This is a genomic window from Myxococcus faecalis (assembly GCF_050039385.1).
In the GTDB taxonomy this organism is placed as follows: Bacteria; Myxococcota; Myxococcia; order Myxococcales; family Myxococcaceae; genus Myxococcus; species Myxococcus fulvus.
The window spans coordinates 1,728,270-1,784,241 of record NZ_CP144336.1; the positions used below are offsets into that span (position 1 = coordinate 1,728,270).

The 55,972-nt window shown below is 68.0% G+C and carries 54 protein-coding genes (2 of these 54 only partly in view); 31 read left to right on the top strand and 23 right to left on the bottom strand.

Translation table 11 applies throughout. The features are described 5' to 3' along the window. The 3 genes from VZQ01_RS06470 to VZQ01_RS06480 all read left to right on the top strand — a co-directional run. Positions 1-1,635: the 3' portion of an ABC transporter permease gene (locus VZQ01_RS06470; protein ID WP_426747192.1), read on the top strand. Its footprint begins 834 nt before the window's first position; the window shows 1,635 of its 2,469 coding nt (coding positions 835-2,469); its start codon lies beyond the left edge, outside the window; its stop codon occupies positions 1,633-1,635. Positions 1,636-1,762: 127 nt separating this feature from the next. Continuing rightward, on the top strand, positions 1,763-2,161 hold the full coding sequence (locus VZQ01_RS06475; RefSeq protein WP_426747193.1) for a bleomycin resistance protein: 399 nt from the start codon (positions 1,763-1,765) through the stop codon (positions 2,159-2,161). A 121-nt stretch (positions 2,162-2,282) separates the two neighbouring features. Next, entirely contained in the window at positions 2,283-2,549 is a 267-nt protein-coding gene (locus VZQ01_RS06480) for a hypothetical protein (RefSeq protein WP_426747194.1), read from the top strand. A gap of 69 nt (positions 2,550-2,618) precedes the next feature. Here the strand turns inward: VZQ01_RS06480 and VZQ01_RS06485 are convergent, their stop codons facing one another. Continuing rightward, positions 2,619-4,073 (bottom strand): hypothetical protein, encoded by a 1,455-nt coding sequence (locus tag VZQ01_RS06485; RefSeq protein ID WP_426747195.1) that lies wholly within the window; start codon positions 4,071-4,073, stop codon positions 2,619-2,621. Positions 4,074-4,099: 26 nt separating this feature from the next. Between VZQ01_RS06485 and VZQ01_RS06490 the strand changes: the two genes are divergently transcribed. Then, a complete protein-coding gene (locus VZQ01_RS06490) occupies positions 4,100-5,056 on the top strand; it encodes a phosphotransferase family protein (RefSeq protein WP_426747196.1) in 957 nt (318 codons plus the stop codon). 1 nt (position 5,057) lies between these two features. On the opposite strand, the gene VZQ01_RS06495 is transcribed toward VZQ01_RS06490, so the two are convergent. The 4 genes from VZQ01_RS06495 to VZQ01_RS06510 form a co-directional block, all read right to left on the bottom strand. Beyond that, positions 5,058-5,375 (bottom strand): hypothetical protein, encoded by a 318-nt coding sequence (locus tag VZQ01_RS06495; RefSeq protein ID WP_223748828.1) that lies wholly within the window; start codon positions 5,373-5,375, stop codon positions 5,058-5,060. Further along, entirely contained in the window at positions 5,372-6,325 is a 954-nt protein-coding gene (locus VZQ01_RS06500) for an esterase/lipase family protein (RefSeq protein ID WP_223785230.1), read from the bottom strand. The genes VZQ01_RS06495 and VZQ01_RS06500 overlap by 4 nt, the downstream gene beginning before the upstream one ends. Before the next feature lie 365 nt (positions 6,326-6,690). Beyond that, complete coding sequence (locus VZQ01_RS06505) at positions 6,691-6,867, bottom strand: hypothetical protein (RefSeq protein WP_267697140.1); 177 nt, start codon at positions 6,865-6,867, stop codon at positions 6,691-6,693. A 133-nt stretch (positions 6,868-7,000) separates the two neighbouring features. Next, positions 7,001-8,374 (bottom strand): sigma 54-interacting transcriptional regulator, encoded by a 1,374-nt coding sequence (locus tag VZQ01_RS06510; protein WP_223785229.1) that lies wholly within the window; start codon positions 8,372-8,374, stop codon positions 7,001-7,003. 151 nt (positions 8,375-8,525) lie between these two features. On the opposite strand from VZQ01_RS06510, the gene VZQ01_RS06515 reads away from it, so the two are divergent. Further along, complete coding sequence (locus VZQ01_RS06515) at positions 8,526-9,863, top strand: ADYC domain-containing protein (RefSeq protein WP_426747197.1); 1,338 nt, start codon at positions 8,526-8,528, stop codon at positions 9,861-9,863. Here the strand turns inward: VZQ01_RS06515 and VZQ01_RS06520 are convergent. Further along, complete coding sequence (locus VZQ01_RS06520) at positions 9,844-13,041, bottom strand: protein kinase domain-containing protein (RefSeq protein WP_426747198.1); 3,198 nt, start codon at positions 13,039-13,041, stop codon at positions 9,844-9,846. The two genes, VZQ01_RS06515 and VZQ01_RS06520, sit on opposite strands and share 20 nt — an antisense overlap. Positions 13,042-13,393: 352 nt before the next feature. Between VZQ01_RS06520 and VZQ01_RS06525 the strand changes: the two genes are divergently transcribed. From VZQ01_RS06525 to VZQ01_RS06535, 3 genes are all read left to right on the top strand, one after another. After that, positions 13,394-13,834 carry a hypothetical protein gene (locus VZQ01_RS06525; protein ID WP_223748822.1) on the top strand — a complete coding sequence of 147 codons (441 nt, stop codon included), beginning with the start codon at positions 13,394-13,396 and terminating at the stop codon, positions 13,832-13,834. Positions 13,835-13,898: 64 nt separating this feature from the next. After that, positions 13,899-14,582, top strand: coding sequence for a hypothetical protein (locus tag VZQ01_RS06530; protein ID WP_426747200.1), 684 nt, complete (start codon positions 13,899-13,901; stop codon positions 14,580-14,582). Between the two features lie 200 nt (positions 14,583-14,782). Further along, a complete protein-coding gene (locus VZQ01_RS06535) occupies positions 14,783-15,268 on the top strand; it encodes a hypothetical protein (RefSeq protein ID WP_248544919.1) in 486 nt (161 codons plus the stop codon). A 36-nt stretch (positions 15,269-15,304) separates the two neighbouring features. Here VZQ01_RS06535 and VZQ01_RS06540 read toward each other — a convergent pair whose 3' ends face one another. Beyond that, entirely contained in the window at positions 15,305-15,988 is a 684-nt protein-coding gene (locus VZQ01_RS06540; protein WP_426747201.1) for a hypothetical protein, read from the bottom strand. Positions 15,989-16,042: 54 nt separating this feature from the next. On the opposite strand from VZQ01_RS06540, the gene VZQ01_RS06545 reads away from it, so the two are divergent. Next, a complete protein-coding gene (locus VZQ01_RS06545) occupies positions 16,043-17,899 on the top strand; it encodes a hypothetical protein (protein ID WP_426747202.1) in 1,857 nt (618 codons plus the stop codon). Positions 17,900-17,921: 22 nt separating this feature from the next. Here VZQ01_RS06545 and VZQ01_RS06550 read toward each other — a convergent pair whose 3' ends face one another. Next, a complete protein-coding gene (locus tag VZQ01_RS06550; RefSeq protein ID WP_223785222.1) occupies positions 17,922-18,353 on the bottom strand; it encodes a hypothetical protein in 432 nt (143 codons plus the stop codon). Positions 18,354-18,730: 377 nt separating this feature from the next. Here VZQ01_RS06550 and VZQ01_RS06555 point away from each other — a divergent pair, with 377 nt between their 5' ends. Beyond that, positions 18,731-19,252: a hypothetical protein gene (locus tag VZQ01_RS06555; protein ID WP_223748816.1), complete on the top strand. Its 522-nt coding sequence runs from the start codon at positions 18,731-18,733 to the stop codon at positions 19,250-19,252. Positions 19,253-19,854: 602 nt separating this feature from the next. On the opposite strand, the gene drmB is transcribed toward VZQ01_RS06555, so the two are convergent. The 4 genes from drmB to drmD are packed head-to-tail and all read right to left on the bottom strand — an operon-like array spanning position 19,855 to position 32,138. Beyond that, positions 19,855-21,702 carry a DUF1998 domain-containing protein gene (drmB, locus tag VZQ01_RS06560; RefSeq protein WP_426747203.1) on the bottom strand — a complete coding sequence of 616 codons (1,848 nt, stop codon included), beginning with the start codon at positions 21,700-21,702 and terminating at the stop codon, positions 19,855-19,857. Further along, positions 21,689-25,027, bottom strand: coding sequence for a DISARM system helicase DrmA (gene drmA, locus VZQ01_RS06565; RefSeq protein WP_426747204.1), 3,339 nt, complete (start codon positions 25,025-25,027; stop codon positions 21,689-21,691). The genes drmB and drmA overlap by 14 nt, the downstream gene beginning before the upstream one ends. A gap of 8 nt (positions 25,028-25,035) precedes the next feature. Continuing rightward, a complete protein-coding gene (locus VZQ01_RS06570) occupies positions 25,036-28,893 on the bottom strand; it encodes a DNA methyltransferase (protein WP_426747205.1) in 3,858 nt (1,285 codons plus the stop codon). A 59-nt stretch (positions 28,894-28,952) separates the two neighbouring features. After that, on the bottom strand, positions 28,953-32,138 hold the full coding sequence (gene drmD, locus VZQ01_RS06575) for a DISARM system SNF2-like helicase DrmD (protein WP_426748935.1): 3,186 nt from the start codon (positions 32,136-32,138) through the stop codon (positions 28,953-28,955). Positions 32,139-32,917: 779 nt separating this feature from the next. On the opposite strand from drmD, the gene VZQ01_RS06580 reads away from it, so the two are divergent. The 4 genes from VZQ01_RS06580 to VZQ01_RS06595 are packed head-to-tail and all read left to right on the top strand — an operon-like array spanning position 32,918 to position 35,746. Next, positions 32,918-33,874: an AAA family ATPase gene (locus VZQ01_RS06580; protein WP_267697153.1), complete on the top strand. Its 957-nt coding sequence runs from the start codon at positions 32,918-32,920 to the stop codon at positions 33,872-33,874. Continuing rightward, complete coding sequence (locus VZQ01_RS06585) at positions 33,871-34,350, top strand: CBASS system Cap8 protein (protein ID WP_324289055.1); 480 nt, start codon at positions 33,871-33,873, stop codon at positions 34,348-34,350. Before VZQ01_RS06580 ends, VZQ01_RS06585 begins: the two co-directional genes overlap by 4 nt. Then, a complete protein-coding gene (locus tag VZQ01_RS06590) occupies positions 34,347-34,847 on the top strand; it encodes an HORMA domain containing protein (protein WP_267697154.1) in 501 nt (166 codons plus the stop codon). Before VZQ01_RS06585 ends, VZQ01_RS06590 begins: the two co-directional genes overlap by 4 nt. Next, on the top strand, positions 34,847-35,746 hold the full coding sequence (locus VZQ01_RS06595; protein ID WP_267697155.1) for a CBASS oligonucleotide cyclase: 900 nt from the start codon (positions 34,847-34,849) through the stop codon (positions 35,744-35,746). Before VZQ01_RS06590 ends, VZQ01_RS06595 begins: the two co-directional genes overlap by 1 nt. 34 nt (positions 35,747-35,780) lie before the next feature. Here the strand turns inward: VZQ01_RS06595 and VZQ01_RS06600 are convergent, their stop codons facing one another. Together VZQ01_RS06600 and VZQ01_RS06605 are read right to left on the bottom strand one after the other, a co-directional pair. Continuing rightward, a complete protein-coding gene (locus VZQ01_RS06600) occupies positions 35,781-36,623 on the bottom strand; it encodes a hypothetical protein (RefSeq protein WP_426747207.1) in 843 nt (280 codons plus the stop codon). A gap of 2 nt (positions 36,624-36,625) precedes the next feature. After that, entirely contained in the window at positions 36,626-37,195 is a 570-nt protein-coding gene (locus tag VZQ01_RS06605; protein ID WP_426747208.1) for a hypothetical protein, read from the bottom strand. Positions 37,196-37,756: 561 nt separating this feature from the next. On the opposite strand from VZQ01_RS06605, the gene VZQ01_RS06610 reads away from it, so the two are divergent. From VZQ01_RS06610 to VZQ01_RS06640, 7 genes are all read left to right on the top strand, one after another. Next, a complete protein-coding gene (locus VZQ01_RS06610; RefSeq protein ID WP_426747210.1) occupies positions 37,757-38,389 on the top strand; it encodes a hypothetical protein in 633 nt (210 codons plus the stop codon). Further along, entirely contained in the window at positions 38,386-38,622 is a 237-nt protein-coding gene (locus tag VZQ01_RS06615; RefSeq protein WP_426747211.1) for a double-stranded RNA binding motif domain-containing protein, read from the top strand. Before VZQ01_RS06610 ends, VZQ01_RS06615 begins: the two co-directional genes overlap by 4 nt. 185 nt (positions 38,623-38,807) lie before the next feature. Then, positions 38,808-39,203, top strand: coding sequence for a hypothetical protein (locus VZQ01_RS06620; protein ID WP_426747212.1), 396 nt, complete (start codon positions 38,808-38,810; stop codon positions 39,201-39,203). Next, positions 39,196-39,405: a hypothetical protein gene (locus tag VZQ01_RS06625; RefSeq protein WP_426747214.1), complete on the top strand. Its 210-nt coding sequence runs from the start codon at positions 39,196-39,198 to the stop codon at positions 39,403-39,405. Before VZQ01_RS06620 ends, VZQ01_RS06625 begins: the two co-directional genes overlap by 8 nt. A 270-nt stretch (positions 39,406-39,675) precedes the next feature. Further along, entirely contained in the window at positions 39,676-40,779 is a 1,104-nt protein-coding gene (locus VZQ01_RS06630) for a hypothetical protein (protein ID WP_426747216.1), read from the top strand. A 79-nt stretch (positions 40,780-40,858) separates the two neighbouring features. Beyond that, on the top strand, positions 40,859-41,425 hold the full coding sequence (locus VZQ01_RS06635; RefSeq protein ID WP_426747218.1) for a hypothetical protein: 567 nt from the start codon (positions 40,859-40,861) through the stop codon (positions 41,423-41,425). A gap of 1,138 nt (positions 41,426-42,563) precedes the next feature. Continuing rightward, a complete protein-coding gene (locus tag VZQ01_RS06640; protein WP_426747219.1) occupies positions 42,564-42,902 on the top strand; it encodes a hypothetical protein in 339 nt (112 codons plus the stop codon). A gap of 734 nt (positions 42,903-43,636) precedes the next feature. Here VZQ01_RS06640 and VZQ01_RS06645 read toward each other — a convergent pair. Both VZQ01_RS06645 and VZQ01_RS06650 read right to left on the bottom strand, forming a co-directional pair. Next, complete coding sequence (locus tag VZQ01_RS06645; protein WP_426747221.1) at positions 43,637-44,608, bottom strand: sigma-70 family RNA polymerase sigma factor; 972 nt, start codon at positions 44,606-44,608, stop codon at positions 43,637-43,639. After that, on the bottom strand, positions 44,605-45,141 hold the full coding sequence (locus VZQ01_RS06650) for a RusA family crossover junction endodeoxyribonuclease (RefSeq protein WP_426747223.1): 537 nt from the start codon (positions 45,139-45,141) through the stop codon (positions 44,605-44,607). The genes VZQ01_RS06645 and VZQ01_RS06650 overlap by 4 nt, the downstream gene beginning before the upstream one ends. Before the next feature lie 61 nt (positions 45,142-45,202). Between VZQ01_RS06650 and VZQ01_RS06655 the strand changes: the two genes are divergently transcribed. From VZQ01_RS06655 to VZQ01_RS06675, 5 genes are all read left to right on the top strand, one after another. Then, positions 45,203-45,427: a hypothetical protein gene (locus VZQ01_RS06655; RefSeq protein ID WP_426747224.1), complete on the top strand. Its 225-nt coding sequence runs from the start codon at positions 45,203-45,205 to the stop codon at positions 45,425-45,427. Between the two features lie 434 nt (positions 45,428-45,861). Further along, positions 45,862-46,254 (top strand): hypothetical protein, encoded by a 393-nt coding sequence (locus tag VZQ01_RS06660; RefSeq protein WP_426747225.1) that lies wholly within the window; start codon positions 45,862-45,864, stop codon positions 46,252-46,254. A gap of 15 nt (positions 46,255-46,269) precedes the next feature. Beyond that, the gene (locus VZQ01_RS06665; protein ID WP_426747226.1) at positions 46,270-46,638 is read left to right on the top strand and encodes a DUSAM domain-containing protein; all 369 of its coding nucleotides are present in this window, start codon (positions 46,270-46,272) and stop codon (positions 46,636-46,638) included. Positions 46,639-46,684: 46 nt separating this feature from the next. Continuing rightward, on the top strand, positions 46,685-46,903 hold the full coding sequence (locus tag VZQ01_RS06670) for a hypothetical protein (protein WP_426747228.1): 219 nt from the start codon (positions 46,685-46,687) through the stop codon (positions 46,901-46,903). A gap of 112 nt (positions 46,904-47,015) precedes the next feature. Beyond that, a complete protein-coding gene (locus VZQ01_RS06675; protein WP_426747230.1) occupies positions 47,016-47,219 on the top strand; it encodes a hypothetical protein in 204 nt (67 codons plus the stop codon). Here VZQ01_RS06675 and VZQ01_RS06680 read toward each other — a convergent pair. Beyond that, the gene (locus tag VZQ01_RS06680) at positions 47,170-47,934 is read right to left on the bottom strand and encodes a DNA-methyltransferase (protein ID WP_426747232.1); all 765 of its coding nucleotides are present in this window, start codon (positions 47,932-47,934) and stop codon (positions 47,170-47,172) included. The genes VZQ01_RS06675 and VZQ01_RS06680 overlap by 50 nt on opposite strands. A 283-nt stretch (positions 47,935-48,217) precedes the next feature. Here VZQ01_RS06680 and VZQ01_RS06685 point away from each other — a divergent pair, with 283 nt between their 5' ends. Next, positions 48,218-48,571, top strand: coding sequence for a hypothetical protein (locus tag VZQ01_RS06685; RefSeq protein WP_426747234.1), 354 nt, complete (start codon positions 48,218-48,220; stop codon positions 48,569-48,571). Between the two features lie 294 nt (positions 48,572-48,865). Here VZQ01_RS06685 and VZQ01_RS06690 read toward each other — a convergent pair whose 3' ends face one another. From VZQ01_RS06690 to VZQ01_RS06710, 5 genes are all read right to left on the bottom strand, one after another. Beyond that, the gene (locus VZQ01_RS06690; protein ID WP_426747236.1) at positions 48,866-49,528 is read right to left on the bottom strand and encodes a hypothetical protein; all 663 of its coding nucleotides are present in this window, start codon (positions 49,526-49,528) and stop codon (positions 48,866-48,868) included. 51 nt (positions 49,529-49,579) lie between these two features. Further along, the gene (locus VZQ01_RS06695) at positions 49,580-50,038 is read right to left on the bottom strand and encodes an NlpC/P60 family protein (protein WP_426747238.1); all 459 of its coding nucleotides are present in this window, start codon (positions 50,036-50,038) and stop codon (positions 49,580-49,582) included. A 43-nt stretch (positions 50,039-50,081) separates the two neighbouring features. After that, positions 50,082-50,468 (bottom strand): hypothetical protein, encoded by a 387-nt coding sequence (locus VZQ01_RS06700; protein WP_426747239.1) that lies wholly within the window; start codon positions 50,466-50,468, stop codon positions 50,082-50,084. Positions 50,469-50,696: 228 nt separating this feature from the next. Continuing rightward, a complete protein-coding gene (locus VZQ01_RS06705) occupies positions 50,697-50,951 on the bottom strand; it encodes a hypothetical protein (protein WP_426747240.1) in 255 nt (84 codons plus the stop codon). A gap of 208 nt (positions 50,952-51,159) precedes the next feature. Further along, positions 51,160-51,450 carry a hypothetical protein gene (locus VZQ01_RS06710; protein ID WP_426747242.1) on the bottom strand — a complete coding sequence of 97 codons (291 nt, stop codon included), beginning with the start codon at positions 51,448-51,450 and terminating at the stop codon, positions 51,160-51,162. A 204-nt stretch (positions 51,451-51,654) separates the two neighbouring features. Here VZQ01_RS06710 and VZQ01_RS06715 point away from each other — a divergent pair, with 204 nt between their 5' ends. The 4 genes from VZQ01_RS06715 (at position 51,655) to VZQ01_RS06730 (ending at position 55,469) form a co-directional block, all read left to right on the top strand. After that, a complete protein-coding gene (locus tag VZQ01_RS06715) occupies positions 51,655-52,242 on the top strand; it encodes a sce7726 family protein (protein ID WP_426747243.1) in 588 nt (195 codons plus the stop codon). A gap of 646 nt (positions 52,243-52,888) precedes the next feature. Next, entirely contained in the window at positions 52,889-53,296 is a 408-nt protein-coding gene (locus VZQ01_RS06720; protein ID WP_426747245.1) for a hypothetical protein, read from the top strand. Between the two features lie 147 nt (positions 53,297-53,443). Beyond that, a complete protein-coding gene (locus tag VZQ01_RS06725; protein WP_426747247.1) occupies positions 53,444-53,950 on the top strand; it encodes a hypothetical protein in 507 nt (168 codons plus the stop codon). Then, positions 53,937-55,469, top strand: coding sequence for a terminase large subunit domain-containing protein (locus tag VZQ01_RS06730; RefSeq protein WP_426747248.1), 1,533 nt, complete (start codon positions 53,937-53,939; stop codon positions 55,467-55,469). The genes VZQ01_RS06725 and VZQ01_RS06730 overlap by 14 nt, the downstream gene beginning before the upstream one ends. A gap of 136 nt (positions 55,470-55,605) precedes the next feature. Here VZQ01_RS06730 and VZQ01_RS06735 read toward each other — a convergent pair whose 3' ends face one another. Beyond that, on the bottom strand, positions 55,606-55,972 hold the 3' portion of the coding sequence (locus VZQ01_RS06735; RefSeq protein WP_426747250.1) for a hypothetical protein. Its footprint extends 971 nt past the window's final position; the window shows 367 of its 1,338 coding nt (coding positions 972-1,338); its start codon lies off the right edge, out of view — the gene reads right to left on this strand; it ends in the stop codon at positions 55,606-55,608.

The window sequence follows — 55,972 nt, forward strand, 5'->3', positions numbered from 1 at the left end:
GGGCTGGTGTTGCTCATCGCATGCGTGAACCTGGCCAACCTCCAGCTCGCGCGAGCGGCCTCGCGCAACCGCGAGTGGGTCGTGCGCGCGGCGCTGGGCGCGGCCCCGGGGCGGCTCGCGCGGCAGATGCTCACCGAGAGCCTGCTGCTCTCCGTGCTGGGCGGCGGGCTCGGGGTGCTGCTGGCCTCGGCGGCGCTGCCCGGGCTCCTGTCACTGGCGCCCGACACGTCCCCCCTGCTGACCGGTGACGGCGCGCAGGTGGGCATCGACGGCACGGTGCTGGGCTTCACGCTGGGCGCGTCGCTGCTCACGGGCCTGTTGTTCGGGCTGCTGCCCGCGTGGCAGGCGTCGCGCACGGACCTGGAGACCGCGCTGCGCGAAGGGGCCCAGCGCACGAGCCTGGGCCCCACGGGCGGGCGCACGCGCGCGCTGCTCGTGGTGGGCCAGGTGGCGCTGGCGGTGATGTTGCTCGTGGGCGCGGCGCTGCTCATCCGGGGGTTCTTCGCGCTGCGCAACGTCCAGCCGGGCTTCGACCCGCGCGGAGTCCACGTGCTGCGGATGTCGCTGCCGGAGGCGCGCTACGGCACGTTGGAGGCACTGGAGCGCTTCGAGACGCAGGTGGAGGAGCGCGTGCGGGCGCTGCCCGGCGTGGAGGGGGTCGGCTCCACCTCCGCGCTGCCCATGGGCGCGGGCCCCAGCATGTCGTTCTCCATCGAGGGCAGATACACGGGTGATGACAACGGCCCCGGCGCGGGCTGGGGACAGTACCGCCCGGTGACACCGGGCTACTTCCAGGCGCTGCGCATCGGCCTCGTGCGAGGGCGGCTCCTGACGGAGTCGGACGTGGCGGGCTCGGAGCCGGTGGTGGTCATCAACGAGACGGCGGCGCGTCGGTTCTGGCGGGACGAGGACCCCATGGGGCAGCGCATCCGGGTGGCGCACTCGGTGCCGGCCCTCCGGGACGAGGTGCCTCGCGTCGTGGTGGGCGTGGTGCGAGACGTGCGCGAGGATGGCCTGAACGACGAGCCGCCTCCGGTGATGTACGTGGCGCCCGGGCAGATGTCCCAGGGCATCGCCGCCCTGCTCGTGCGGATGATTCCACGCAACCTGCTGGTGCGCGCTCCGGGAGGCCACGCGGAGGTGGTCGCGGCAGTCCAGCGCGAGGTGTGGGCGGTGGACGCGCAGCAGCCGGTGATGGAGACGCTGAAGCTGGAGGACCACGTCGCGCGCTCCCTCGGCTCCGAGCGCTTCAACATGGTGCTGCTGGCGATGATGGCGGCGCTGGCGCTCCTGCTGGCCGCGGTGGGTATCTACGGCGTGCTGTCCTATCTGGTGGGTCAACGCACGCGGGAGCTGGGCGTGCGCCTGGCGCTGGGCGCCACGCGGGGCCAGGTGGTGCGGCTGGTGCTCCGGCAGGGCCTGGGCTCGGTAGCGGGCGGGGTGGTGCTGGGGTGCGCGGGCGCGCTGGCGCTGACGCGGCTGGTGTCGGGCTTCGTCCACGGCGTCAGCACCCTGGACCCGCTGTCGTTCATCGCCGCGCCGCTGGTGCTGCTGACGGTGGGGCTGGTGGCGACGTGGCTCCCCGCGCTGCGAGCCTCGCGCGTGGACCCCATCATCGCGCTCAAGTACGACTGACATCCTGAGCCGACTCCAATCAGCATCTCCGGCCAGACGTCGAATCCGGCCTGCGCGAGGTTGATTCACGTTGGATGCGGATGTCCTCCACACCTCGCGCGGCGCCGCATCCGACGGGACGGTGGCATTGGCCCCGTGGGTTCGCTACGCCATGGGCATGCCACTGCTCGCCGCGACGCCTGCCCTACCCGTTCGAGAGATTGCCCGCGCCGTCGAATTCTATGAGCACCACCTGGGATTCAAGGCGCGCCACGTCGAGCCCGACTTCGCGATTCTCGTCCGGGACGCCGTGGAGCTTCACCTCTGGGCCGCCAACAAGCCCGACTGCCCCGGCGCCGAGCCCCACCTCGCGGGCACCGCGTCCTGCCGGGTCCGGGTGACGGGGCTGCACGACCTCTACCGTGAATACCAGCACCAGGGCGTGGTGCATCCGAACGGCGCGCTCACGAAGCAGCCCTGGGGAGACGAAGACTTCACCGTGCTGGATGCCGATGGCAACGCCATCGCCTTCTTCGAGTCGGCGTGAACCCTTGCCCCGGCGGCGGCGAGGTCTCCCCGCACCCGCCCCTTTACGGTCTGCCTTCACACGAATGGGCACTCCGTCTGGATTAAGCTGGCATCGTCTCACTCACCTGACGAGGCCTTTCATGAAGCAGTCTCTTGTCGTGACAGCGGTGTTGTTCAGCCTCTCCCTGCTGGGCTGTGGCGGTCCGGTCACCGAGCCCGAGGCCGTACCCGAGGGCAGCCAGGACTCGGCGCTCTCCCAGCTGGCGTGCTCGGGCTATCCCGCGTGCAGCACGCTCGTGAACAAGCGTTGCTTCAACGAGGGTGAGGCGCAGACCTGCTGCGCCGGCGACACCACCGGCGAGCTGTACTGCGTGTACTCCGAAGGCCGGCTCATCTTCGTGTACTGACGCGCCCGCCCTTCCTCGCCATGGCGCTCGTGGCCCGTGGCGAGGAGGGCCCTCCGTGGCGGAGAGGGATTACGCGTAGCGCGCCTGGAGGCGGAAGCGGTTGACCTGGTCGCGGAGCTGGTCGCGCACGTCCGCCACCGAGCCCGAGTACTCGAAGGCGGGGTCCTTGCGGTCGGTGGTCGTCGCGGAGAAGCCGCCGCTGAGGGAGCCCAGCCCCCGGCCGAAGCCCTGGGAGAACTCGGTGACGTCGGTCTCGTACGGCGTGAGGCTCGCCTCGAGCTGGGTCACCCCGGCGAACTGGTTGAAGGCCTTGCTGAAGCGGCCCTGGAGGAGCGACTCGATGCCGCCCGAGCCGAAGACCTCGTCCACACCACCGGAGAACGCGAGCCGGGCCTCGGCCTGGCCGCCGAGCGTGCCCGCGATGGGCACATTCCCCAGCGCCTTCACGTCCGCGGTGAGCGAGACGGAGACCTCCCCCGTGCTCACCGCCGTCGACGCGAGATCCTTCACGAGGCTGCCCGGGTTCCGCATCACGTCGCTGACGCTGAGGTCGTCGGGGAGCTCGAAGCTCTCCTGCACCTCCAGCTTGACGTCCCCACCGAGCTCCCCCTTGAGGCCGGGGATGCCGCCGGCCACCTCGGCGGAGATGTTGGTGTACTGGCTGAGCACCACCCGGGGCGCACCGTCGCCGAACTCGAGGCGCACCTTCGCGCCATACTCCTGGTTCACGCCGCCTCCGAGCGAGGCCTGCTGGCCGCCGCTCAGGCTGGCGGCGAGCTCGGTGGACGAGTTCGGATTGAGCTCGAGCGCGGAGACGTTGTCGAGCAGCGCGCCGTAGTCCGGCGTCGCCCCGTCGAGGGCCCCGTCGATGCCCCCATCGAGCAACCCCGAGACGCCGCCGGCGACGGGGCCCAGGAAGGTCCGGGCCGCGTCCGCCGCCTCCTCGGCGCTGTCGAAGGTGAACTCGACGGTGCCACCGGTGTTCGAGAAGGCGCCACCGGTGACCTCACTCCCCTTCTGCTGGAGGCTCCCCATCAGCCCCGCCCCCGCCTCACCCGCGACGGCGAGCGTGAACGAGCCGTCCTCGTTCTTGGTGAGGGTCTGCGTGCCCTCGAGCCGCCCGCCGATGCCATACACCGAGCCATCGAGGCTCGCGCGAAGCTGGTAGCTGTCCCCCGGGCCCAGGTCGTCGAGCTGCTTCTCGATGGCGAGGAAGTCGACCTGGTCCTCCACCGCGTCAATCACCCTGCGCCCGACGTCCTGGGCGAAGTCGATGCCCTGCTCGGCGGTCTCGACAATCCGGTCGCGCGCCGTGGCGAAGGGGTCGAGCAGGACGGAAGGGGATGGCGCGGACTCGACGAAGCTGCTGACGCCCTCGTAGACCTCGGTGGCCTGGGACGTCGCCGTGTCGAGCGCCTCCTCGCCAACGTCGACGACGTTGTCGACCGTCTCCGTCACGGCATCCTTCGTGGCGTTGTAGGCGTTGCTGATCGGATTGCTGATGGACGACAGCGAAAGTCCCATGGTCCGCTCCCGGGGTGGGTGGGTTCATGGGTGATACGCAGCGGAAATATCCCGGTTACACGGGCCAGGTGGGTGCGGCTCCAGCCCTCACGGAGGCGGAGGCCGCCGCGCGCATCCACAAGGGGTTCCCCTCGCTCGCGACGGCGCGGGTCATCCACCTGGGCGAGGGCCTGGACCATCAGGCCTTCGAGGTGGATGGACGCTTCGTCTTCCGTTTCCCCAAGAGCGACGAAGCCGCCTCACACCTGGCCTGGGAGGCGCGCCTGACGGCGTGGCTGGCGCCCCGGCTGCCCCTGCCGGTCCCCCTCTATCGATTCCTCGATGGCCCGGCCGAGGGCCTCACACCGGGCCTCGGGGGCTACGAGAAGCTGCCCGGAAGACCCGCGTTGCTCGTCGACGCGGGTCGGCTCGAACTGTCCAGGTTCGGACGTGAGCTGGGGGCCTTCCTGGGGGCGCTCCATGCGCTCGGGCCGGCCGAGGCCATGCGGCTCGAGGTCCCGGAGGACGACGACCCGGAGCTCGAAGCCTGGTCGGCGGCCGCCGTGGAGGAGCTGCATGTCGCCGTCGAACACGGCCATGTCGGAGCCCAGGAGGCCACGGCGTGGGAGCGGCGATTCCTGGAGCGCCCCACGGAGGGACGCGGCGCGCCCCGGCTGCTCCATGGCGACTTCGCGGCCGAGCATGTCCTGGTGGATGCCCGGGGTGCCCTCACCGGAGTCATCGACTGGAGCGACGCGTGCATCGGAGACCCCGCGAGGGACCTCGCCGGGCTGCTCCACTGGGGCGGCGCGCCCATGCTGGCCTCCGCGCTGGAGACGTATGGCGCGGTGAGCCCCACCGTCCTCGCGCGAGCAGAGTGGTTCGCCGCGTGCCGCGCGGTGGCGGACCTCGCCTTCGGGCAGACGCAGCGGCGGCCGGAGTACCTCTCCGCCGGTCAACGGGCGCTCACCCTGCTCAAGGAGCCCTCGTCCTCCCTCGACTGATTCACGGGACTCGGGTGCTGTCGCGCAAGGCCTGCTGAGCCTCGTTCGTCCGGGAGCGCTGGTGGTGCTCGACGAGGTCCAGCGCGACGTCCAGCGTCCCGTCGACGGCGCGGTTGACCCAGCGGACCATCCCATACGTACCGGCCAGGGTCGTGTCCTGGAGGGACTGCAGGACGCCCAGGGGGGCGTCGAGCGCGGGGATGAACCGCAACACCTGGAAGGGCTTCGCGGCGGTGGAGCGGTGGATGCGCTCCACCGCCGTGGCGCCCTGCTCCACCGCGTCCCGGACCAGGTCCTTCACTCCACGCAGGCGATTCATGATGCCTCCATCGTGAGCGACGCGCGCAGCCGTTCGTAGACCGACGCGTGGTGGGCGAGCGTGACGTGGTCGATACCCGCGACCACCTGGACGTTCTGCGCAGGAAACAGCGGGCTCGAATCCCGAGGCCCGGTACGACCCGAGGCGCTCGCCAGCGAGACGACGCCGTCACCGAACAGGGCGGAGACCCACCGCCCCTCCTGCCCGAGCGCGCCGACGATGAGGTGGTGGGCGATGCCCTGCGGAGGCCGCAGGGGCGTGCATGGCGTCGAGGTGTCTTCCCAGTCCTGTCGGCGGAGTCGAGCGACGCCCAGGTCCTTCACGCCGCTGCTGCGCAGGTCGACGACGTCGGCGACGAGGCGCGTGTAGGGGTTGGGCACGGCGCGGAGCACCTGGGCGACGACGGTGCCCATGCGCTCCAGGGGGCTGCCGAAGTGGGGCACGCCGATGGAGCAGGAGCGTCTCACGAGGCAGAGCCAGGGCAGACCCGCCTCGTCGGCGAGGTGGCAGGCGCTGCGCAACACGAGGCCGCCCATGCTGTAGCCGACGAGGACGAGCTCGGTGATGGGGACGGGGAACTCGGCGACCAGGCGCTGCAACAGGTGCGCGAGGGTCTCTCCGTTGTCGGAGATGTGCAGGCCCGTGTTGTAGCGGAGGTAGAGCGGAGTGAAGCCCGCGTCACGCTCCAGGAGGGTGCCGTAGTCCGTGGTGGGCTCGGAGGGAAATGCCCAGACGGCCTCGGTCACGGCGAGCCCGTGGACCCACAAGGCCACGCGCCCCGTGGAGGTCGGATGCGCGGCGCGCAAGGCCTCGCGCTCGACGGGGAGCGGAAGGCCCTGGTGATAGAGCCCCATGGGCGTCGCGAGCGCGTTGTTCTGACGGTGGAGATAATCCCCCAGCACGCCATTGAGCACACCGAGCGCCACGTCGACCTTGCCGACACTTGCCATTCATCACCTCCGCGAGGACAGTGACACGTCGCGTCATGAATGTCGAATCACGGCCCGGTACGGGGGGAGCGGTGACGGAGGGATTCGAGGCCAGCGTGCTGTTCCAACCGGCGGACAGGGCCCTCACTCCCGCCCCCGATGGTGCGCAACGGCCGGGTGCGCTCGCCGGGCGCCGATGAAGGTTTGAATAGAAGAGACGGAAGGCGGCCATGTCCCCCTGGGTCACCACGCGGTCTCCGGTGTTGCGACACACCCCGTCGAAGACGACCTTGTTGGCCTGTCCCAGGGTGGCCACGAAGAGGCACGGGCCAATCACCGAGCCGTCCCGGTCGAACCAGACATCGAAGAACCAGCGGCCCGACGTGTCATTGAACGTGGCCGCGTCGATACGGATGTTCCGGTTGCAGCCCTGGGGCAGGCAGGCGGTGCGGGTGGAGGTGCGTCAGGTCGCGCGTCTCATGGATGGGGAGCTGCCACCCGTTGCCGGTGCCGGACAGGAAGAACAGCTCGTCGTGCTCCTTGTGGATGTCGGGGTCCGCCATCCCCGCAACGAGCAGCGTGCGCCGTCCAGAGTCCTCGCCGCGCGTGGCCCGGGCGCCCCTGGTGAAGCATGGACAGCGGGATGACGGCACGAGCGGTGCTCATGGTCTTCCTCCTGACGACAGCGTCTTCGATTCACTCCTGCGCGTCCGCGTCGGGAACGGCGATTTCCTGGCGGTCGAGCAACCTCCGGAGCTGGGTGCGGTGCATCCCGAGCGCGCCCGCCGTGGCGGTCACGTTGCCTCCGTGCTGGCGCAAGGCGTGTTCGATGCGGGTGCGCTCGTCGGCGGGCAGAGGCTTCGCCTTCGAGGGGCCTTTCCGAGGCGGTGCGCGTGGCGCTTCGGCGGGCTGTGACAAGGCCTGCCCGAAGGCCACTCCGGCGTCGGGCTTGAGATGACCGCCCTCGACCCGCGATGCGCCTTTCCGCTGCGCCGCATGTTCGGCGACGCCCAGCTCGGACATCAGCTCCCGGATGTTGCCGGGCCAGGGCCTGCGCAGACACTCCTCGACCAGCGAGACGTGCAGGCGCCTCCCGGGTGACAGTCCTCGTTCGAGCAACAGGGGAATCTCCTCGGGGCGCTGGCGCAGCGGCGGCAGGGTGACGTCCGGTCGGCCGATGCGGAAGTACAGGTCCTCCCGCAACCGTCCGTTCGCCACCTGCGCGCGCAGCGCCTTGTTGCTCGCGCAGCAGACGTGCAGGTCGACCCGCTGCGCCTTGGACGCGCCCAGCGCAGTCACCTCCCGGTTCTCCAGCACTCGCAGGAGCTTCGCCTGCACCGCCAGGTCCAGCTCGACGACCTCGTCGAGGAACAGGGTGCCGCCATCCGCGGACTGGAGATAGCCCTGTGCATCCACGTCGGCCCCCGAGTACGCCCCCTTCCGAGCACCGAACAGCAACCGCTCCGCGAGACTCTCGGGGATGGCCGCGCAATTGACGGCGATGAAGGGGCCACTCCTCCGGGAGGAGAGGGAATGGAAGGCGCGCGCCACCCCCTCCTTGCCGGTGCCACTCTCTCCATGGATGTACAGGGAATGGCCGAGGCTGGCCTGGGCGACCTCCCTGAGCAGGCCTTGCATCGCGGGCCCTCGCACGAACTGCTCCACGACTTCGACCCCGTGCGCCTCGAGCGGCCGCAAGTCCAGGCTGGGAACGAACAGCGAGTCTCCCATGCGCACCACGCGCCGGGCCTCATGGGCAGTCCCCTTGGGAATGGCCGCTCCATCCACGAATGTGCCGTTCTGGCTCCCCAGGTCCGTCACCCAGAAGCGCTGCCCATCGAAGCGGACCTGGGCATGGCGCCGCGACATCTTCGCGTCCTGGACCTCTCCCAGCGCGGCGACGCCTCGCCCCAGCTCCAGCGCGCCCTCTTTCAGGCGCAGCGCCACGGCCATGGCCCTGCCCCCACCAAAGAGGCGCATCAGGCCCGGGACACGCGCCTCTGCGTCCGTGCCCCCACCAGCGCCCCCGCGGCTCGCGCGCAGCGTCGACCGCTCCTGTTCCGTTTCCATGACGGCCATCCTATGCCTGTGCCACGGCACACTTCAGGTGGCACCACCGTTGACCTTCCGGGGCGGACAGGGAGGCCTCAAGAATTCGGGGTCCTCGCCGTCTCATGGCGTGGGATTCGCCAAACAAGCCATACGCCTGGATGGAATGGACATGCCCCTGAAGCAAGCCCCCCGCCCCTCCGTGTCCGACTCGCGCGCGCGGTCGCGGCTGCTGTGTCTCTTGATGTTGTTCCTGGCCCCTGGGGTCAGCGGCTGCTGTGCATGGTTTCCCGGGAGCAAGTCCTGCGTGAAACCCACGCCGCCTCCCGGAGAGCCCGACCCCAACGAAAGCCTGCCCGTGCGGGACTGTAGCGTGGAGACCTGTGAGCTCGGAGGGAGAGCCCAGCCCCTGACTCCCTGGGAATGTCCGACGGGACAACCCAACTGCCAACCTCCCGAGACGAACGGACTGGGCATCTACATCATCGAGGGCGGCACCTACTGCTTCGTGGTGGATGGCAGTCCACGCTTCTGTCCCGAAGCCTTCGAGAACGTTCCGGCCTCGGCCAGCTTCCCCCAGCCCTCTGTCCGATTGATGGGCCGAGACCCCACCCGGCGAGGGGACCGGCTCGGCGCCCACACCGTGAGCGGGCTCATTCAGAACCCTCAGGCTCCCGGCGGCGGCGAGGGCGTCCGGATTCACAGCATCCAGGCCACGGGCACCCAGCTCACGGTGAACTACTGCTCCCAGTCAAGCCCCTGCCTGGACAGCGCCACCGGGGTCCGCTCCCTGAGGGGCGAGGAGCTCCACCAGCTGAAGCTCGTGATGCTGCTCCCAGCCGACGACGGCGGCGGGCCCAGGAGAGCCGTCATCCTCGAGCTGGCCGTGACACCCCGCGCGGATGCGTCGGCCCGGGTCCACGCGTACGACGTCCTCTATCGGGAATACGGGACCGGACTGCCCTGGCTGAATCACTGCGCGCCGAGGGGCGTCACCGCCCCCGACAGGGACCCCACTTCGTTCTTGCAGGGGCTGCGCATCAACAGCGTGAACGCGGCCGTCGAGCCCGTCCCCGCGTGGACCACCATCGGCTGTGAGTCGGGCGCCATCGTCACCTGCCTCGACTGGGGCTACGCCCCCTGGAGCCCCGACACGGGTGGCTACGACGTGCTGCGCGGCCATGTCTTCGGCTCGTGCCTGCAGGCCAAGCGCGCCGCGTACTTCGTCGGCCGCGGAGACCTCGCGAGCTACACCCGGAACGGCACGCGCATCGCCAGGCGCGACGAGTTCGGCCTGGGGAGGAGCGCGAACAACCACGTCGAGGAGCTGCGCACGCTGGAGGCCCTCTGGAGTCCCCGGGGCGCGGTCTGCCTCAACGCGGAGAATCGCCGGGTCCCCGACATGCCCCTGCCCGAAGGCCTGCACGGGATACCGCCGTGCCCCAGGCCCCCCACGTGGACCCCGGCGGGAAAGCTCGCCACGGGCAGGCTCACCCCGGCGCCGGACTGAGCCCCGCCTCGCGGAGCGCGGCCGCGTGCTCCCGTCGGAGCAGTGGATTGAGGGTGAGGGCCTTCACCAGTGACTCACGGGCCCGACGCAGCGGCTCGGCGCGCTCCGCCTTCGAGCGTGCCAGCCGTGACTGGAGCAACAGCAGCCCTCCGCGGACGGCGTGGGCCGAGGCCAGCTTCGAGTCCAGCGTGAGCGACAGGTCCACCTGCGCGAGCCCCTCGGAGATGAAGCCAGGGGCCTCGCGGGGTGACACGGCCTCCGCCAGACGCAGACAGGCCCTCGCCAGCTCCTGGTGGGAGTCGTTGTAGGGCTGGATGTCCACCGCCTTGCGCGCTTCGGCGCGGGCGCGCTGGAGGTGCTGGAGTCCGGAGCCCCCGTTGCGTCGCGCCCAGGTGGCCTCCACGAGCGCCAGCCGCGCGCGCAGCACCTGGCAGTCGGCGCAGCTCGCGTCCCCGCGCGACGCGGCCGCCAGGGCTCGCTGGCCCGCCTGGAGCGCGGCACCGGGGTCCCTGTCTTCTCCCACGGCCTGGGTCGCCGAGAGCAGGTGCCCCATGGCCAGGGAGAAGTGGGTCCGCCCGAGGGTCGGATTGATGGCGAGCGAGCGCTCGAACCAGCGGGAAGCACGCTCCAGCGGCGCCCGCGCATCCGCCCCCGAGGCGACGAGGTACTCCGCGCGAAGCAGCTCCGAGAGCCCCAGCTTGTTCAGCGCGGAGTGGAAGTTGCCGTTGATGGCGAGCGCGGCCTCTCCCGCCGCGAGGGCCTTGCGCACCTCGGGCTCCGGGTCCAGCCCCCGCGAGAGGCCCTGCGCCGCCATCGCGTTGTACAGCTCCGCCAGGTTCGAGTACCCGAACACGTATCTCGGGTCGTACCTCACGGCCAGACGCAGCAGGCGCTCCGCCTCGGCATAGGCGGCGGACGGGTCCTCTCCGCGCTCACGCTGGCGATTGCCTCGCCAACGATGCACCAGCGACAAGTCATTGAGCCCCCAGGGGTATTGGGGCTGGAGCTCCAGGGCCCGGCCCAGGCGGGAGATGGCCTCGTCCCAGGCGGGCTCGGGGTCTCGTCCCTCCCAGGAGGCCTGGAGCCCTTGGAAGAAATGGCCGACCCCCAGGATGTCATGTGCCTGGATGTCCCGAGGAGACAGCGCCACCGCGCGCGCCGCGGTCTCAAGGCAGTCGGTGAGGATTCGTTTCGGGTCCGGCCCCTCGCCTCCGGGATTCGCGGCGCGGTAGCGATTGAGGAGGATGAAGGCCTTGCGGGTGTATGCGGCACCGCGAGACGGCGCGGCCAGGAGGCCCTGCTCCGCCGCGGCCAGCGCCTTCTCCAGCGACGCGCGGGGAGACTGGCCCTGGCGCCGGTCCAGCTCCGCCTCCTGCAACCCCACCTCCGCCAGCGCCTCGTAGCTCCGCGCGTCGCTGCGTCCCAGCTCCACGGCGCGCTCATGGAGGCGACGGGCCTCGTGGAGCCCCGAGCGCGCCTTGTCGTATTCGCCCCGCTCCAGCTGCTCCATCGCCCGCGCATGCGCCACGTCTCCCGCGAGCTTCCGGGCCTCGTACAACCACGGAGCCTCGGCCTCGGCGAGCAGCGCGGCCCGCGACGCCGCGTCGTAGTCACGGCGATAGAAGGCAATCAGGCCCTCCAGATACCGGGGGGACTCCAGCTCCAGCGCCCGGCTGTGCTCGAGCGATTGGAGCGCGGGCTGGAGGTACTGCTCTTCGACGGCACGCTGCCGCGCCGCGACCCACGTCGGGTCTCCACCGCGCCGCGCTTCCTCCATCGCCTGGTGGTAGCGCTCACCGAGGACCCGGCCCAGCGCATGATGAAGCTCCGGCGAGTCCAACCCCTTCTGTCTCGCCTGCGTCAGCGCCTCGTGGGCCTGCTCCAGCTCGTGCAGCGCGAGGTGGCCCCGCCCCAGCGCGTACTGGACGAGCGCGTCCCCAGGCTCCCCCAGCGTGTGCCGCCAGGCCGCGATGCGCGCCATGCGCTCGCGCACGAGCTGCTGCTCCCGACCGGTGTCGTGCAGGGGAACCGTGTAGGCCATGCGCAGGAACCACTCGATGTCCTTCACCTGCTGGCCCAGCTGCTCGGCCATCCGCGCACGCCCCTCCGATTGCAGTCGGGCATGACGCGCCTCCAGGCGGGAGGTGACGCCCAGGACCGCCAGGAGGAGGATACTCGCGAGCGACACGGCGGAGACCGCCACCAGGGCCCGGTGCTTGCGCGCGCGGCGCCAGAGTCGGGAGAGCAGGCCCGGACGTTGCCCGAGGATGGGCTCTCCGTCGATGTAGCGCCCCAGGTCCTCGGCGAGGGCGCGGGCCGAGGGGTAGCGCTGCTCGGGGTCCTTGCTCAGGCACTTGAGGACGATGACCTCCAGGTCACCGGGCAGGTGCGGCACGAGCGTGCGCAGGGGCGGCGCCTCCTCGTGGAGCACCTTGTTGAGGGTGCCGACGAGCGTCGTGTCCGAGAACGGAGGCGCGCCGGACAGCAGCTCATGGAGGGTGGCGCCCAGGCCATAGACATCCGAGCGCCGGTCGACCGCCCGCGTCTCTCCACGGGCCTGCTCCGGTGACATGTACCCGGGGGTCCCCATCACCGCGCCGGACCGGGTGAGGCCCTGCTCGAGGCCGGACTCGTGCGCCAGGCCGAAGTCCATCACCACCGGGACACAGCGCCCGTCCTCCCGCCGTCGCACCAGGATGTTGGCCGGCTTGAGGTCGCGGTGGATGACGCCCAGCCGGTGCGCCTCATGCATCGCGGCGGCGACCTCTCGCATCACCTGGACCTTCTCCGGGAGCGACAGCCCTCCGGCGACCTGGTCGAGCCGTGGGCCCTCGATGAGCTGCATGGCGATGTAGTCGCGGCCCTCCGCGTGGCCGACTTCGTACACCGCGCACACGTTCGGATGGTCGATTCGCGCCTGCGCCCGGGCCTCCTGGAGGAAGCGCATCACCCGGTCCGGGTCGGCGCCTCGCACGAACTTCAGCGCGACGGTGCGGCCCAGCCGCCGGTCCCAGGCCTTGTGGACCTCGCCCATGCCACCGCGGCCGAGCAGCGCCAGCAACGTGTAGTGGCCCACGGAGGAGTCCCCCTGGAGCCCGGTCTGCCCCGCCCCCGGCGCGATGCTGAGCTCCGCGGTGGGCTGCGCCGCCTCCGGAACATCCTCCCGGTCATCGTCCACGTGTTCCCCCTGGCAACAGGATAGCCCATGGCAGTCGCCCCAGGCGCACGGCCCCGGCCATCCGGGCACGGTGTGCCCGGCACCGCTCGGTGCTGTGCCTGGGCCGTGCCCGACAGGCCGACGGTCGCGTGGGTCCAGAGGGAGAGGCCCCTGGAGACCGCGGCATCCGGCCAGGCACGCGGGCTGCAATCCCTCGCACCCGACGCGGATGCACGGAGACGGCATCACGACGGACGCCTCAACTCCACACACCCACGCTCATGCCGCCGAGCCGAGAGGCCGGCTCCGGCAAACACACTCACGTGCCTCGAAGCATCTCCACTCCCAGAAAGCGGAACCCATGACCCATCACATGAAGACCCTCGTTGCATCCGCGCTGGCGCTCGCCAGCGTCGCCGGCACCGCCAACGCCCGCTCCGTGGCCGGGTGGCACGGCAAGCCGCAGCTCCAGGTGGACGGCGCCTGCATGGGCGAGTCCTGGACCACGCAGACCAACAACTGCACCCGGGCCGTCACCCTGTTCTTCCCGACCACGGTCGACAGCTCCGGTAACTACCGGCTCGTCGTGAACGCCTATGGCGCGACCACCGCCAACAACGTCGGCTGCCGGTTCTTCGGCCTCACCAGCGATGCGACGGGCATGTACTCGGTGCCCGTCACCTACCTCCCGAGCTTCGGCACCAACCAGAACATCTCGCTCGGCCCGGTGTACGCGCCTTCCGGCGGCACCCTGAACGTCGCGTGCACGCTCAGCCCCGGCGGACGCGTGAACAGCGTGAGCTGGTTCCAGTAGTCGCCTCGAGCCGCCGCCATCCGCCGTCCAGGTGGCGGCGGCTCAATCCTCCGAGGTCATGACCATGAAGCCCCGGCAACTCTTGACGGGCGGCGCGCTCGCCTGCGCGTGCGCCACCGTGCTGTTCGTCTACCAGCGACACGAGAGGGACGAGCTCCTTCAGCGCGCCTCCACGCCGGAGCCGCTCGCGGCCCAACGACAGGAGCCTGCCCCTGCTCCCGAGCCCACGCCGCCCATCCGCCTGCGCGAGGCGCGCGTCGAGGCCGCCGTTCCTCCGCCCCTGGCCCCCGGGCCCACGGCCCCCGAGCCTGCTTCTCCGCCACGCGATTCCGCGGTGACGCCACCCCCTTCGCCCGTGTCCACGGCGCAGCTGAGACAGCGCCTCGAGGCCTACTTCGGAGATGAGCCTTTCGACCCCGCCTGGGCTCGGAGCGCCGAGCAGCACGCGAAGGACGGCGTGAGGGCCGCGCTGCCAGACCCCTCGCAGCTCAGGTCCGTCGAATGCAGGGGCAGCCTGTGCCGCATCGAGACGGAACATGGAGACAGCGAACAATCCCTCACTTTCGTGCAGGCGGCGTTCATGGATCCGAAGCGACAGGTGTGGAACGCGGCCTTCGTGACGGTGCGCGGTGAGGACTCGACCGACGACAGAATCGTCACCGTCACCTACCTGGCGCGCGAAGGCGTGGAGCTTCCCATGGAGCGACTTCTTTCTCCGGGGACCGATGACACCCAGGCCTTCCAGTAGCCGCCACGACGGGGGACGCCTGCAGCAGCCTCAAGGCAGACAGGCGTCCTCGCGGCCCCAGCGGTTTCGCTGGAAAGTCAGGGTCAAGGAGTGATTCCAGGGCCTGTCCGAATCAGGTCCAAGTTCGCCCTATATCCCCTCCATCGTGTGCGTTCAGGGGCCCGAGCCGGGCCCTCGACCTCCTGAACGGAGCCGATGGCATGAGTGAGCAGGGACAGAACGACGGGGCGCGGGACTTCGACTTCCTCATGGGACGCTGGCGGGTCCAGAACCGTCGGCTCAAGGAGCGGCTGAAGGGTTGCACGGAGTGGCTGCCCTTCGAGGCCACCGCGGAAGAGCATCCGCTGCCCGGCGGGCTCGGCAATCAGGAGACGTATCGCAGTGAGTTCTGGCCCGGCTTCGTGGGCCTGGCGACCCGGGTCTACAACCCGGCGACGAAGCAGTGGTCCATCTCCTGGGTGGACAATCGCAACCACACCGTCGACCCGCCGGTGCTGGGCGGCTTCGTGGGCGACGTGGGCCAGTTCGAAACGAACGACACCTTCGAGGGCCGCGCCATCCGCGTCCGCTTCACGTGGACCCGGCTGGGCCAGGACACCGCGCGCTGGGAGCAGGCATTCTCGCCAGACGGAGGCCGCAGCTGGGAGACCAACTGGGTGATGGAGTTCACCCGCCTGGAGGAGTGAGGACGTCCGCCGCGCCGATGCGCGCCGCGTCCGCGCTCAGGGATGGGACGTCGAGGTGGGCGCGGCCATCCGCACGCGGACGCCGAAGCCGAGCCACAGATGAACGGTGCGCTCGCGGAGGCTCTCGTCGCCCGTGCGGCCGTTCATCTTCACCTCGAGCGAGTCATAGCGCCCGCCCGAGCAGCTGACGAAGAGCCCCGCCCAGAAGCTCCCACCGAAGTTCCTGTCGAACCCGGCCTGGAGCGTCACGTCCGGTCCCGAGTAGGCGATGTCGATTCCTCGCACGTTGAACGAGGCCCGCTCGTAGCCGAGCGCCACGCCCGTCCAGGGGTTGTAGGGCCCCGAGGGAATCCAGTGGTAGTTCCCCTGGAGCCCGAAGCGCAGGTGGCGGCCCGGACACATGTCGTCGCTGGAGCAGCGCAGCCGCATCTGCGCATGGGAGAGCTGGAGCCAGGGGCCGAGCTCGACGTTCGAGCCGATTCGCACGGTGGGCTCCACGATGGCGGCGAAGAGCCCCTTGTAGACCTCATACAGATAGAACGGGTCCGGCGAGCCATCCATCTGCCCTCCCGGCATGAGATAGCCCGCACGCACGGAGAGCCCCAGCCAGCGCGGAAAGTCCGAGTCACCCTCCGTGGGCACCTGCGCGGTGGCCATCGAGGACACCAGCAGTGACACCAGGGCCAGCATCCGCGCGGTGGGACGAGAGAGCTTTTGCATGTGTGGGCGTCGGGTTATTACGGTCGCTCGACGGTCGTCAACCCAGGGCTCCCGGTGTCTCCCTTTCGCTCCTCCTCCGTGCCGCGGCTGTTCATGTTGGTGGCTGTCGTCCTGCTCAGCGCTTGTGGTGGCCCTTCCGCCGAGGAGGACCTGCGCGTCTGCGCCGAAGTGGAGTGCACCGCCGGCCGCTGTGTCGCCGAGGACGGAGCCCCCGTGTGCCGCTGTAGCGCCTTCGAGGAGGCCGCTGGCCTCACCTGCACCATCGCCGCCTTCCGCCCCTCGGACGACCACGGCGACACGGTGGAAGCCGCCACCCTCCTGGCCCCCACGACGGATTTCCAGGAGGCAGACATCCATCCCGTCTTCCGGAACAAGGTGGACCGGGATGTCTTCGCCGTGCCCCCGCTGGCGGGTCATGGCTTCCGCTTCACCCTGCGTCCCGGAACGCTCACCGCGGTGTCCTATGAGGTGCTGGATGCGCAGGAGCGGCGGGTCCACGTGAGCTCCTACCGCGCACCGGAGGGTGAGGTCCTGGAGTTCGTCTCCACGCCGGAGGCGCCCCGGTTCATCGCGGTATCCTCCGGGACGGGCCGCGAGGGCGCGGGGACGTACGCCTACCGGTTGGAGGACCTGGGCAAGGATGCGCACGGCGACACGCCCGCCACGGCGACGCCCATCACGGTGCCGAGCGCGCCGTTCCTCGTCGCACTCGAGTTCGCGGAGGACAGCGACTTCTTCTCCTTCCGCACCGAGCCGGGGCGCGGCTTCCGGTTCTCCTGCGAGGCCGAGGTCTCAGTGACCTTATGGGACAGCGCGGGCGACCAGGTGGAGGGCAGCGGAGGGCGCACCTCGGTGGGCCGCCTGAGCCAGGAGGCGAGCACCTGGTACGTGCGCGTCTACAAGGGCAGCCAGGTGTTCAACACGCAATGCCAGCTCGACGACCTGGGGCCCGACGAGCACGCGAACGGGATGCTCGGCGCCACCCCGCTCCCCATGGGAGTCCCCGTCACGGCGCGGCTGCAGGGCACCAACGACGTGGATGTCTTCTCCTTCGAGGCAACCCAGGGCCACGTCTACACCCTCGGCGACTCCCCCGCGCGCGAGCGCCTCATCCAGCTCACGGACGCGGCGGGCACGGTCCTGACCGAGACCGCCTGGGGGCGCATCGTCCTCGAAGCGACCTCGACGGGGCGCTACTTCGTCTTCGCGCGTGCCCTGAAGGAGACTCCCTGGTGGAGCGACTTCCAGGTGGAGCTGCAGGACCTCGGACCGGATGACCACGGCGACACGCCCGGGACCGCCACCCGCGTCGAGGTGGGACAGGTCGTCGAGGGGCTCATCCACAGCTCCACCGACCTGGACGCCATCGCGCTGCAACTGGATGCGGACGGAGTCTATCAGGTCACCTGCACGCCCGACTGCTCGCTGAGCGCGAGTACGCCTGGCAGCACCTTCCCCTTCCGCATGCATATGACTTCGAGCAAGGGCGTCTGGAAGGCGCACCTGCTGGCATCGACGCTCGTCACCTTCATCATCGACTCGCGCTCCGCGCCCTACGCCTTCACGTTCCGGGTGGAGCGGGTGGGGACGGATGACCATGGCGACGACGCGGCCCACGCCACGGTGGTGACGCTCCCGGTGAGCCTGGAGGGCGTGTTCGAGCTGGGCTCGGACCTCGACGAGCTCGCCGTCACGCTGGAGGGAGGGACGACCTACGTCGTGTCCTCCAACGGAGCGACCGTGCAACTGTTCGACGCCGGGGGCGCGAACGTTCCTGTCATCTACGACGCGGTGACGAGGACCCGGAGCGTGACGACCACCGCGCCAGGGCTCCACCGCGTGGTGCTCTCGTCTCAGGACCCACTGGTGGGCATCGCCAAGAGTTGGAGCTTCGCCCTGAACGCGCCGTGAGCCACGCGGCCCGGGCGTGCTGCTACACGGCCGGACGACAGTAGGCCACGAACCCCAGCGCCGATTCTTCTCTGCGCACGCCTTGCCCGAGCAGGCACAACACCTGCTCGAGGTCCGCTTCGACAACCAGGTCGAGCTGGTCGCAGTGCGGTTCGAAGACGACCACCCAAGGCCCGCCTGGCTTCAACTGCTCGGACAGCATGCTCTTGAGCGCCTCCCATTCAGCGGCCTCGACTCGGAGGTACTTCCACCCCGTCGTGACAAAACCGGCCGGCAGCGAGCGCACGATGTGCGCCGGGGGCTCCCTCTCCAGCAGCTCGACCCCAGCGGGTGAAGTCCATCCACCAAGGTCCTCGGTGAACTCCTCGCCTCCCCAAGAGACAACTCGAACCTTCCGGGAGACACCCCCGCCCAGGTGTACTTCGGGTATCCAGATCTCCAGGCAGGCATCCATCGAGTGGTTCACTCCCCTGGGTTATCGATCTTGGGGTCCTCGGTCCAGCGTCCATGATTCCATCGAGGACAAGCTCGCGCCGAGTACCTGGGGACTTCATCGAGCGCGAGCCGTCCTGCCGCCAAGCCGCACAGACGGTGTCAGTGCGGGGCATGTGGGCCTGTACCTTTGAGCCAGGACAGCATCCAGGGGGTGACGGATGAAGATACTGTCACGTGTTTCAACGGACGATGACTCAGGGCGCATGGGCAAGACGCTGCGCCTGCTCCGTAGGCTTCAATAGACGGGAGTGAAGAGACAACGTGAGTTGACTCGCACGCTTCCGTCATGGGCCTCACCTTCGTGGGGCTTCGTCACCTCGAACGGGAGCAGTCGTCATGACATCCACCAGCCTCTTCAAGTCCGCATCTGCGTTGTTCCTGGTATTGGCCCTGTTCGTCACGAGGGAGGCCCGAGCGGAGACGGTCGCCCTCACGTGTGTCGGAGCGGAAGTCACCGAATTCGAGCCAGGCCTCACCAACGACGCCAGGCCGACCCACATCTCCGCCATCGGCACTCACGGGTGTGCGGGGCTGCCGCTGAATCTTCCCTCCGCCATCGCCACCACGGAGGCCGATGGCATCCTCGGCTGTGGGTTCGGCCAGGCGGCCTCGACCATCCACATCAAGTGGAGCGATGACACGGTGAGCGTCGTGTCGGGCACCACCGTGGTGAACGCGAAGCCGGCGGGGGAGAACGTCATCGTGCTCACCGGGACGGTGGTGAGCGGCCGGTTCCTGGGCGCGACGGTGATTCGCACGCTGACGCTGCTCAACACGGACGTGTTGGGGTGTTTCACGGCACAGGGAGTCACGGACGTGGCGGGCCCCGTCACGCTGGTGGTGACGAAGCTGCTCTGAGGACGGGGACTGGACGCTGCCCGCCACCTCGATTTCAAGCGTCGCGGGCAGCGCTCTCTCCAGGCTCGGCCGGGCTTCTCAGTCGGTCAGGCAGACCCAACGGTTGTGGGGGATGGCCTGACACATACAATAACCCCAGGTGCCATTGGCCCAGGTGCAGCTGATCTCCGTCTCCGGGCTGCAGACCTTGCCCTGACGGGCCTCACAGGAGACAGCCTGCGCGGACACCTCCTGCTCGGGAGGGGTGCCGGTCTCGGTGCCCTCCGCAACCTCTGCTCCGCCACAGCCAATGATGGAAACGAAAGCCGCGAACGCCAGTACACGACGAACCATGATGGAAACCCCGTTGCAGTTGTAGCCCTCGAATCCAACGGCGGGCCCGCACCTTGGGTCAAGCGTCGCCCTCCTGACGCGTTGCGCCCAATGTCCACCCGACGTCAGAGCTTGTGGCGCCGGAACGGGTTGTTGAAGGGTTGCGAGTTCTCCTTGTCACTGGAGCCCGGGCCTGACGCGAGCTTGCCCCCGGCCGCAAGGTGTCCGTGGACCGACGAGAGGATGCGCCCCCGCGTTCTGTCGCCCCAGGTCCACGGTCACCTCGCCGCTCAGGTCCACGGCGTCTTCAGGAAGGCGACGTCCTCGTGGCCCAGCGTGGGCACGACGAGCGCTCGGTCGAGGTACTGGTTGAAGCGCTCGCAGGAGCACTCGGGGAGGAAGAGGCACCCGTGGCACGCGGCGCCCTCCAGGTCGCGGTCGTCACGGCCCGTGGGTTCGTGATGCGCGCAGACGGGGTCGTTGGAGCACAGGCGCGCGTCCTCCAGCGCCCGGGCGAGGTGCTGCCCCAGTCGCCTCCCCTCCTCCACCAGGCCGCCCAGCGTGCCTTCCGCGCCCGTGGTGCCCGTCATCAACAGGATGCCCGCCATGGGGACGGCGTCGCTGTGCGGCGCGCAGTACAGCCGCTCGCGGATGGAGCTCGCGGGATAGCCACACTCCAGCGCCACCTGGGTCATCAACAGGTGCGCCAGTGAATGGAGCAGGTAGAGCCGCACGCCCGGGAAAGGGAGCTTCGAGCCGGAGCCCTGCTTCCAGCGCTCATAGCCCGCCCGGAGCACCTCCTCGCGCCGCAGCACGGGCTCGGACAGCTCCCAGGCGTGCACCTGCGGCTCGTCGAGCACCAGCAGCATTCCCTCGCCCTGCATCTCCGTGACGGGGACCCAGTCGCGGTGGAGCGACATCGGCGCGAGCGCCACGTCCAGGTCGTAGCGCCCCTGGAGGTCCTTCGTCAGGGGCTCCAGCCGGGTGAAGCCGACCTGGGCCTGGACCTCCCGCAGCCGTCGCGCCAGCACCACGCGTTCGACCAGCGGGGGCAGTCCCTGGGGCCGAGCGATGCGCCGGGCCCAGAAGACCTCGGTGCGGTCCCTGGGCATCTCGCCAGGCTTCTCCTGGGGCTGTGCGAGGAACTGGAGCCACTCCGCGGTGCGGATCTCCGGGACGGCCTCGGGCGAGTGCTCGCGCTCCGCGGTGATGGCCGCCAGCACCTCCGCGTTGGAGGCGGAGCCGAGCGCCGCCTGGACCTGGGGGATGGTCCGGAAGGCCGGCAGCGTCTCCGCGGTGGCGGACTGGAGGATGTTCCACGCGGACTGCACCTTGCGCCGGAGTGACTCCGGTTCAGGGATGGTGATGGCGCTGGTGGTCTGCGCGAAGTAGCCGTTGCTGGCGGTGCGGACCAGCAGCCGCTGCTTCTCGTCGCAGCGCTCTTTCGCCTCCAATCCCAGCCAGGGCCGCTCCCCGTCGCAGCGGTCCTGCTGCTCCTTGTGGGTCATGTCGATGAGTCGTCTGCGCTTGCCGCACGTCGAGCACGCGACCTCGATGTCACTGAAGTCACCGCTCACGCCCTCCTCGAGCTTGAGCTGGGGGGCGTCGCAAGGCTTGCGCTCGTGTGTCCACCAGGTCCAGTCGATGTCCGACAGGTGCCCACGAGGACAGGCCGAGACGAAGCGCACCGGCACGCAGCGCTCGGGCTTCGCGTCCCCACCCGCGCAGCGGTGGCGGTACTCCTGGTTCACGCGCTCCAGGCTGTTGGCCCGAACCAGCGTGCGGCAGTGGGGGTTCTGGCAGACGAACCAGCGCGGAAACTCATACACCTGGATGCCGCAGGACTCCGTCGGCTCCCGCTCGTCCCCGGCAGGGGGCTTGCGGAAGGGGGCCTCCTTGCTGAGCGGCCACTTGTTGCGGTGGTAGAGCGGCTCGACGATCTCCAGGAGCCGTGGCTCGTTGACCACCTCGCCCTGCCCCTTGAGGCGCCAGAAGTCCAGGCCGCCCACGAGGACCGCGTCATTCAGCAGGTCCAGCATGCTGCCAGGACCGAAGGTGGAGACCACCTGGCTCTGGCGCACGCGCCCATCCGGCGGCCGCGTCGAGCGGGCCCGGGTCCACTTCCTACGGCTCGTCATGCGCCACCTCCTCCGTCGCGGCCTTCGGGGCGCGGTAGCCACCCAGGGGTTGCCGTGAAATCCACAGGTGCACCGAGGACTCCACGTCACGCATGGACGTGGGTGCCTCGAACTTGAGCTCGTCCTGGGTGAGGTCGTCGGTCCGGTCCAGGAAGCCGTGCAGCAGGGGCTTGAGCCCCTTCCCCTCCGGGTCGTAGCGAGAGTACGCGCGCTGGGCGGCGTCCTTCTTCGCCTGCTCGATGATGTTGCGCCACGAGTCGAGCAGGCCTCGCGCGCGCTGCATCACGATGTCGCTGGCGCGCTCCGCCTCCTCCGTGGGCAGTTCTCGGCCCGCGCGTTTCGCCAGTGTTTCGAGCGCCTGCTCCAGCCGGTCCCGGTGCGCCTGCAGGGACTTCCACTCCAGGGGCGCGGTCATGGCGGTGTCCAGCAGCCGGCCCAGCGCCACCACCACGCCCGCCAGCCCCCGGTCGAGCGCCGGTGCCGAGAAGGGAGTCACCGAAGTGGCCTCGACGAAGCGATAGAACGACTCGTGGTACGTCCCGAAGCGCTCGTAGTGGCTGCGGTCTCTGGGCTTGGCGGCGTTGAGGCACGTCACCACCAGGCCGGGCTTGTTCATCTTGCGGCCCACGCGGCTGGACGCCTGGATGTACTCGCTGGTCGTCTTGGGTTGTCCCGCCACGACCATGAGCCCCAACCGGTCGATGTCCACGCCGACGGAGATCATGTTGCTGGCGAGCACGACGTCGATGCTCTGGGGCTGACCGTGCGTGAGCTCCAGGCGGTTCTTCGAGGCCTTGATGTCGGCCGTCTTCTCCCGGCTGGTCAGCTCGATGGGCTCGCCGCGGATGGTCCTGCCCCGGTACCAGGGATGCTCGGCGTCCTTGCTGAAGTCCTCGGGACGACGGCGGACGCGGTCCATCACCAGTCGGCGCACCTCGTCCTCGACCAGCCGGCGCATGCCGCCCAGCTCACGCAGGCTGTTGAAGTAGCCGACGAGCGTCAGGTACGGGTCCGCGCTCACGGCGCCGTGGAGCTGCTCACCGCGCGCGGCGGCGGCGAGCAGGCTGACATAGACGCGCAGCAGGAGGGCCTTCATGGGCCGCCCGGGTGCCGCCACGCCCAGGTATTGGCGCGCGCCCTTCTTGCCCACGGAGGCGAAGAACGTCTCGGAGGCATCCACGCCGGGCGGAGGGAAGAGCGCGACGTCCCGTCCATAGAGGCGACTGACCTGTTGCCGGGAGCGGCGGACGGTGGCGGTGGAGGCCACCAGCTTCGCCCGGGGCGAGAGCGTCAGGACGGCGCCTTCGTAGAGGCCCACCATGGAGCCCAACGGGCCGGAGATGAGGTGCAGTTCGTCCTGCACGATGAGCTCCGGGGGAGGCAGTCCCTTCGGGAGCATCACGAGCGCCGCCTTCACATCTGCGGCATCGTTGCATGGACCGACGAAGCGCTTGCCGGTACGACCGAGGACACGACCGAAGAGCGAGCCCGTCTCTCCACGCCACGGCAGCATGGCGAACTTGTCCACGGTGGCGACGAGGAAGCACGGCAGCTCCCGGTAGATCTGCTCGTCGACGAAGAGGACGGGGAGCCCTTCCGGGTTGCGTCCGAGGTTGAACGAGCACGCGATGTTGGCGCAGCCGACGAGGACTTCCTCCGGTCTGGATTTGGAGGGACGGAGGATGAAGCACTCCCGTTCGAATGGCGTGGCGCACCAGGGGCAGGTGGCGAGCGGGAACGGAGATTGTGCGCGGGCGCTGTTGTCGTTCTTGTACTCGGTAATTTGAGTGGAGGCCTGCTCCAGCGTGTTGGCGGTCGCGGAGCGGCCGACCCACAGTCCGATGGAGAAGCGCACGGCGCCCAGGCGTTTCGGCTCCTGCTGGCGGAGTACTTCGAGCGCGCAGATGAGGGTCGCGGCGCGACCGAGCTGGTCGAGGGTGAGCAACCGCAGCGTGTAGCGAAGCAGCACCGCCACGCCCAGGCCGCCGTGGAGGTGGGCTTGCCCCCGGAGGCGGCGCAGGAGCAAGGTGAAGGCGATGAGGCCCAGGTAGGCCTGCGTCTTTCCGCCGCCGGTGGGGAAGAAGATGAGCTCCACGAGCTCACGGTCCGCGTGGTCTTCGTCCTCGACAGAGGGGAGGTTGAGCAGGATGAAGGCGAGCTGGAAGAGGCGCCATTTGGGAGCCTCGTCCTGCCGGACCTTGCGTTCCGACTGGGCCATGACGCTGTTCATCCAGCGAAAGGCATCGAAGGCGAGAGGTTCCCGGGCCAGGAGCTGGATGCCGTCCTCGATGCGATCGGCCGCGCGTCGAGCCCCGCGGATGAGCTCATCCCGTGTCTTCTCGCGGCGTTTGCTGCCAACAGCGAGCGTGGCCTGGGTGGCCACCCATTCACGGTAGGCCCGGACCAGGGGGAGCAAGGCCGCGACGGCTTCCGAGGGTGTCGTGAACGCGGCGAGCTGCTCCATGCCCACCGTGACTTCGTCGAGCTGCCGCGCTTCGACAGGGAGCACCTCGACGCGAGGCAGCCAGTCCGTTTCCACGCGGGTGACGGGGGCGGCGGTGGATGGGACGCGCACGGAGATGCCATGACCCACGGCCCACCGCTGGCGGTCGCGGAACTGGAGGTCGTTGACGAGGTCGTCTTCGTCCTCGCTCCTGGCGTCGCTGGAGTCCTGTCGGCTGACGAAGCCCTGCACGCATTCCAGGGCGAGGTGGGTTTGGAAGACGTAGGCCTCGTCCCGGTCGGCGGAGGTGCTGGTGGGAGGGCGCGCGTTGACGAGGAAGATGGCGATCGCGAATTCGCCTTCGCGAGTCTTCTCCACATGACCTTCCAGGCGCAGGCCGCCGCTGTCCTGGAGGTACAGTCCTTCCCGCAGAGTCGCGTCGTTCAGGTGCAGGGTGACGGTGCGTTGATGGAAGGTGCGGCGCCACTGCTTGCGCCCCTCTGCATCGATGCGCTGATAGTCCGCCCAGCAGACATGGGCGGTGAGCTGGGACGTGCCCGCGGGGGCAAAGACGGACAGGCCCATGGACGCGGGAAGGCGACGCACCTTCTTGGCGGTCGGGTCGGGGCGAGAGGATTCCTCATCGTCCTCGTCATTGCCCGCGGCCAGGTCGTCTTCCTCGTCGTCGGGGTCATCCTCGATGACGCCCTGGTCGAGCGGGACGAGGAAGCCCGTCAGGTACCAGCGGGACGGTGGCGTGCGGAGCACTTCGGGGGCGTCCGAGACAGGAGCACCAGGAGGCTTGTGGAACGGACCCACGAGGTCTGCTTCGAGCGCGTCAATGAGATGGGAGCGAACCGCTCCCGTGTCAGAAGCATGCATGGGAGGCCTCAAGCGGTCTGGGCGCGGGACTTCGAGGGACGGCGGACGGTGGGATGGGCTTCCTCGTAGGCGCGGCGTTCGTTCAGGTCGAAGAGGCGATCGAGAACTTCATCCTCGAAGGCTTCGAGCTGTTTGGGAGTGGCTCCGCAGTACGGAGGGACGTGGATGTCCTTCCAGCCGTAAGCGTCCAGGACGGCCTGGTCCACGGCCACGTGCAGGTCCCGCAGGCGCTGCGTCGCGGTGTCGGTGACGGACTTGTCCTTGAGCCGGTTGTAAGTCGTCGTCAGGCCGATGTTGTGGGCCTGCATGTACTGACTGCGCTCAGCGTGGAGCCGTTCGCCGATGCGGTCGAGCGCTGATGCATTCCCGAAGTCAGGAAAGGGGAAGGTCTCGAAGCAATCACTAGGAGCATAACGAAGGCGGTCTTCGAGCGATGACGACAGAAGCCGAGTCCAGACCTCATGCACGCGGGACTGCAGCGCCGTCAACCAGCGGGCCTGCTCGACGGGAACGACAACAACGCCTTCGCTGAAGACCACGGACGACGGCTGCCACGAGAACATCAAGTGCTTTGAGACTCGAGAGATCGTGAGGCAACGGCTTAACGGGCGAAGTGCTTCATAGAGCGCCGGAGTCGTCTCGCCAAATCGCCACCAGTACTTTCGGCGAGCATCGCGCTTGTTCTTGTCTCGCTCAGGCTTCACCAACTCCCGTACGATGCGGATGAGATCGGGCCAGCGCTCCGCTCCGGCCAAATCCATTTGCTCGAAATTGATTACATACCTTTCAAATTCAGGACACGGGTCAGAGTTGAGTTCCTCGCCACCCACGTAGCGAAAGATACGCGCCGCGTTCTTAGATGACTTTTCAACAAGAGTCGAGCGCTGCTCGGGGCTCAGCACGAACCCCATTCCCAAGACGTACATCCCAACGAGACTCTTGCCAGCATTTGCACCAATCGCCACAGGATCCGGGCGTTCAGGCTTTCCACGCAGCCGAGAGTTGATGCACTTTACAGGCAGACGATCCAGGCGAGGCTCCAGCATCAGGCTGGAGACGTGCCCCTTCGCCAGATGCACGGTGGACACCGAGACGTTTGCGCCAGCCACCGGCCACTTCATGGAGCGCACGGCGTCATAGAGGTGGCCGCCGTGGTCCACCAAGTACTTCAGTCCAGTTGCCCTCGTGTCCCCCTGCGCGATGGTATTGGTGGCGATGAATCCGAAGCTGCCGTGTTCACCCAGCAGATGGAACGCACGACGGAAGAAGTGTGCGGAGAGATCCGCGTTGCCGTGCGCCCCCTCATGAACCGCCTGGAGCCAAGGGAGATAGTTCTCTCCGCCCGTCTCGATGATGGCGTTCTTTCCCGCGAACGGCGGGTTCCCCACGAACCCATCGATCCATGCAGCCTTGTTCGGCTGCTCGTTGTCGAGCGGATCCGGCCGGCTCCCATGGAAGACCTCTGGGAACTCCAGCGGCCAGTGGAACGTCGATGACGGCGCGGAGAACGCCGCAATGTCCTCCGGCATGGGAGGCAGAACCCCATTCGTCGCCTTGGACAGCCACGTCCCAATCAGGTCCAAGCGGCGGACACGCTCCCTCTCCCGCTCCTTGTCTGAACCCTGGGCGAAGAACGCCCCGACACACGCATTCGCTATGTGCCTGATGTCCTCCAACGCCTTGTCCGCGTCCCGAAGAAGCCCCTCCTTCACCCTGCCGGGCCCCAGGTCCAACTGCAGCGGCTTGCGGTCCGGCCCTTCCAGGTCGAGAGCGAGCTGGAGGATCTTCTCGCGCTTCTCCAGCGAGCTGTTCAGTGCCTTCGAGATGAACGCCCAGGGCAGCTCCGACTGTTTCTTGCTGCTCGGGTCCCAGTGGAACGCTCGAAGTTGCTCCAGGCCGAGCCCGACCAACGAATCTCCGCACTTGAGCGCATGGTCCAGGAAGGTGAAGGGCTCCGTCTTCGCCAGCGTCACGAGCCACAGCGACAGCTTCGCGAGTTGCACGGCCCATGGATTCTTGTCCACGCCGTACAGGCATCGCTGGGCCACCAGCCGGCGTGCCCGCATCACCTCGTCCTCGTGCTTGTCACGCTTCAGCACTCCCTCACGTGTCCAGGCGGCGACAACCTGGTCCGCGAGGAAGCGGCAGGACTCCACCAGGAACGCACCCGACCCCATGGCCGGGTCGCAGATCTTCAGATTGAGGAGTCTCTCGGAAGACGGCTGCGGCCCCATGGTCTTGAGCAAGGGCTCCAGCGCCCGGCGGACGATGGGGGACGACAGACTCCGAGGCGTGTAGTGGCTGCTGGTCCGTCGCCGCTCGTCGCCGGGTTGCAGCACCAGCTGAGATGCGCGCCGTGCCTCGGTCCCCTTCGCGCGGTACGGCTCCAGCGCGGTGAGGACCAATTGCTGCGTTGAGGCCTGCTCCAGCGCTTTCGACAGGGCCTTTACCGCCTTCGCGTCGAGGCCCGTCTGCTCTTCCAGCCAAGCCGCACGCCGCTTCGAGGGCTGTGCAAGCACCTCGTCCACGGAGACCCATACCTTCGAGGGCCTGAGGCAGATTCCAGCCCCGGTCAAGCGCTTCACGTGGAAGCCCATCAGGCCCTCGTACACGGAGCCGATCTGCTCCACGTCGAGCGACTTGAAGCTCAGTCGCTGCCCCTTGAGGAAGACGAGCCGCTCCAGGACCTGCAGGACCGTCTCGTCATCGATGGGAGGCACCCGCGCATCCGTGCCCTCCTCGGAGGAGCCCACTCCCCCCAGGAAAGGAAATGCGTCAGGGTCGAAGAGTTCCCCACGCCGCGCCGGCATTCGCAGCTTGTCGTGCGAGGCCCCCAGGTAGATGCACCGGAAGAGCGCCAACAACCGAGGCCACGCACCGAAGCGCCGATTCATCGAATCGGGGTATTGGCTGCAGTCCTCGACGAGCTGCGCGTGAAGAGCCTTCACCGACAGGTCATCGCGATAGGGCTCCTGGTCCACGGGGAGCAGGCCCCGGTCCTCCGCGTAGAGGATGAAGACGAGTCGCAAGAGCGTGGAGAGGAGCCCGCCGTAGACATGCTCCTCACCTCGTGAGAGCGCCTCGTCCAGGGCCTGGGAGCCATCCCGTTCTGCGGCTGTCTCGAAGCCCGTGAGCAGGACGCCGAGCGCCTCCAGTACCTGGTCGGCCAGCTCGTCGGTGACATCCGCCTGCCGGCGGCGTGACTGCTCCAGGAGCGCGGGGAGCTGATGCTCGGGCAGCACGCCGAAGAAGCGGCGCGCGTGCAGGAGCATCACCATCGCGTCGAACAGCGGACGACCGCTGGCGGTGACGAGGTCCTTGAACCGGAAGGTGATGTGTCCCGAGGTCTCTCCGTGGGGCGCATAGACCAGTCGCACGGAGTCCCCGTTGAACAGCAGACCGATGGGGACCCGGGCCGCGCGCAGCAGCCGGTCGAACTTGGCGGTGGGTTCGTAGAACCACGCGCCCGTGGTGTCTTCCTTCTTGTCCAGGTCCAATCCGGCCGGCAGCTCCCAGGTCAGGAGCGCGAAGCCCTCCGCGGCGCGGCTGATGGGCGTGGAGTCATCCGGCAACCCTTCTGGCCTCGCGGGAGGGGGCCCTCGTCGCAACAGCCCCCGCGAGGGCTTGAGGGTCTGTTGCCCCTCCTCGATATCGAGTTGGAGGTCCTCCGGAAACCTCGTGGTGAAATCCTCCTCGGTGTAGCCCAGCACCTCGCGGAGGAAGCGCGGGACATCCGTCACGCGAGGTGAGTCCCGGCCCGCCAGCAGGACGAACCGCGACTGCGCGGACACGGGCAGGCGCTGCATGCACTGCGCGTCCTCGAGGACTGGGATGGAGACCACCAGCCCCTCGATGGGCTGCGCCATCCCCATCCACGTCTGGTGATAGCGACGCTCGACATCCCCGCCAAGGCTCTGACCGTTCATTAGCGAGCCCCCGGCCACAGGTAGACCATGCCCACGGGAACCAGGCGGGCGACCCGCACGGCGTAGGTGTCCTTCAAGGATTCAGGTTGTTCGACGAGTTCCCTGCCGAGTGCCGTCAATCGCTGTTCGAGGTGCACCTTGTCCCTCCTCCATTGATCCTTCTCGGCTTGGGCATCGAGCGAGAGCTCGAGCTGCGCGCTCAGGGCCTCCTGGATGGCCTCCTTCTGCTCGCGGAGAATCTGAGTCAGCGCCTTGGCTTCGGATGCGCCGCGCGCCGCCAGCTTCTTGCGAGCCCCCTGCTCTCGCACCGAGGCCTGTTCCTCGATGGCGGGCCAGAGCTTCGAGAAGTCGGACTCGGCACTGGCCAGCAGGCGTTTCTGGACGGCCTTCGGTATCGAGGAGAGCGCGGGCGCTTCCGCCAGCGTGGTTTCCAGTTGGTCGATGACCTTGCGGTCCGCCTCATCGGCGAAGGGCTTCAGGTGCCCTCGGCCGCCGCCGTCCAGCCACCTGGCTGAGACAGAGACCACCTCGTCATGGAGCCGCGCGGCGCCCTCGCCGAAAAGAGACAACCGGCCGAAGACGATGACGCGAGCCACGGCGTCGCGTTGGGTCTGGACCACGGTGACTCGGCTAAGGTCGTTCGCGGAGAACCCCTGCGCCAGGAACCGCTGAAGCACCCTCTGGACGAGCGGATGGGACAGGTGCAGGTGGACGAGCTTGCTGGCGACGCCCGGAGGTGCCTCGAAGACGACGGGAGACAGGGGGCGCTTGCGCCACTCCCAGGGTGCCTCGTCGTGCGCCCGGCGCGGACGAATGGAATCCAGGGTCGTGCTCCAAGAAGCGGGAAGCGCGGGGACCCTCCAGGCCTCCAGCGTCCGGCCCTCTTCCGTGAGGGTCTCCCGCTCCAACCGGCCCGCACCGGCCAGCTCGAACCCCACGTCCAGCGCATCGCGCAGCAGGACGGGATTGAAGTCCATCACCTTGCCGCTGCGCTCGCGGAGTTCTCCAATCGCATCCAGTTCCTTGCGCAGGGACTGGAGCGTGCGCTGAGACTCCAGTTCCCGCTTCGTCACCTCCGTGCGAGTCGAGGTCGCGGCGCGGGAGACGCGCTCCAGCGTGCCCTTCGAGATGCCCGAGGCGAGGGCATCATGCATCTGGTCCATCAGCACACAGCCCAAGCTGCCCAGCTCGCGAGTAATGGTCTCCACCTTGCGAGCGAGGGTGTCGAGCACCGCATCCTCGGCGCGCTGGGCGTAGACGAAGTAGCCACAGCGCACGGTGGGAGCGGGTTGCAAGGCACGGTCGATGCGGCCGTTGCGTTGCTCCATGCGTGAGGGGTTCCACGGAACGTCGATGTGAAAGAGGTCCGCGCAGTGGCCTTGCAGATTGATGCCTTCGCGTGCGGCGTCGGTCGCGAGGAGGACCCGCACGGGGAACTCCTCCATCGAGCCGTTGAAGGCGGCCTGCACCTCCGCGCGCTTCGCGTCATCGATGCCGCCCGTCAGCGTGAGGATGCGCTCATCACCCCGGTGGGTCCCCTCGAAGGCGGCGGTGAGCTGCTCCTTGAGGTAGCGGAGCGTGTCACCATACTCGGTAAAGAGGATGACCCGACGGGGCTTCCACGGAGCGCCCTTGGTGAGCGGACATTGGTGCTCGCGAATCCAGTGGAGCAGGGCCCGCAGCTTCGCATCCCGGGCCGAGCGGTGCCGGGCGCTCAGCTGGAGCATGTCCTCCAGGAGCTTGCGAGCCTGGGCGTTGGTCGACAGCGGCTGACTGTGCTCGCGAATGGCCTCCGCGAACGACAGCTCGAGTGCGTCGTCCGTCTCGCCGTGCTCCTCGGACTCGGGAGCCGTGTCGCCGGTGAGCGCTCCGCCGTCGGGAACCCGCGTCCCCGAGCCGAAGGCCGCCGCGTGGACGGAGAGGGTGCGGTGGAATGCCTCGATGCTGGAGAGGAGGCGCTTCTGGAGGTTGATGAAGACCAGGCGCCCCTGCTTCGTGCCGGGCGCCATGAGTTCCGTGTAGCGCGCCAGCTTCTGGGACAGCTCCAGTTCCGGGGCGGAGGCTTCGCCCAGGTCGACACGCTCCTCGACGGTCTTTCCGTCCGGGGCGAGCCACTCGGCGTGCCAGCGCCCCGAGTCATGCGTCAGGCGCACGCCCACCACGTGTCGCTCGGGGTAGCGCTGTGAGCTGCCCAGGGCGCGAAGGTCACCCTTGAGCCGGCGCACCATGACGGGAGCCAGCTGTGATTCGCGGACGCGGGTGCCACGGGTGAAGCGCTGTGGGTCCAACATCTCCAGCAGCGCGGAGAAGCTGTTGGAGTGGCCGTTGTGGGGCGTGGCGGAGAGGAAGAGCCGGTGCTCGAAGCGCTCCGCCAGGGAGCGGATGCTACGAGTGGTCTCCGTGTCGATGGCGTACCGGCTGGCCGAGGCGGGCGCGACGACGTGTGCCTCGTCGAGCACCAGCAAGGACTTGTGGTGTCCCTTCTCCTCCAGGAGGGTCTTCAGCGGCTCGAAGTACTCGCTGCGCCGCAGGGTCTGGTACGACACGATGAAGCGAGAGTGCGTGGCCCAGACGGGGACCTGGAAGCCGCGCTCCTGACGGCGGCGGGAGACGAACTCGCTGTTGAAGATTTCGAAGCGCAGGCCGAAGCGTTTCTCCATTTCATCGCGCCACTGGAGCGTCACCGACGCCGGGCAGACGATGAGGACACGGTCCACGCGCTGGCGGAGGATGAGTTCCTGCAACACCAGCCCCGCCTCGATGGTCTTCCCGAGCCCCACGTCATCGGCGATGAAGAGATTCACCCGAGGCAGCTCGAGCGCCTTCTTGAGAGGCGTGAGCTGGTGATTCATCAAGTGGATGCCCGCACGGAACGGCGCCTGGAAGAGCCGGGCGTCGGTGGCGGTGACGGAGCTCCACTTGAGCGCATGGAGATACGCGGCGAAGTGACGCGGCTCGTCGAAACGAACAGGAGGTCCCAGTCCACCCTGGTGGGGTCGGATGACCCGAGCAGCGAGCTCACGCTCCCACAAGACAGACAGGGGGCGCCCCTGTGCGTCATCATCGAGACACGTGAGACGAACGAGAGTGTGTTGCTCCCGGACATCTGCAGGAGCAATGACCTCATTGACCAAGTACTGACGGTGTCGGACCTGCGCGATATCACCCGCGCACGGCAACAGCATGGGAGCGATTGGCACGGGAGCTACATGCCGCTACAAACCAACAACAATCAAGTGTCGAGCCCTCACCCCCCAGAGGTAGATACCCGGCTTCATCTAGCCAGGCAGACTCAGGGCGCCGATACGTGTATCCGCGCAGCACAGCATCCCTCTTAGTCAGCCGCACCATGATTTCTCTGGCCCGCACGGATGGAGCCCGGAAGGACTCCCTCGAACTCCGCATCTACACCCGCGCAAGCGCCCTGCCTGTGTCGAAGAACACACCTCGCCCGGTCCGCAGGAGCGGATTGGGCCGTACCGGTGATGAATCGTAAGAGTTCGCCGTGCCACGTCGTGCCAATGTCCGTCCGCACATGAGACCTCTTCCGTCCAGCCCCGGCGGGGCACGTAGCGAAGGATTTGAACCGGCTCCGTGAGGAGGTGCAGTTAGGAGCCGCAGTCGTTCCCGGAGTCGCTACGAACATTCGTGGAGCAGCACCGCGATGCGGGCGACGCCAGGAGAGAGGCAGCGGCGAAGCTGGGCGTGTCGGAGCCGACGACGCATACATGGAAGTAGGGCGACCTGCAAGCCGCCCGCAGCGGCGTCCGCCGGCCAGTGGCAAGCCGCTGGGGCCGGTAATCACTGCACCGCAGGGCAGCCGTCCAGCAGGCGGTGGCCGGAGTGTCACCCAAGGGAGGGTGGACAGCAGGCGTCGGGGTGGAGCTACGCAAGCGCATGGCGGAGAGCCCGCGAAAAAATCGTGGGGTCGCGAGGGGTGCTGGCGCGGTTGGCGTCTTGAGAAATGAACCCAAATCTGGCGGTGAACATGAAGAGACGAGGTGGCGCGGTCCTTCAACATGACGGCAAGGACCTACCCAGAGGTATTCAGACGCGTCGAGCACTACCGGATGATGAGCTTGGCACGCTGTGGGACTCCATCATCCTCGATGAACGGCTAAAGACTCAGCTGCTGTCGCAGGCAGTCCTCAACTTCACGGTTCGCGGCAAGGTGGATCGACAGGTACTGCCATTGCATGGAGTCATCTTGCTCGTGGGCCCCCCTGGTACGGGAAAGACGTCGCTCGCACGGGGCCTGGCGCATCGGGTGGCCAAGTCATTCAAGGGGGGCCAGTTCCGGATGCTGGAGGTAGACCCCCACTCGGTGACGAGCTCGGCGATGGGAAAGACTCAGCGCGCGGTCTCGGACCTCTTCGCGACCGCCATTGCTGAGACGGTGGAGGGTGGGCCAACCATCGTCCTGCTCGATGAGGTCGAGACGCTGGCTGTGGACCGCTCGAAACTGAGCCTCGAGGCGAACCCGATTGACATCCATCGCGCAACGGACGCCGTGCTGGTCCAACTGGATGCCATGGCGGAGAAGTATCCTCAGTTGCTGTTCGTCGCGACGAGTAACTTCCCCGAGGCCGTGGACGAGGCCTTCTTGTCGCGCTGCGACCTCGTGATGCAGGTTCCGCTGCCCGACCAGAAGGCCTGCGGCCAGATTCTCACTGACTGTCTGACGGGGCTCGGGAAGCTCTATCCGGCCATCAGCAAGCTTCCAAAGGCTCTACACTTCGAGCGGTGTGTCGGAGAATGCGTGGGACTGGATGGGCGAGCCATTCGGAAGGTTGTGGCGAATGCCCTCGCCAGCACTCCCGAGACCGCGATGGACCCGAACCGGGTGACGCTTGAGCAGTTGGTGCTTGCCGTGAAGGCCGCCAAGACGAGCCGCACGATGCAGGGGGGCAAGGCGACATGACAACGGTGAACAGGCGGACCTTTCGGAGCGTTCCTCACCGCGACGCGGTGCGAACCTGGACGGACATCGTCGAGCTCTTGACCCAGGGCAAGGCGGGTGCGGACCGGGACGAGCTCCTCGCGGTGACTGGAGTCGTATCCTGCCTCATCACGGACCAATCACCCAAGGAGGCTCCCATTGTCGTGACCTGTGACGGGCCGCGTACTCGCATCTACTGCATCTATGACGAGGATGCCGTCGACGGGACGGACGCAAGTGAAGATGTGTTGGGCTATGATCCGCTGGAAGGACAGTGGTCCGTCTCCCTGCCATGCGGGACAGATGACCTCGCATGGGTCCAAAGCACTCTCTCGACGCATGGCAGCCGCGTTACCGCCCGTGACGTTTCGAGTGGAATTTCCATTGACGATGATGAGACCCGCCTGTCGAAGGCCGGCCCTCTGATTCTCGACCCGAAGGGGTTTCTCGAATCATGACCCGTGTCGTCGTCTATACCCACACACACTCCGTCACCTTCGTGGCGGATAACATCTTGAAGAGCTTGAAAGAGATCATTCGAGAAATCGGGCTCGATCCCTCCAACTTCGTGAACAACTGGCAGACGCATCTGCTGGCCATCCGGACCTGGCTTGGGTCCGGGCATCTCGAGCGCGTCGTGCTCGAGATCTACAATCCGACGACTAATAGGCTCATTGATCGATGGGATATCGATGTCGTCCAAAATCAGTCCCAAGGAGACGGCAACTTCTGGGTGGATACCGACCAACTCAGGTACCACCTCCGCAAGGTTGGGGTGGCGCCTACCAGCGCCATGTATGAATTAGTTCTACAGACAAAGCCAGGCCGTCCTGATGTCCCAGGCTGGTCGGCGGGTTCCTTCCGCTCGACGGACGGGATGGTTCGTCAAAGCCTCGGAGCAACCATCGAACACAATGGACTTGGTGCGCATGCCAGCTACTGGAGGAAGCGCTGATGTTGACCGTGGAAGAGGCTTTTCGAAAGTTCAAGAGTCGCCTGGAACTCAACGAGCGAGAGCAGCAAAATGCTTCCTCGCGTCAGCAAGAGGTCCGGGAGTACCTGGATGGTCTTTTCGACATCAAAAACAGCTTTCTGACAGGTTCGTATGCGCGGCATACGAAGACCAAGCCGCTCAAGGACATCGACATCTTCTTCGTCCTCGATGAGTCGGAGCGCCACTATCTCAAGAAGGCATCGACCGTCGTGCTCGATGCCTTCCACGCGGCGCTCGTTACGAAGTATGGCAAGGACGCAATTCGGAAACAGAGCCGCTCCATCAACGTTGATTTCGGTGTCGTTGCCGATGCGGAGGACAATACGGACTATCGGGTCATCAGCGTCGATGTCGTTCCGGCCTTCCCCTCGGGTGACGACTTCGAGATTCCGGACCGCGAGTCAGGGAAGTGGATCAAGACCAATCCCAAGGTCCATGCCGCCAAGGCAGTGGCCGCGCATCAGGCGTACTCGAGCGAGTGGAAGGGGCTCGTTCGCATGGTCAAGTATTGGAACAACCATCCACGCCATGGCGAGAAACCCATGAAGCCGTCGTTTCTCATCGAGGTGATGGCGTTGGAGTGCCTCCATGGCGGCTGGCGAGGGCGCTTCGACTACGAGATCCAGGGATTCTTCTCCACGCTCGCGGACAGGATTTTCGACGAATGGGGAGATCCTGCGCAATTAGGGCCGGCGATCAGCGGTATGATGGACGACGACCGGAAGACGCGAGCAAGAGAGTTGTTGCTCGCAGCGGGCCGAGAGGCGTCCATCGCCATCAACCACGTACGGCAAGGACGCAACGGGGAAGCACTGAAGGCATGGCGCGCCCTCTTCGGGCCAAAGTTCCCACTGTCGTGATCAACTTTGGATTCAGATTACGACGGTGCCCTATCTACTCGAAGTGGGCGACTTCCAGAATGAAGCTCTTGGCCTTCATTTCTGTGAGCACGTCACGCAGATTCGGTGAGATGAGCAGCCGAGACTCGGGCCGCAGCTCGCCTCGCTTGTCGCCGAACAGTTTGTCGGTGAGACAGATGTCGCTGCCATCGTGACTGGCGCGCTCAACGTACAGCTCGGAGAGTTGGTTGAGCCCGGCGATATGACCCTTCGGGCAGCGGTGCTCGTTGTGCTGGTCGAGGTCGAATGGGTTGTTGCCTGCGACCGTCCTGCTGGTCAATTTCAGCGGCCTTGAGGTGACGACGAGCTGGGAGAGTTCGGAAGGCTGCGGCCCTTTGCGTCCTTGATGGAGGACGGGGCGAAATTCCGCTCCGCGCAGGCCATGCGCTTGGAAGGCTGCCACGAACCTCGGAGACACGACGATTTCTCCCGCGATGGTCTGGGCGATATCCATGTTCTTGGGGACGCGGCGGGTGTTGAGGATGAGTGGGGTCTTCATCGGTGCCCCGGCGCCGCAGTGCTGGCATGCGGCTGCGTCATCGTACTCGGTGCCACACATGGATCCTGGCGGCTCGAAATACGCCCGGACAACGAGGTTCAGCAACTCCGCGGACTGAAGCTCTTTCTCCGTGTAGCTGCGATGAATGCTCCACCCCAGAAAGAAAGACGTTCCCTTCTGGGAGAAGTCGCGGTCAATCCGACCAATCTCCTGGACCCGCTTGTCTTCAATCGGGAGAACGACCTTACGCGTACTCTCATCCAGCCGAACGCCGAGCCCAGGCTCCAGGAGCCTCGCCGCATGACGCTCTGGGATTCGGAACTCGATGGTCTCACGCATGGCTACGGTTCGATGCCGATGAGCTGGGGAATCGGGTACTGCGAATAGACTTCTATCATGATGTCTTGCAGCCTCTGCGGCTCGGGCCTCCTGCCCTGGCCATATTCCCATTTCCGACGGAACGCCTGGGTGATTGCCTTGTGGTATGCGGTGGGCAACCGATACGTCTGGCCGTTTGCCGGACCTCCCAGATACATCGGAATCAAGTGGTGGTTTTCATACCCCAGGCTGTTGGGGTACGTCGCCTGCGCTTCCTTGAGCCGCTGCTGGTAGAGCTGCCGCGCCTGGAGAACGACCGCGAGGTTCGCGTTCCGTTGGGCCCGAGTCTGGGCCTGCGCGGGTGATGGCCTCGGGTTCAGCAGTGGAGGACGGCGCAAGGGCCCGGTACCAGCGCTCCTCCGCACCGGCCGCATGGCGACCGCACCTTCGAGCGGACTCGCCGCCCCGGCCCAGACGAGCGACTCCCATTCCGGAGACAAGAAGGCACCGGGCAGGACCCCATCGCCGCCGCCACTGGGAGCGTCGACAAAAGTACCAACACCCTCCAGTTCCCCGGCGGGCACTGGCCGCACCGACTCGCTCCCACCAGCGCACGCGAGCAGGAGCAGCAACCCACAGCCCAGCAAGAGCCTCGGCACACGCATAGGGACAGCGCCCTCGTGGAAATGGCGTGAAGCAGCCCCGATACTCGCGTTTTGACACTCCGTGCAGAAGGTGGCCCCAGGTGCAGCACCACGAGCGTGACCAGCGACATCCAGCGCACAGGCGCCCGCGCCCCAAAACAAAACCCCGTGGCACCTTGCTGGCGCCACGGGGTTCGTTCTTCTCAGTGGAGGCGGCGGGAATCGAACCCGCGTCGCCCCAGAGGAAGGGGGGGCTGATTCGGAGGGGCTTCACTCTGAGCCCGCTGTTCCTGGTGCCTTGGATGACCATCGTGGAGAACTAGACCGTAGGAACGTAGTAGCACCTCTCGGGCCCGAAGTCGCAGCCTACAGACGGCAGGTGTCGCCCCAGGAGGGATGCCGCGCCTGCGCGAAGAGCTACGCCCGGGTCCAGCAGGCGTGCCTCTACCACTCGCTGGGGGCTGCTGTTGCTGAAGTGCTGGCGCTCCGCGCCGGGACGGGCGGTGCGCGATGAAGCTCTCCCCTACTTCCCGGCGCAAGCCGCTCCCCCAGCGCCCTCGCGCCCTCTCCGTCCTGCTCGAAACCGCGCTCCGGACTGGGCGTCCCCTCCGGTTGGACTCGCGCGACTGCGCGGAGCTGGTGGCCGAGCTGGAACGGCTCCGCGCCCTCGCGTCCTCCACTGCGGATGTGTCGTCCACGGCGGAGACGCCCGCCGAGCGGCGCATGTCGGCCGTGCGTGCCCAGGTGCTCCCCATCCAGGGGTGCCTGAGCTGCTCCGCGGCCAACCTGGGGACGCCGATGGCCTGTCACCGGCACGCGCTCGAGGCCCTCTTCGCCGACGCGCCGCTTTGCGTCTGCGCCGCAGTCGGGCTCGCGCGGTGCCAGCCATGTCGCCTCCGGCGCATGGAGCGCGACCTCGGGGCGCTGGGAGCGGTGTCCGAGGCCGTGTGGACGCTCCAGGAGCGCTACGGCGAGCAGGACGCCATGCCCACGGAGGTCTTTTCCGGCGCAGCGATGATGCTCGGTGGCGCGGTGCGCGCAGCTGAGAATCGCCGCGGCGTCGAGCGCGAGGACGACGCGTTCCCGCCCACCCAGCCATCCGCGTCCTCCGCATCCGCGGACGCGAAGGGCGGTGTGCGATGAGCACCACCTTCGCGACCATCAGCGCGCCGGGCCCGCTCGGGCACGTAGTCACCCTCCGTGGGACGGACGTCGAGGTGGAGGCCCACGCGCCCACCCGGCACGAGGCAGAGGCAGACGCGGCCCTCGCGCTCACCCGTGAGCGCCGCCGGCTGGAGCTGGCCGAGCGTCATCGCCAGCACCGCACGCTTGCCACTCGTCACCCGGTGACCCGGGAGGTGCGGCATGCCCGCTGAACAGCTCGCTGCGGCCCTTTATGTCTTCGGAGGGCTCCTCCACGTCACATGCGCCGTGGTGCACCTGCTCCTGGCCCGCCTTGAGCGCACGGCACGAAAGCCGGCGAAGGCGCGCCCCGCCCGGCGCGTCGACGGCAGGCCGCGCCTTCGTCTCGTCCAGAGCCGCGCCTCTCACGGAGGCGCCCATGAGTGAGGTTCTCCTCGACGTGCCGTGCTCTCACTGCGGCCACGTCTACAGCGAGCACGAAGAGAGCCCCTGCTCCATTCTCGTCCCACTCTGGGGCGCTTTGACGGAGTGCGGCTGCACCGCGTTCGTACCCATGCCCGTCGGCAGCGACTTCGCCGAGCCCAGGCCCTGGCACGACTGCCCGCCGTGCCCGAGCTGTGAGGACCGTTGCGGCGTGCCGGTGCGGCTCGCGGCTGAGTGGCTGCACCACGCCGCGCCGACGGACACGCTCGTGTGCCCAGCCTGCGGTGCCGGGTGGGTGGGCACGCCTGACGAGGTCGCCCAGGCCGAGCGCGCCCTCCGTGAGTGGGAGGCCGAGCAGGTCTACGCGTCGCGGGAGGTGGGCCATGCGTGAGCGTCCCTTCCTGCGCCCACGCACCAAGGCCCTCGTCGTCGCCGGCCTCGCTGCGGCGTGCGGTGTCGTCGCGGGCGTCGTCGCCCACTACCAGGTGGACACGCTCCATCGCGCCGGCTTTGCCGCCGTCTGCGTCCTGCTCATCTACGGCGCCGGCTCGCTGAGCCACGCCGTCCTGACGGCCCCCCGGGGGCGCTCGTGAGCCACGGCCTCCTCCGCGTGACGTTGTGTCCGGTGTGCAAGCGGCCCTGGCTCGGGGCGGAAATCACCGAGACGGGCCTGCGCGCGTACCACGCGGCGACGCCGGCTCCGACACGGTGCCGCGAGTCGCCGACCTGGCCGCGGTGCTCCCACGGCCACGCCTTCCGCGCGGGCTGTCTCTCCCAGCCCCTACCTCCGGCCTGCTGCGCGCAGGTCGACCTGTTGACGACTGACTCTCCCTCTGCCTCAACCGTCGCGCTCGGAGCCCCCCATGCAGTGCACTCCTGACGCCACCTGCCAGGCCCATCTCGAGGAGCTGCGAGCCGCGCTTGTCGAGGAGCGTCGCGCCCGCGCCTACGCAGAGGGGCTCGCGGAGGGCCTGCGCCAGGCGATGGGCCTCACGCGCGCGCCGGTCCACGTGGCCCAGGTGGTCCCGGTGCCCGTCACGCAGGCCAGCGTGACATCACGCAAGCGCAGCGTGACGCCCAGCGTGACGCAGAAGGAGGGGGAGGCGGGGGAGATTGAGAAAGCCGAAAGAGTTCGGGCAAGTAACGCCGTCCGACAGGCCATGAAGCGCCAGCGTGACGCCCAGCGTGACGTCACGCAGAGCAGCGTGACGCTACTCCCAGTCTCTCCCCCTTCCCCGTCCTCCTCTGCCTCTGTCCGGAGGGGTGCGCTGGCAGTCGTCACGGTGGCCGCGCGTGACGTGCGTGACGCCCAGCGTGACGCGCCCCAAGACCACCGGACCCCGGCCACGCTGCCGCAGGCCGTGCAGGAGCTGCGCGAGGCATGGAACACCCTCGTCGCGCCCCACGGCTTCTGGCCCTGGGGCACCCGCACATCGCGCCATCTCCTGGTGGACGCTCTCGCGGCTCTGGAGGCTCGGCCGCTTGAGGAGTGGCGCCGAGTCTTCGCCCTCGTGCCGCGCTCGCCGGTGTGCCGCGGGGAGCTCCAGTCCCGCACGCGCGCCAACGTGGTGCGCATCCTCCGCGGCGTGACGTCGAGCGGCCAGGAAGTGGCCGAGCAGCTCCTGTCCGGCGCGTGGTCCGTCGACGTAGAGCCCGAGGTAGCGCCGCCCCCGGAGGACCCTGGCGCCGTCATGTGCCTGGAGGACGTCCCGATGGGCACCGAGGCTGAGCGCGCGTGGCGCGGTGTCATCGCGTCCATGCGTGCCGAGGGCCGCGTGTACGCCGTCGAGTGGCTCGAGCGGGCCCACGCCAACAACCTCGACGAGGGCACCCTCGTCGTCGAGTGCCCGGACCGACACTTCGCGACGTGGGTCGAGGATCACTACCGCGTCCTGCTCGACGAGCACGCCCGGCGAGCCGGCCTCACCGGCATCGCCTTCGTCACCACTGCTGACGACGCGTCTTGAGCCCTTTGCCCGGTGCGTACGCACGGCATCGGGTTCACCGCAGCACTGCCGTCCCCCAACACACAAAAGAGGTCGTCACATGAAGGCTGTCGCAAGGGTTGTCCTGCTGTCCCTCGTCCTCGGATTTACCGCTGCTCGGGCCGAGCCCGTTCCTCCGGGGCTCGTCACCGGGGAGTGGCTCCACATCCGCAACATTGCGCAGGAGAAGGTGCAGGAGACCTTCGAGCAGTATGGCCGTCGGGCGGGCTACCGCGAGGGGGAGAAGCTCAACGCCGACGACGCGAAGTGCATGCTGCTGTTGTTCGCGGACGGCGCCATGCGCGTCGTTGCGAAGCGTCTTTCCAAGGGCGCCGAGGACCGGCCTCGCTTCTACCGTGCCGCGGACTGGCTGGAGAAGGAGGCGGCGAAGGCGTGCAAGAAGAACGGCCCTCCTCCGGGCAACCGAGGGATGCAGATGGTGATTCTGGCGGGTGACGAAGCCGAGAAGACCAACGTGCACCGGGAGAATGCGGCCGCGTTGCCGTCAGGCTGGAGGCAGCAGCTCGACGCGCTGCTCGCGAAGGACGAGTGGACTCCGAGCGAGATTGCGCTCGTGGGCACCGTCGTCCTCGTCCTGCTCGCGCGCGAGGCCGTGCCGATGCCGTAGCAGAGAAGCCAAGGGGCCCGGCGCGAGCTGGGCCCCTGTTGTCCTCGGAGGTAACCCAGATGCACTGCATTCGCTCGCACAACGTCCTCTATCCAGGGAGGCACTCGTGATGCCCCAGTTCCTGCACGCTGTCGCGTGGGTTGTCGTGCTGGCCGGCGCGTTGGTTGTCCTCGCCCTAAGCACGTGGCTGACGGTGGTGGCGCTTCGCTCCATCCTCCGCTCCATCGGCTGGTGGCGAGATTTCTTCTCTTTCGTGGCGGCGCGCCGGAGGAGTCGACGCGTCGGAGGGCGGCCGTCATGACTCACGCGCGAGACGCTGACCCAGGCCTCGACCTGCGCCAACTGAACCGAGAGGACCCGACCGAGGCCGAGCGGTTGACGGCCTATGCCCAGTCCCTCATCCGCCGCGGCGCGGACCTCCACGCCGTGCACGCCGAGACGTACATCCGCCTCGGTACGCTCTACCAGTGGCTTTCTCGGCTTCGCCGCCTGCCCCGCACGGAGAGTCCGCCCAGCATCTTGGGAGCCACTAGCCGAGAATAGAGACCCACATTCAGACAGGATGCACGGAACAGAGTAATTTTACACCACAGAAGGAATTTGGACAAAACCAATATATTGATCAGGTAGCTAGAGACCCCACAACATATAGTGCCAACAGAAGTCGGAACATAACGCCCAACAAATCCCCACCGCTTGCAACATTGCGAAGCAGCACTGCACAGGCGAATAGCCAATGACCTCGCTACCTACTGAAATAACTGCACAAACTACCGGAGAAGGCCTGCATACCTGCCCTACCAGGGAGCTTGCTAGCGCGATAACGGCGTGTTATACGCGGGGTGTGTCAGGAAAACGGGAACAAGCCCTGCGCGTTGCGCAGCGCATCATTTCACTTCGAGCGGAACTCGACGCGCTGATTGTTGAGTTCGATCGACTTATGGGAGGAGCAGAAGACCCTCATCCAGGACTTGTCAGAACTCACTCCTCGCCCGCTGAAACGCGAGGTTCGGGGGGAGGAGGGGTACCCGCGAAGAGCCCGTCCGCAAATGACTCGGCAATACGTGACGCACAGCACGAGTCAGTTAAGCGGCCAAGCACCCATCTCTCGACGGCCCTGGATGACCACTCCTCCATCATGAAGCCGACCAACGTGGATATGGTGGTCGAAGTACTGCGCAAAAAGTCCGCTGAGCTGCGTGGTCAACTCCGCGAAGCGGCCGAGGGGCCCTATCTAGCGACCCAGAAGACTCTTGGAGCCCGAACGCTAGAGGTCCTCGCGCATGCACTACGCCCTTTAGACGTTCGCGAGCTAGCAGCTATTGTCGGAGTAGATCCCAGCGTCCTGCGGACGGTCGTGTGGCGTCTCGCGAAGAGTGGCGAGGTGGTGAAGGAAGGTAGGGGATATCGGCTGAGGAGACGAGATGAAGCCATCCAGCCTCTGCTCGCAGCCGAGCCTGATTCGGAGGAGTCCTAAGACATCAAAGCAGCAGACTAAAGAGGTCTGCCAACAGGTGTCTCTCATCCCTCAAAAAATACGGCCGGCATGGGGGTCCAGACCCCATGTCGGCCGATAGCAAGCGCACAGAGCGCGCTAATGGATTCGGCAGTTCTCACCGAATTTCGTAGCGCGATGCCCTCCGTGTGTCAACCCGGTGGAGGTGGCTCCTCTCCAGGAAGGAGGTAAGCATCTTGACGGATTCGAATATTAAGTGCGTCAAGTGTGGTGGTGGATTCACTCGAATCTACCGCCACTATCGGACTGGCAAGCTCATGGATGCCCGGAAGTACGGATACCAAGCTTGGCCGTTCGGCTGTCGCTGCCGTAAGCAGTAAATTGCAGAGCCCTGCGGGGTAAGGACCAGCAAGCTACCCCGTTCTTGCGCGGGGTAGCTCGCTGCATTGGTGGTTTTGTGCATCACTAAGATCATTCGCAGCCACAGCAACTCACTGACCACTCTTTGTACAGGCGCCCCCCGCGTAAGACCTCAAAGGCACGGAGGGAGCCCTCGCGAGACGGCACCACGGTCCCGCACCGACACCTTCCGGCCCGGAGGTTCGGTCGGTGCCCGCCGGGGGCCCAGCGGCACGCCTCCTCCAGGTGGCGCGTGCCCGTCGCGGCCTCGTACCAGCACAGCTCGCCGCGGAGGATGCGTCCCCCGCAGTTGGCGGCCGTGCACCGGCCCGGCTTCGTCGCCGCGATGATGGGCATCACGTTCCCCGGGAGAGCAGCGCGAGCTGGCCTGGCCGGACGTGTCCGCGCCGCGCGCTCGCCTGCCGGGGGCGCCGCAGTTCACCCGCTCCTGCTGGAGGAGGGGTGCTCGGAGTGTCCGGCCCGAGCCCTTGCGCGTCGAGAGCCTCGCGCAGCCGGGCGAGCCCGCTGTCGCGCAGGTGCTCAACCCGGGCGAGCGACAGCCGGAGCTCAACGGCCATCGTCCGCAGCGCCACGGCTTGGCCGTCCGGCCGCCCCACGCCCGTCAGCCCCTGCACCACCTGGCGCTCGAGGACGGGCAGTCGGTACAGCGCTCCGAGGACGGCCTCGCGGTGGGCAAGCCAGTTGAGCCGCTCGGCGGTGTCGTCGACGAGGGCGAGCTGCAGCTCGACGGTGGCGCGGACGCCTCCGCGCCGGTCCACGGCCGCGTCGCGGGCATCCGCTGTCGCCTCGCGCGCCTCCAGAATCGCGTCGAGGGACAACGGCGAGGACACCGCGCCGTCCCCAAGCGCGTAGACGGCGGCCGCGTCCAGCCCCTGGCGGCGCAACACCGAGGACACGCGGCCACCCTCGGCCGCTGCGGTGCGCTTCGCACGGCGCACGGCCTTGCGCGCGTGGTCCGTCACGTGGACGGGGCTCGACCAGCTCGCGGCCGCGCGCTCCATCGCTTGGCGTGCGAGTTTCATGGCCCAGGCAGGGAAGGCGCTGCGCCCCACGCCCACGCGGCCCGGCTCGAAGGGGTTGGCGCGCTGGCGCAGCATCACCGCGACGAGCCCCTCCTGCACCAGGTCGGCGAGAGGCACGCGCCACTGCCAGGACACCACGTGAGCCACCCGCTCAACGTCTGGACGCACCAGGTCGACGAGCTGGGCCTCCACTCGTCGGGCCTCGCTGCCTCCGCTGGGCAGCGCCCGGTACTGGTGGAGCAACTCCTCGATGACGAGTTCCCGAGCGCAGTCGTTCCGGCTCACGGGCCGTCCCTCCGCGCGGGCTGGTGGAAGGCAGACTTGAGCTGCATCTGGGCGCGGACCTTCGCCACCCGGTTTCGGTTGCGCGTCTTCTGCGCCTTGCGGGCCCGCTCGGCGCGGGCGCGACGGTGGGCCTCTGCCTCTTCGCGGGTGGCGTACCTCTCCGCCGTCGCGCGTAGCTCAACACGTGGCGCCTTCGCGTCGTCAGAGCGCACGGCCACCAGCTCGACGAGCTGCTCATCGTCGAGCCAGGCACACCCGTTGAGCGCGTCGTTCAGCACCTTCAGGGTGTTGTCGAGGTCGCCAGTCCGCCGCGGGCGGTAGATGGTGACGACCATTCTCACGGGGCCGGCCAGGGGCTGGACACGAGCGAGCGCGGCGACACGGGCGACGGCGGCCTTGTACGCGGTGGCCTCGCTGGAGGGCACCAGGCCGCGTCCCTTGCTCGGGCGCCAGTAGGTGTTCGCGCTTGGCGGGTAGGGCAGGACGAGCTGCACCACCGCAGCACCCGAAGAGGCATCACGAGGAGAGTCCATTCCTCTCGGCTACCATCGAACCCTGACGGCGCCGGCACGCCGCATGCTCTCGCGCAGGTGCATGGACAGCTGGACTCAGAGGGTGGCGCTCGCGCAGCGCCTGGGGGCCGCGGAGCGGCGGATGCAGGTGGCGATTGAGCAGATGGACGGCAGTCCAGAGTCGCGGATGCGGTACGCACGCGCGCGTGCCGAGTACCGCGCGGCCGAGGACCTGGCGTTGGTGGTGCTGGGCGCGCGGGAGGCCCTCGCTCTCGTCGAGGAAGGCGCGGCCCAGCCGATGGGGTAGAAGACCGCCGTGCCGCACGACATCCGGAAGACGCGCCCCGAGCGCCGCAAGGCCCCAGCCGGAAGCACCGTCCGCGTTGATGGCCTGCACGTCTCCCGCGAGGCCTGGGCGCGCGTCGTCGGGCTGGCCGAGCAGATGGCGCGTGCGGGCATCCCTCGTGCCCACCGCTCCGGCGCGCTGGACTTGCTCCTCACCCAGCCCCACGTTGCCGCCCAGGTGCTGGCGGGGGGATGCCGCGCCTACCGGTGCGCCACGTGCGGCACCTGGCCCCCCAGCGCCCGAGAGGCGCTACAGCACCAGGACGAGCAGCCCGACCATGAGGTGCAGGGCTTCACAGTTCCCCCGCTCCAGGCAAAAGCCACCACTCGCGCAAAACAGGAACTATCATCAAGTCCATGCGTGCTCGACGAGAGACGTGTCGCGAATGGACCGCGGTGACGGTGGCAGTCGGCCTCGCCCTCGGGTGTGCATCTACGGAGCATGCCCGCTCCGGCACGAGCGAGGCCTACGCGCAGGCCACATGCACGGACACGGTGACCTGCTGCCTCCAGCGCAACGTGGGCAACCCCGAAGCCTGCGGCCTGACGGCGGCCGAGGCGGGCAAGTACATCAGCGCGGCGATGGCGCTCGACGGGTCTGGCGAGAAGAGCGAGGAGAAGGACGACCCGGACGAGGAGTGGAAGCAGCAATGCATGGACCTCTACGTCCAGTGCCAAAACCAGACGAAGCCGCGCTGGTCAGGTGATTGCCATGCGTGTTTCCGGAACTGCGAGGGGCAGCACAAGTGGCCCTTCCAAATGTGCCATCCACGCCGGAGCCGGAGTTAGCCGATGCCCACTCCAATGAACTGGGACGACATCGATGACCTTGAGCGCCGCGTGCTCATGGACGGAGAGGCGCTAGTCCTGACGGACGAACTGCGGGACATCCTCCGCCTCCGTGCAGCAGAGGTTGCCTTGCCTGCGCCCGCGACGGAACAGTCCCTCCAGGCCGAGGCGACGGCTCGGGTACTCCTCGAGGAGATTGCGCGCCGCATCCGTGAGGGCTCCGTCCGGCTGGGGCGCGCGACGTCGCAGGCCTACAAGCACCAGCAAGCCGGCGACAATGAGGCAGCCCGTCGCGCCCTGGAAGCCGTTCTGGACGTCGAGGTCGTCCCGCACTACCGAGACGTGGCGCAAATTCAACTAGAGGCCCTCGACGACGACGAGTAGCTGCCACCCACGGCGCGCCGCCCCTTCTCACGGGAAGGAGGCCCCCGTGCGAAGAGTCCGTCCACCCACGCCGACATCCATGCAGCTCGAGCGCCGTCGCATCCGCGAGGACTTTGAGCGCGGCCTGCGCCGGCTCCGCGGAGAGCCCGAGCCGGAGGCCCCGGCCGCGCCTACTCCAGGGCCCGGCGAGCGGTGCCACTGTGGCGGCCCCCTGCTGCTCTTGAGCGGCCGCCGCGTCTGCGGTCTGGGCCTCCACGATGACTGAGGTTTCGTGGTGGAGGCGAGCCCCCTGGCGCGGCTTCTCGGCTCGCAGCGCCCACCACACCCGCCTGGCATTCTGCTGGGCGGGGTTGTTCTTCTCGCGCCGCGAGGGGTCCATGCCCGACGTACGCTGGCAGGCCGAGGACGTGCGCGTAGTCCAGGAGCCAGGGCGCGCGGCACACCTCGAGGTGTACGACGCGCAGGGCGACTACTCGCCCTGGTGGGAGCGCGTGGAGCTGGCCGGCAGAGACGCCGTCGAGCTCCGGCGCATCATCGACCGGCTGCTCGACGTGCTTTCACGGCAGGGCGACCGGCCGTAGACGGCCCCTCGGGCGCCGGAGCGCTCCCGATGCGCGCGGCCTCCAGACGCCGAGCCGCGGCCTCGCAGTAGCGCTCGTCCAACTCCATGCCCACAGCACGCAGCCCGAGCTGCTGCGCGGCGAGCAGCGTCGAGCCGCTGCCGGCGAAAGGGTCCAGCACCAGGCCACCGGCAGGGCATGACTTCTCGAGGAGGTGCGCGAGCAGCGCGACGGGCTTCTCCGTCGGGTGCGTCCGCTGGCGCGGGGACACGGGCGGGAAGCCGGCGATAACGGCGCCCTCGCGCTTGCCGGCCAGCGGACGCCGGCTCGACTGCGCGGCGAAGAGCACCACCTCGTAATCCGGCGCGTACGACTGGCGCAGGTCCCCGGTGCCGCCGTGGGCCTTCCACCAAATGCGCGCGGACTTCACGCGCAGGTGGGCGCTGCACGCGTCGTAGAAATCCGGCCAGCTCTGCCAGTGGCAGAAGACGTAGGCGTGTGCGTCCGGGGAGAGCGCACGCCCCGCGGAGGTGAGCGCCTCCCGGAGGACGCGCATGCCCTGTCGGACGCCATCCGCACGAATGGGCCGCGAGCCCTCCGATTTGGACTCCCAGGCCATGCCATAGGGCGGGTCGGTCACCAGCGCGTCCACCGAGTGGGACGGCAGGTCCAGGAGCACGTCGCGGCAGTCAGCGTTGTAGAGGGTGACGGTGTTGGTCGAGTAGTACGGCTTCACTGGGGCCTTTCTGGCGCGGCGCAGGAAGCTCTGCACGGGCGGTGCCGGTGGCCCGCTGCTGGATTCATGGGCGATTCGACAGTCAGTCCGCGACACATCGAGCCGCTGGGAGCCCCTGGGGATCACCTTGAATTCACTACAGAATCGCCAATGACTTGCATCAAGATCGACATCGGTCTTCGTGCATAACCATCTGAAATTGCTGAATTTTATTGCATCTTCGCGCTGGAGGATTATCCATACACGAGCAGCACCAACCAGCCCCCCCCGAGAGGAAACACCCATGCAACCAATCGTCGACGCACTCATCAAGTCGTGCAGGCTCACCGAGGCACTGGCGAGCAAGACCACAACCTACGCTGCCCCTCCTCTCCAACTCCGAGACAAGGCCCGCGAGAAGGCGTCGAAAACCGTAGCGGCAACCTTGCAGGCGTACATTGAAGGGACGGCATCTCAGCCTGAGACACCGCTAGCCGAGGAGTACCTCAAGGCCCATGAGCTTCTCCATGAGCTGCGAGAGGCAATTGTGGGCACTGTCGCCTCGCACAGCGGAGAACTCCACGAGAAGGCTCTCAGGAAAGCACGGGAGGACGTGGTGGCGAAGATGCTGGCGTATGCGGAAGCGCAGGAAGTCTGACCGCAGGTAGCGCGAGTCGGAAATCTTGCCAGACAAGGAAAGGCGCGGCCCGCCCCCGAAGCCAGGAGCGGGCCGCGCACTACAAGCCGAACGTCAACCGGAGCCCCGCGCCAGCCCTCCGCTCGCGCGGCGTGGCCTGGGCGAAGGCGAACAGCCCTAGGTTGCCCCGGAGCCGCGCCCCGCCCTCGAGGCGCGCGTATGCGCCAGTGAGGGACGACGCGCCGACCTGGGCCTCGACGTAGCCCGTCCTCACCGGTACGTCAGCGAGGACACGGGAGAGCCCCGCGGCGACAGCTACCCGCGGGGCGTCTGAGGGCCCGCGGCCACCACCGGGGGCAGCGCGGCCGTGCTGCCGAGGGCGCCGAGCGACAGCGCCGACGCCATGACCTGGTCGGCGACGTCCCCGGCCTTGTTCGCCTTCACCTTGTCGAGCGCGGCCTCGATGAGGCCCGACAGGTACGTGCCCACTGCGCTGCCGGTGAGTCCCAGCACCTGCTGGAGTGCCGCGAGTCCGTGCGCCCCGAGGCTGGCCTTGAGCTGCTCGAGCGCCTTGGCCTTGATGCGCTGGAGTTCCTCCTTCGTGAGCTGGCCATCCGCCGACGCGGCCACCAGCTCCGCCTTGAGCGTCACCTCCATGTCCCGCACCACGCTCTCGGCGAGCTGGGCGGCACGGGCCCCGAAGGCGGCGAGGCGCGACTCCTCGGCCTCGGCCTGGAGCTTCCCCTTGAGGCCGGAGAGCCAGGCCACCGCGAGGGCGGCGATGGCGGCGAACACCACCGGCACCACCTCCACGGCAGCGGACGCGAGGATGGAGGACAGCGAGGGCGTGGTGGGCGGGGCGGTGCCCACGGCGGCGAGGACGGGGACCGACTGCGCGGTGCCCACGTCCGCGAGCGCGGGCGACACGGCGAGGACAGCCACCGCGAGGGCGGCGAGGATGGCGAAGTGCTTCTTCATGGGGTGCAGCTCCTGACAGCGAGGAAGGACAACACCCCGAAGAAGAGGCGCTCACTCCCCGAGGGGCAGGCGCCGGAAGCCCATGAGCCCGGCCCGGTAGTGCATGCTGTCGTAGACCTTCACCCGGGCATCGGCGCGTGCGGCGTCCTCGAGTGTGCGCGTGCTGCTACCTCCCCCGGAGGCGCCCACCACCACGCCCGCGCCCACGTGGACCATCACGTGCTCGGCGTCCCTGCGGTCTTTGTGGTGGTGGTACAGCACCAGGTCGCCCGGGAGCAGCTCGCCGGCGAGCCCCACGGGCTGGAAGTCGGCCCAGAGCCTGTCGGTGTTGTGGGTGTCGCGCAGGTCGGGGCCTCCGACGTGCCGAAGCGCGGCCGTCACCAGTCCGCTGCAATCGAAGCTGCGCTGGCCGGTGCGAGTGTCACGCTCGCCCTTCGCACCCCAGCGGTAGGGCGCTCCAATCTGCGAGAGGACGAAGGCGACGAAGCGGGCGCGGGGGGATGCGGACATGGGCACTCCTGGGAGAAGGGTTCCCCCGGGAGAAGAGGTGCACTCACCGCTCGGAGCGTTCACCGCCAGCGGCCGTCACGAGGTTCGTCGCGCGCTGAATCTGGCGCGCCCCGCGCTCGCCCATGAGGACGTGAACGTGGTTGGAGACCTGGCCGAGCTGGGGCCGGGCCTCGCCCTGCCACGCCTCGAGCGCGCGCAGGCGCTGGTCCACCAGCCGAAGCTCCGCGTCGTGCTCGCGGACCACGCGCAGCTCTGTCTTGATGTCCCGGACGTCGGCGGCCACGGACTCCATGCGCTGCACCAGCAGGGGCACCTGGTCCACGGCCTGCTCGTGCTTCACCTGCCGGCGCGACAGGAGGCCGTTGAGGAGCGGCACCAGGAGCTGACTGACCGCGAGGGCGAAGATGGCGGTCTCAATCGTGGGCGTCATGTCTGCGAGAAGGGGCGGCCTTCCCCGGAAGACGAGACACTCCGCGAAGAGGGACTCGCGCGAGCGGCGGACTCGGCCCCCACGGGAAGGGCACACGGGTCTCAGTCCTTGTGCCCGCGAGAGGCAGGCGAAGTCCTGCGAAGGCAGCAGTCGGGGGGGGCTTGTCACCTACGCGCCCGACTGCTGCTGAGCCCCTCCGAAACGAACAAGAGGGGCCCTCTTCGCCCTCTACTTAACGACTTCAGCGTGCAGCCAGCACGGGACGGCCGGAACAGCGATGGCCCGCTCAACTACCCCGACCGATGGCGACACGGTCTCGGCCAGCCTCCGGAAACGCTCAAGGGCCGCATCTCCGTCCTCAGCCATCACTACGACGGTCGTGTCCGGCAACTGGCGCTTCTTGCCAGAGTCCCCCACGAGAACGTCAGCGAAGCCGTTCTTCAGCAACACGCTCTTCACCGCAGACTGGAACGGCGTCTTCACATCGTACGCCACCAAAAACTGATTCATCCTGCCCCCGTTGAACGTCACCCTGGCGCGATATGCGCTGGGCAACCGAGCACCCTACCCACGAGCGTGTCCCTCGCAATCGTTTTCCTTGCGCATCTCTCACGGAGCAGATGCTCGCACAGCGCAAGGTGCGCGACTGTCAGACATGGAAAGGACGGCTCTCCCGGCAAACCGGGTGACATCACTGCGTCCGGATGAGGAAAGGCCTCCTGACACCCGCGTTGCATCGCTCTGCCGCGCGCAGCGCCAGCCGCGCCCGTGCCTCGGGCTTGATGTGGCGGGCCGCGAAGAGGGCGCCGCGTGCTGCCTCCGAGCCGCACCCCACGGCATCGAAGCCGTCCCGCGCCTCTCCCACCTGGTAGTCGCTGTCGATGCGGAAGAGGCGCCCAGCCACCCCGACCAGGAAGACGCCGCCCAGCTCCTGCTCGTTCTGCCTCGTCGCCCACCCCTTGCCCTTGAGGGAGCCACGCACGGCGTCGACAAGGACTTGGCCAAGGGGACGCGAACCGCCATGCATCGATGACCTCACGTTTCGTTAGGTCATCCGGGTTGACGTGCTGGGCCAATGCCTGGGACGGGTTGGAGTGCGTCCGATATGCGAATCCGCATATCGACCACGTGCCAGGGAGGCCGAGGGGGTCACAACCGTTGTGACCCTTCACCCCTTCTCGCGGGCATGCACGACGCCGACGTACGCCCCGCGCTCCGCGCCTACGTCCAGGCCGTTCGCCCTCACGCTCGGGTGGTTGAGGAGCTGGGGCTCCGTGCCGGCCGCGTGCGCGTCGACGTCGCGGCCCTGGAGCTGTGCGAGCTCACGGCCTGGGAAATCAAGGCGGACACGGACAACCTCCGGCGCCTGCCGGGCCAGGTGGCCGAGTACAGCGCCGTCTTCGACAGGTGCCACGTCGTCGCGGGCGCTCGCCACCTGCAGCTCGCGGCGGGAGCGGTGCCGAGCTGGTGGGGCGTGCTGCGCGTGCGCCAGGACGCGGGCGGCTGGGCGCTTGAGGTGCTGCGCGAGGGGAGGCCCAACCCGGCCCCGAGTGCCGAGGCCTCGCTCGAGCTGGTCTGGCGTGACGAGCTGCTCGCGCTCCTGCAGTCGCGCGGCGCCGCGCGAGGGCTGTGCTCCGCGCCGCGGGGGCGCCTTCGTGCCCGAGTGCTGGAGTTGCTGACGCCGGAGGAGGTCCGCGCCCACGTGCGGCACGTCCTCGTCACGCGCGAGGGCTGGCGCGAAGGGTCTAGGCATCACCGACACCCTTACATGTAGGATACCAGGGAATTCCAGTGAGGCCGAATGCAGGTGTGGCGCCCCCTCCTGGGGTGGGAAACCCACATGTGCGCCTAAATTTGGATTGCTCGGCGCCCCCCAATCACGCGTCACGGATTTTCTGCGGTTTTCTCCTCGGAGAACTGAGGGCAGACCCCCCATTTTTTCGGCCCTCAGAAAGCCTGGGCGACCCGCTGTCGCGTCCTGCACGCGCTCGCGGGCCCCGGGGGGGGGTGTCGCGCTGTCGCGTCGCATGGCGGGCCGCTGGCGCCCCTTCTGGCGGGGCATGACCAATCCCACCGCTACCGCCGAGTCGCAGTCCTCCCCACCCGAGCCGCTCGCGGGCGAGTCCGTCCTCGCCCTGTCCTCCCACGGGGGCGGGCAACACCTCGCCGTCGTCTGCTCCTGAGCCGAGGCCCCGGCCATGCTGCGCGAGCTGGTGGCGGCCGTCCCCTCCCTGGCCAGGGTCTCCCGTGCCGAGGCCGAGGAGACGACCTCCACGGGGGACGTCGCGCCGGAGTCGTCTCCCGACGCTGCCTCTTGCGAAGGGCTCTCCCCGGTCGCAGCCATGCGCAAGGCGTGCGCGGACCTCGTGTAGTCCCGAGGAGAGGCGCTGATTGGCCTCGACCTCCGAGCGTCCATCGAGTTGCGAGAGCTGGCCCAGCGCATCGGAGCCCTACCGGTTCCGTCCGGCGTCTCCCACCTCGCAGCGGAGACGTCGCTTCGCGATGCCGTGCAGGCCCAGGAGCGCCCCGCGGCGGCGCCCCAGCGCAAGGTCGGCGACGCTCACATCGACCTCACCCTCGACGCGAGCGATGTCACCGGGAAGCTGGACCAGCTCGACGAGCGTCTCGGGAAGACGCTCGCACTCGCTGACCGCGTCGCCGATATCGTCACTCTGGGGGACCTCGCCGCCGCCATCAACGCGGCGAGCAGCGTCCTCGGGGTGCTCACCGGGCCGGACAGCTGGGCGGACACGGCGACGCGCCAGCGCGCCACCGAGGCGACGCTGTCCCTGGTCACGCGCGCCGAGCAGCTCGCGCGCGGCGCGTAGCCGACACCCCTTCTAGCGGGCATGTCCCCGCCCCGCGGCTACGACCCGGCCGCGCCCCCGAGCGGGCGGCCGCCGAAGAAGAGGGGCCGGCCTACGAAGTACAGCGGGCCGGCCTCGACGCTGACGTACGCGCTTCAAACAGCGCTGGTGGCGGCGCTGCGCAGGGGATGCACGCTGCGCATTGCAGCCACCCTCGCAGGCACGAGCCCCAAGGTCCTAGAGAACTGGCTGCGCCGAGGGCGCGACGCCATCGAGCAGCGCAAGCGCAGCCGCTACACCGAACTCGTCCTCGAGGTGGAGCGCGCCCAGGCCGAGTACCAGGCCGGGCTCCTCGCGAAGGCTGACGATGCCATTTGCGACAAGACCATGAACGACAAGGTGCTGCGCTGGCGCCTTGGCGTCGCCGACCGCGAGTTCAGGGCGGTGCGCGAATCGGCCGAGCCGGCAGATGGCCAGGGCGCCTTCGAGCTGGTGAAGCCCGAGGACGCCGTGCGGTCGCTCACCGAGAAGCTGGAGCGCTTCCTGTCCGGCGCCGCTGCAGCGCCTGCTCCTCCAGAGCCCGAGGCCGATGCGCAGCCCGAGGCGACGCCGGAAGACGGCCCGGCCGGCGAGTCGTCCACGAAGACGGAGGATGATGACGATGACGACGAGTAAGGCCGTCGTCGAGAGCGGGGACCTGCTGGAGGGCTTGCCTATCCTCCGGCCGGAGACCCATGGCCGCTACTCGCGGCTGGACCGACTGGCCCTCACGCTGCGCGAGCGCTACGGCTCCGTCCATGGCTTCGCCGAGCGGCTCGAGCTGACGCCGCAGGAGCTGCTCTCCCTCCACTACGAGCCCCAGTTCAGCCTGCGCCCGATGCAGCAGTCGCCGGACCTGGTGGACCCGGCGCTGGCGCAGTGGCGCGTCTGGTTCCTGCTGGGCGGCCGCGGCGCCGGGAAGACGCACGCGGGCGCGGCCGCAGTCATCCGCGAGGCCATGATGGACCCGGGCGCGCGCATCCTCATCGTCGGCCCCACGTATACCGAGATTCAGAAGAACCAGCTTGAGGGGCCGAGTGGCATCCTCACCCTGGCGCCGCCCTGGTTCCGTCCTGAGCACCGCAAGTCGAAGAAGCAGCTCATCTTCCCCAACGGCGTGGTGGCCGACTACCTGCCGGCCGCGAAGGCGAACAAGTTCCGCGGCTACGGGTACACCTTTGAATGGTTGGACGAAATCGTCGCGTGGGACAAGGACCCGGAGGGCGTGTACGAGGAATGCTGTCGCGTCGGCCGCGGCACGTCCACGCGGATGCGCGAGCTGGGCCTCTCCTCTCGCAAGGTCATCACCACAACGCCTGCGCCCACCCAGCTCTTCCGCCTCATCCTCAAGGACAGAGAAGGGCTGGTGTTGTCGCGCTCGTCGACGTTCGATAACGCCAGCAATCTCGACGCGGCCTACATCCGCCAGGCACGAGCCGCGGCAAGCTCGGCCATCGGCCGGCGTGAGTACCTGGGCGAACTCGTCTTCGACCTGGACCCGGCACTCTTCCGCAAGGTGTCGTGGAGCAAGTTCGCCGTCGCACCGAAGGCACGGCCTGCGCTGTTCGACTTCATCGTGGTGAGCGTTGACCCCGCGACCGGGGAGAAGCGCAACGCGGACATGCACGGCATCGTCGTTGTCGGCGTGCGCGAGGAGGCGGATGGCCTCGACCACGTGTATGTGCTGGCAGACCTCTCGCTGCGCAGCCCGGAGCCCAGCGCCTGGGCGCGGAAGGCCGTCGAGGCGCTGCGCTACTGGGAGCGCTTCGCACGCAAGGATGTGCGCGGCCGGCCGAGGGCGTGGGTGTTCGCAGAGACGAACACGGGTGGCTCGATGGTGAAGCACACCATCCACCAAGTGGCCAAGGTGAAGGTGAAGACAGAGCGTGCCCGGCAGAGCAAGGCTGAGCGCGCAGCTCCGGTGTCTATGCTCGCGGAGGCTGGGTTGGTCCACATGGTGGGCAAGCACCCGAAGCTCGAGGAGCAGCTCGCGAAGTTCACCGGGCAGGAGGGAGGTCACGCACGCGACGATCGCGTGGACGCCATGTGCTGGCCACTCTTCTTGTACGTCGTTCGCAAGAAGAAGAATTCTGGCGCAGCCGGAGTGACCGATAAGTCCCTTCCTTGCGTTCTCGCCCACGAAGATGATGACTAATGCTGCACCATAACTTCATCCTCACACCGCTCCCGCAATCGCCGCCAAGCGATCAAAGCCTCTCTCAAGAGATCGCTGTGTACACATGGAGAATAAAACTTAGGTGCCAAGCAACAGTAGCAATGCCAATCCCCATCTAGCCATCCTTGTCTGTTTTGATAAGAGCCTTCATTATCGCCTTGGCATTCTCCGGCCTTAAGACCTCCTCAATCAACTCGGCAAGATTGGCAGGCGCCTGGGACTTAGCGGACAAATGCGTCTGCTCATCTCTACCAAAGGTCCTCTTCGCCAGCACAACCCGAATCTCCTCCTGTTTCTCCTGCGACAGCGAGGCAAGAAACGGACCGATAGACGCAAGTTCAAGTTCTAGCCGACGGTTTCTTCTCTCCAATTCTTGAGCTTTATCTCCTTGCCTTGCAGCGTAGGCCGCAAGCACACCAAGCGTCGCTGACGCAAATGCCCTTCCAGCAAGAAGCTCCCAGGAGAAATCGCCTCCCTCTGAA

Bases quoted from the DNA above. Each gene is read 5' to 3' on its own strand.
- VZQ01_RS06480 (WP_426747194.1), top strand. From the start codon at position 2,283: ATGAAGCAGTCTCTTGTCGTGACAGCGGTGTTGTTCAGCCTCTCCCTG.
- VZQ01_RS06485 (WP_426747195.1), bottom strand. From the start codon at position 4,073: ATGGGACTTTCGCTGTCGTCCATCAGCAATCCGATCAGCAACGCCTAC.
- VZQ01_RS06490 (WP_426747196.1), top strand. From the start codon at position 4,100: ATGGGTGATACGCAGCGGAAATATCCCGGTTACACGGGCCAGGTGGGT.
- VZQ01_RS06495 (WP_223748828.1), bottom strand. From the start codon at position 5,375: ATGAATCGCCTGCGTGGAGTGAAGGACCTGGTCCGGGACGCGGTGGAG.
- VZQ01_RS06500 (WP_223785230.1), bottom strand. From the start codon at position 6,325: ATGGCAAGTGTCGGCAAGGTCGACGTGGCGCTCGGTGTGCTCAATGGC.
- VZQ01_RS06505 (WP_267697140.1), bottom strand. From the start codon at position 6,867: ATGGCGGACCCCGACATCCACAAGGAGCACGACGAGCTGTTCTTCCTG.
- VZQ01_RS06510 (WP_223785229.1), bottom strand. From the start codon at position 8,374: ATGGAAACGGAACAGGAGCGGTCGACGCTGCGCGCGAGCCGCGGGGGC.
- VZQ01_RS06515 (WP_426747197.1), top strand. From the start codon at position 8,526: ATGCCCCTGAAGCAAGCCCCCCGCCCCTCCGTGTCCGACTCGCGCGCG.
- VZQ01_RS06525 (WP_223748822.1), top strand. From the start codon at position 13,394: ATGAAGACCCTCGTTGCATCCGCGCTGGCGCTCGCCAGCGTCGCCGGC.
- VZQ01_RS06530 (WP_426747200.1), top strand. From the start codon at position 13,899: ATGAAGCCCCGGCAACTCTTGACGGGCGGCGCGCTCGCCTGCGCGTGC.
- VZQ01_RS06535 (WP_248544919.1), top strand. From the start codon at position 14,783: ATGAGTGAGCAGGGACAGAACGACGGGGCGCGGGACTTCGACTTCCTC.
- VZQ01_RS06540 (WP_426747201.1), bottom strand. From the start codon at position 15,988: ATGCAAAAGCTCTCTCGTCCCACCGCGCGGATGCTGGCCCTGGTGTCA.
- VZQ01_RS06550 (WP_223785222.1), bottom strand. From the start codon at position 18,353: ATGGATGCCTGCCTGGAGATCTGGATACCCGAAGTACACCTGGGCGGG.
- VZQ01_RS06555 (WP_223748816.1), top strand. From the start codon at position 18,731: ATGACATCCACCAGCCTCTTCAAGTCCGCATCTGCGTTGTTCCTGGTA.
- drmB (WP_426747203.1), bottom strand. From the start codon at position 21,702: ATGACGAGCCGTAGGAAGTGGACCCGGGCCCGCTCGACGCGGCCGCCG.
- drmA (WP_426747204.1), bottom strand. From the start codon at position 25,027: ATGCATGCTTCTGACACGGGAGCGGTTCGCTCCCATCTCATTGACGCG.
- VZQ01_RS06570 (WP_426747205.1), bottom strand. From the start codon at position 28,893: ATGGCGCAGCCCATCGAGGGGCTGGTGGTCTCCATCCCAGTCCTCGAG.
- drmD (WP_426748935.1), bottom strand. From the start codon at position 32,138: ATGCTGTTGCCGTGCGCGGGTGATATCGCGCAGGTCCGACACCGTCAG.
- VZQ01_RS06580 (WP_267697153.1), top strand. From the start codon at position 32,918: ATGAACCCAAATCTGGCGGTGAACATGAAGAGACGAGGTGGCGCGGTC.
- VZQ01_RS06585 (WP_324289055.1), top strand. From the start codon at position 33,871: ATGACAACGGTGAACAGGCGGACCTTTCGGAGCGTTCCTCACCGCGAC.
- VZQ01_RS06590 (WP_267697154.1), top strand. From the start codon at position 34,347: ATGACCCGTGTCGTCGTCTATACCCACACACACTCCGTCACCTTCGTG.
- VZQ01_RS06595 (WP_267697155.1), top strand. From the start codon at position 34,847: ATGTTGACCGTGGAAGAGGCTTTTCGAAAGTTCAAGAGTCGCCTGGAA.
- VZQ01_RS06600 (WP_426747207.1), bottom strand. From the start codon at position 36,623: ATGCGTGAGACCATCGAGTTCCGAATCCCAGAGCGTCATGCGGCGAGG.
- VZQ01_RS06610 (WP_426747210.1), top strand. From the start codon at position 37,757: ATGAAGCTCTCCCCTACTTCCCGGCGCAAGCCGCTCCCCCAGCGCCCT.
- VZQ01_RS06615 (WP_426747211.1), top strand. From the start codon at position 38,386: ATGAGCACCACCTTCGCGACCATCAGCGCGCCGGGCCCGCTCGGGCAC.
- VZQ01_RS06620 (WP_426747212.1), top strand. From the start codon at position 38,808: ATGAGTGAGGTTCTCCTCGACGTGCCGTGCTCTCACTGCGGCCACGTC.
- VZQ01_RS06625 (WP_426747214.1), top strand. From the start codon at position 39,196: ATGCGTGAGCGTCCCTTCCTGCGCCCACGCACCAAGGCCCTCGTCGTC.
- VZQ01_RS06630 (WP_426747216.1), top strand. From the start codon at position 39,676: ATGCAGTGCACTCCTGACGCCACCTGCCAGGCCCATCTCGAGGAGCTG.
- VZQ01_RS06635 (WP_426747218.1), top strand. From the start codon at position 40,859: ATGAAGGCTGTCGCAAGGGTTGTCCTGCTGTCCCTCGTCCTCGGATTT.
- VZQ01_RS06640 (WP_426747219.1), top strand. From the start codon at position 42,564: ATGAAGCCGACCAACGTGGATATGGTGGTCGAAGTACTGCGCAAAAAG.
- VZQ01_RS06650 (WP_426747223.1), bottom strand. From the start codon at position 45,141: ATGGACTCTCCTCGTGATGCCTCTTCGGGTGCTGCGGTGGTGCAGCTC.
- VZQ01_RS06655 (WP_426747224.1), top strand. From the start codon at position 45,203: ATGGACAGCTGGACTCAGAGGGTGGCGCTCGCGCAGCGCCTGGGGGCC.
- VZQ01_RS06665 (WP_426747226.1), top strand. From the start codon at position 46,270: ATGAACTGGGACGACATCGATGACCTTGAGCGCCGCGTGCTCATGGAC.
- VZQ01_RS06675 (WP_426747230.1), top strand. From the start codon at position 47,016: ATGCCCGACGTACGCTGGCAGGCCGAGGACGTGCGCGTAGTCCAGGAG.
- VZQ01_RS06685 (WP_426747234.1), top strand. From the start codon at position 48,218: ATGCAACCAATCGTCGACGCACTCATCAAGTCGTGCAGGCTCACCGAG.
- VZQ01_RS06690 (WP_426747236.1), bottom strand. From the start codon at position 49,528: ATGAAGAAGCACTTCGCCATCCTCGCCGCCCTCGCGGTGGCTGTCCTC.
- VZQ01_RS06695 (WP_426747238.1), bottom strand. From the start codon at position 50,038: ATGTCCGCATCCCCCCGCGCCCGCTTCGTCGCCTTCGTCCTCTCGCAG.
- VZQ01_RS06700 (WP_426747239.1), bottom strand. From the start codon at position 50,468: ATGACGCCCACGATTGAGACCGCCATCTTCGCCCTCGCGGTCAGTCAG.
- VZQ01_RS06715 (WP_426747243.1), top strand. From the start codon at position 51,655: ATGCACGACGCCGACGTACGCCCCGCGCTCCGCGCCTACGTCCAGGCC.
- VZQ01_RS06730 (WP_426747248.1), top strand. From the start codon at position 53,937: ATGACGACGAGTAAGGCCGTCGTCGAGAGCGGGGACCTGCTGGAGGGC.